This window comes from Aeromonas schubertii, assembly GCF_000820105.1.
Taxonomy (GTDB): domain Bacteria; phylum Pseudomonadota; class Gammaproteobacteria; order Enterobacterales; family Aeromonadaceae; genus Aeromonas; species Aeromonas schubertii.
The window spans coordinates 1-45,798 of record NZ_CDDB01000048.1; the positions used below are offsets into that span (position 1 = coordinate 1).

A 45,798-nucleotide genomic window follows, 5' to 3' on the forward strand; every position below is an offset into this window, starting at 1 on the left:
TGGCATTCTACGCTTCCCGCCTTGTGAGTCAAGCCTTATTTTACAAGGCTTTTTCACCCATCGACCGGCTCGCTGCTGTGGCGGCGTTGCCCTGTCGATGGAGGCGCATTATAGGGAGTTTGCGCGCCGTGACAACAGAGATTTTGAGAAAAATCACATCTTTTAGCTCGTTCGAACAACAAACAGACAAAAAGGCGAAAATAGTCCCATTTTCACCCCTCTTGCGACCTCTTCTACCTTTTACAGGCTGAGCGCTTCTTGATGGATGATCCGCTTTTGGCCTTCGGGTAACATAGCGCCCCTTTACGACACACCTCTCGGGCTTTGGAGAATTTGATGCCTTTTGCACTTGGCCAACGTTGGATTAGCGATACAGAGACGGATCTCGGTTTGGGGACGGTCGTAGCCGTCGAGGGTCGCATGATAACCCTGCTGTTCCCCGCCACCGGTGAAAACCGTATGTATGCCAAGGAAGATGCTCCGGTGACCCGGGTCCGCTTCAACGAAGGCGATCAGGTGACCAGCCACGAAGAGTGGGTCATGACGGTCGAGCAGGTGCAGGAGAAAGAAGGCCTGCTTATATATATAGGCACTCGCAACGACACCGAGGAGCCCGTCGCGCTCAAAGAGGTGTTTCTCAGCAACTTCATCAAGTTCAACAAGCCGCAAGATCGCCTGTTTGCCGGTCAGATCGAACGCATGTCCCGTTTTACCCTGCGCTACGAATCTCTGATCAACCAGCATCAGCGCCGCCTCAACCCGACCCGCGGCCTGGCCGGGGGACGTGTCAGCCTGATCCCGCACCAGCTCTATATTGCCCACGAGGTGGGCCATCGCCACGCACCGCGCGTGCTGCTCGCCGACGAGGTGGGTTTGGGCAAGACCATCGAAGCGGGCATGATCATTCATCAGCAGTTGCTCTCTGGCCGCGCCAAGCGGGTGCTGATCCTGTTGCCCGAGAACCTGCAGCACCAGTGGCTGGTCGAGATGATGCGCCGCTTTAACCTCTTCTTCTCCCTGTTTGATGAGGAGCGCTGCGTCGAGGCCTTTGCCGAGGCCGAGAACCCCTTCGAAACCGAGCAATTGGTGCTGTGCAGCATCGACTTCCTGCGCAAGAAGCGTCGCCGCTTCGAGCAGATCCTGGAGGCTGAGTGGGATCTGCTGGTCGTGGACGAGGCCCACCACCTGGAGTGGAGCGCCGAGGCGCCGAGCCGCGCCTACGAGATGGTCGAGGCCCTGGCCGAGCAAATACCGGGTGTGCTGCTGCTCACCGCGACTCCGGATCAGCTGGGTCACGAGAGCCACTTCGCCCGCCTGCGCCTGCTCGACCCGGAGCGCTTCTTCGACTATGACGCCTTCCTCGCCGAGGAACAGGAGTACGGCGCCATCGCCGTTGCCGCCCAGGCCCTGCTCGACGGCGCCGAGCTCGACACCAGCGCTCGCACTCTGTTAGCCGAACAGCTTGAGGGGGTCGATCTCGGCGATGCCGCCAGCCGCAAGCAGGCGGTAGAGAAGCTGCTCGATCGCCACGGCACCGGCCGCGTGCTGTTCCGAAACAGTCGCGCCAACATTCAGGGCTTCCCGGAACGCCACCTCAACGTCTATCCCATGGCCCTGCCGGATCAATACAAGACCGCCATCAAGGTGATGGGCATGATGGGGGGCAACGGTGGTGATCTCCAGGTCCGCGCCCTGCGCTACCTCTATCCGGAGAAAATCTTCCAGCAGTTCGAAGGCGACAGCACCACCTGGACCCAGTTTGATCCGCGAATCGACTGGCTGCTGGAGCTGCTGCTCTCGGCCCGCCAGCAGAAGGTACTGGTGATCTGCTCCGAGGCGGCCACCGCCATCGCCCTGGAAGAGGCTGTGCGCACCCGCGAAGGGATCCGTGCCGCCGTGTTCCACGAGGGCATGTCCCTCATCGAGCGTGACAAGTCTGCCGCCTACTTCGCCCAGAGCGAGGGAGGGGCCCAGGTGCTGCTCTGCTCCGAGATCGGCTCCGAGGGGCGTAACTTCCAGTTTGCCAGCCATCTGGTGCTGTTCGATCTGCCGCTCAACCCGGATCTGCTGGAGCAGCGCATCGGCCGTCTCGACCGGATTGGTCAGCGCAACACGGTGGAGATCCACGTCCCCTATCTGGAAGGCACCTCCCAGCACGCCCTGCTGCGCTGGTACCACGCCGGTCTCGATGCCTTCGAGCAGACCTGTCCGACCGCCCGCCCTGTGTTTGAGGCGGTACGCGAGGAGCTGTTCACCCTGCTGGCGGCCAACGACAACGGCGAAGAGGCCCTCGATGCCCTGCTCGAGCGCACCCGCGCTATCCACGAGCCACTCAAGGCCAAGCTGGAATCCGGCCGCGATCGCCTGCTCGAGATCCACTCCAGCGGGGGTGACAAGGCACACGCCCTGGTCGAGCAACTGGCTGCCGAAGACGACGACACCGCCATGGTGGCGTTCGCCCTCAAGATGTTCGACGAGATCGGTATCAACCAGGATGACCGCGGCGAGAATGCCCTGGTGCTGACCCCAGGTGATCATATGCTGGTGCCCAGCTTCCCGGGCCTGCCCCAGGATGGCATGACGGTCACCTTCGACCGGGAGACCGCCCTGTCGCGTGATGACATGGCGTTTGTCTCCTGGGATCACCCCATGCTGCGCGGCGGCATCGATCTTATCCTCGGCTCCGAGATCGGCTCCACCTCGGTGGCCCTGCTGAAGAACAAGGCACTGCCTATCGGCTCGACCCTGCTCGAGCTGGTGTTCGTGGCCGAGTCTGCCAGCCATCCCCAGCTCTACCGCTTCATGCCGCCGACCCCGATCCGCCTGCTGCTCGACAAGAACGGCAATAACCTGGGTGAAAAGGTACCCTTCGAGACCTTCAACCGTCAGCTGACCCCGGTCAACCGCCATCTGGGCAGCAAGCTGGTCACCACTTCCCAACCGTTGATCCACGGCCTCATCGGCAAGGGGCAGGAGCTGGCCGAGCCGCTCAAGGCGCAGATCGTCGCCGACGCCCGCGCCCGCATGGTCGCCACGTTGCAACAAGAGCTGGCCCGCCTGAGCGAGCTCAAGGCAGTCAACCCCAACGTGCGCGACAGCGAGCTGGCCTATCTGCAGCAGTTGGAGGCAGAATTGCTCCACCTGATTGACCAGACCCAGCTCAAGCTGGACGCCATCCGCTTCATCGTGGTCACCCACCAGTAACAGACAGAGCGAGAGAGATGATCGACTACAACCCGCCCAAGGAGCCCTGGCTCGAGATCCTGCATCAGGATCGCGACATCATGGTGGTCAACAAGCCCACCGGCCTGCTCAGCGTCCCCGGCCGTGGCGCCGACTACGAAGACAGCGTGCTGTGGCGCGTGCAGCAGGAGGGGTTCCCGCGGGCGGCGGCGGCCCATCGTCTCGACATGGCGACCAGTGGTGTCATCGTGGTGCCCCTCACCCCCAACGCCCATCGGGAACTGAGCCGTCAGTTTCGCGAGCGAGAGACCGACAAGCACTACCTGGCCTGGGTCTGGGGTGAGATGAAAGAGGAGAGCGGTCAGGTCGACCTGCCCCTGTGCGTCGACTGGCCGAACCGCCCCAAACAGAAAGTGGACTTCGAGGAGGGACGCCATGCCCTCACCCTGTGGCAGACCCTGAAGGTGGAGCACGGTAACACGCTGGTGAAACTGACCCCCATCACGGGACGCTCGCACCAGCTGCGGGTCCACATGCTGGAGCTGGGTCACCCCATTCTGGGTGACAACCTCTACGCCCACCCTGAGGCCCTGGCGGCTGCACCGCACCTCTACCTGCATGCGGCGCGCCTGGAGATAAGTCACCCGCGCAGCGGCGAGCGTATCGCCTTCGAGGCGCCGGCTCCCTTCCCGCTCTGAATCGCGTCCATAAAAAAGCCTCGGCATCTGCCGAGGCTTTTGTTTTGTAGCATCAGACACGAATGTCGATGTTGCTGCCCAGCGTGCCACCCGCCGATTGGGGGGCGGGGGCCGACTGGGTGGCCGTCTGCAGCAGCTCAAGTGCTGCCTGACCCTGCTGTTCCTGCTGCTTCTTGGCGAGGCTGGCAGTCAACAGCTCACGGCTCTGTGCGACGGCAGTGGATCCGGAAATTTCCATGGTTTACCTCCTGTCCAACACCATTATCGGCCCGCCCGGGCAAAACATGACCTATTTTTCGGCGCTATCGCCGTAAAGTGCTATTCCTGTCGCAAAAAGAAAGGGCCCTCACGGGGCCCTTCATCAGCAGATGGGGAGGCTTACATCATGCCGCCCATGCCACCCATACCGCCCATGTCCGGCATGGCCGGAGCGTCTTTCTTCGGCAGCTCGGTCACCATGCACTCTGTGGTGATCATCAGGCCGGCGATGGACGCGGCGAATTGCAGGGCGGAGCGGGTTACCTTGGTCGGATCCAGGATACCCATCTCCAGCATGTCGCCGTACTGCTCGGAGTAGGCGTTGTAACCGAAGTTACCTTCACCGGCCTTGACGTTGTTGGCGACCACAGAGGCCTCCTCACCGGCGTTGGTGACGATCTGGCGCAGGGGGGATTCCATGGCGCGCAGGGCAACCTTGATACCCACGTTCTGATCTTCGTTGTCGCCACGCAGGTCAACCAGCTTGGCAGCCACACGGATCAGGGCGACACCACCACCGGCAACCACACCTTCCTCAACGGCGGCGCGGGTCGCGTGCAGGGCATCTTCCACACGGGCTTTCTTCTCTTTCATTTCAACTTCGGTGGCAGCACCGACCTTGATCACGGCAACACCGCCGGCCAGCTTGGCCACGCGCTCTTGCAGCTTCTCACGGTCGTAATCGGAAGAGGTCTCTTCGATCTGCTGGCGGATCTGGGCAACGCGGGCTTCGATCGCGGCGGCTTCACCCACGCCATCGATGATGGTGGTGTTTTCCTTGGTGATGACGATGCGCTTGGCACGGCCCAGGTCTTCCAGGGCAGCCTTCTCCAGCTCCATACCCACTTCTTCGGAGATGACGGTACCACCGGTCAGGATGGCGATATCCTGCAGCATGGCCTTGCGACGATCACCGAAGCCCGGAGCCTTGACGGCAGCGACCTTGACGATACCACGCATGGTGTTGACCACCAGGGTCGCCAGGGCTTCGCCTTCCACGTCTTCGGCGACGATCACCAGCGGCTTGCCAGACTTGGCCACACCTTCCAGCACCGGCAGCATTTCGCGGATGTTGGAAACCTTCTTGTCGACCAGCAGGATGAAGGGGTCGTCCAGCTCGACGGCACCGGCTTCCGGCTTGTTGATGAAGTAGGGGGAGAGGTAACCACGGTCGAACTGCATACCCTCGACCACAGCCAGCTCGTCTTCCAGGCCCTGGCCGTCTTCGACTGTGATGACGCCGTCACGGCCCACCTTGTCCATCGCCTCGGCAATCAGCTTGCCCACCTTCTCGTCGGAGTTGGCGGAGATGGTGCCAACCTGGGCGATGGCGTTGTTGTCGGCACACGGGGTGGACAGGGCTTGCAGCTCGGTGACGGCGGCGGCAACGGCCTTGTCGATACCGCGCTTCAGATCCATCGGGTTCATGCCGGCGGCAACGGCCTTCAGGCCTTCGTTGACGATGGACTGGGCCAGTACGGTCGCGGTGGTGGTACCGTCACCGGCGGCGTCGTTGGCCTTGGAAGCAACTTCCTTGACCATCTGGGCACCCATGTTCATGAACTTGTCTTCCAGCTCGATCTCGCGAGCGACGGAGACGCCGTCCTTGGTGATGGTCGGGGCACCGAAGGACTTGTCCAGCACCACGTTACGGCCCTTCGGACCCAGGGTCACCTTGACCGCATCGGCCAGGATGTTGACCCCTTCCAGCATTTTTACGCGAGCGTCGTTACCAAATTTAACGTCTTTAGCAGCCATCTTGTTCAATCCTTATCAATGAAACGGGTTAGGGTGAGATTACTCTTCGACGATTGCCAGGATGTCGGTCTCGGAGAGGATCAGCACCTCCTGACCATCCAGCTTCTCGGTCTTCACACCGTAGCCTTCGTTAAAGATCACCTTGTCACCAGCCTTGACGGCCAGCGGCTTCACTTCGCCGTTATCCAGGATTCGACCAGTGCCCACGGCCAGAACCTCGCCACGAGTGGACTTCTGGGCCGCAGTACCAGTCAGCACGATGCCGCCAGCAGACTTGGCTTCGGCTTCGATGCGCTTGATGATGACACGGTCATGCAGTGGACGAATTTTCATCGATAACTCTCCCAAAATGAGTTTTCTCTTGTTTCGTTAACATGGCCATACCTGGCCAAAGCGTTGATATTCCCAGATGTGGGGGCTCAAGCCCTACCTTCAAGGGGCGATACAAAAAAAATTTTTTTCACGTACTATTGAGCCCTCTTTATCGAACCGCCCCGGCGGCCGCCAGCCAACAGAGACGTCGTGCATACCCCCAATCCGCTTCACCATGCCCCCATCCCTGCCCTGCTGGCCCGCATGACGGGCCCCATGATCGTCGGCATAGTGGCGATCCTGGCCTTCAACCTGATCGATACCTTCTTTATCGGTCTGCTGGGCACGGAGGCGCTGGCAGCGGTCAGTTTCACCTTTCCGGTCACCTTCGTCGTCACCTCCCTCATCATGGGATTGGGGGCCGGGCTCTCCGCCGTACTGGGTCATACCCTGGGCCAGGGGCGTCACGACGAAGCCGCCCACTTCACCACCGATGCCCTGCTGCTGACACTCTTGATGGTGAGCAGCCTGTCGCTGCTGGGCGCCGCCACCATAGATCCCCTGTTCCGTCTGCTGGGAGCCAGTGACCGGTTGATCGCCCTGATCCACGACTACATGGTGATCTGGTACCTGACGGTGCCCCTGCTGGCACTGCCCATGGTGGGCAATGCCGCCACCCGGGCCACCGGCGATACCAAGACTCCCAGCCTGGTGATGGCGGTGGCGGGGCTGGTCAACGGCCTGCTCGATCCCTTGCTCATCTTCGGCTGGGGCCCGGTACCGGCACTCGGCATCAAGGGGGCGGCCATCGCCACCTCTCTCTCCTGGCTGATGGCCATGCTGGTGAGCCTGCGCATCCTCTACCGGCGCGATCGTCTGCTGCTGCTCACCCTCTCCCCCTGGCCAGCGCTCAAGAGGCACTGGCAAGCCGTCCTCCATGTGGCCCTGCCGGCCGCCTTTACCAACATGCTCAACCCGCTAGCCAACGCCCTGCTGATGATGATCTTCGCCGGACTCGGTACCGAGGTGGTGGCCGCCTATGGGGCCGCATCACGGGTCGAGGCCCTGCTGCTCATCGTCATGATGGCGCTCTCCTCGGTGTTGGCCCCCTTCGTGTCGCAAAACACCGGGGCAGGCAACCCGCAGCGAGCTCATGCGGCCCTGATGCTGGCGATGCGCTTCGCCCTGCTGTTCCAGCTCCTTATCTACGCCATCATCTGGCTGCTGGCTCCCTGGGTGGCCACCCTCTTTAGCACCCACCCCGTCGTCGTGGAGACCATGACCCGCTACCTGCATCTGATCCCCCTCGGCTATGGCTGCCAGGCGCTGGTGATGCTGCTCGCCTCGGCCCTCAACGGCGTCAGGGCATCGACCATAGCCCTGCTCTTTAACGGCCTGCGTCTGTTCGGACTGCTCTTGCCCCTGGCCTGGCTGGGATCACGCCAGGGGGTCGAGGGCATCTTCCTCGGCATCCTGCTGGCCAACCTGGTCGCCGGAACACTTGCCTACCTGTTTGGCGCCCGCCGCTTCGCATCGCTCTGCCACCGCAAGACTCCCTGAAACGAAGCAGGGGGCCCCACGGCCCCCTGCTTCATTTCGTTATTCACTCAATCCTTACGCTCGTACTCACCCTCTATGGTGCGACCGTCCCCGGGGGGAGTCCCGGCACCTCCGTCGAAGGGCCCCTTGACCACGAAGCGACCCGAGCCCATCAGCTTGTCGGCAATCCGGTTGCGCAGCGCCGGCTGCAACAGCAGCACGGCCACTATGTCGGTGATAAAACCGGGGATGATGAGCAACAGACCCGCCAACGCCAGCATCATGCCACTCATCATCTCGCGACCGGGCAGCTCGCCCAGCTGCATCTTGTGCTGGGCCTCCATCAGGGTGCGTAGTCCCTGGCTGCGCACCAGCGAGGTCCCCACCATGGCCGTCACAACGACCAGAGCCACCGTGGGCAGGGCACCGATGACGGAGCCAACCTGGATGAGCACCGTCATCTCCAAGAGAGCCAGTCCTACCAGCCCGAAAAACAGTTTACCCATGATGACCTCTGTCGATTGTGAGTCGTATCCGATCCAAGTGGGGGGAGGATAACCGATTTTCAAGTCATTCCCCTCCCCCGGCAACAGGTGGCACAGGGGGGGGAATCGTTTAGATAACAGGGTCATTAAGCCAAATAGCAGTTGTTTATTTTTTTTTGAACTTTAAATTTAGTGATCTGCGTCTGATTTGGGCTACCCACAATGAGATAATATTATTGTCAGTTTTCAGGGCATCGCCCTGCGCCCCTACACGATGTGCAACGCTTCAGGATGACAATTGCAATTGCGCATGGAACTCGCATCGCATTGTGAGGAATGTTCAATCTGTTTTGATTTCTGAGGCAACACAATGAGTGACAACAAGAACGTCCGCATTGAAGAAGACCTGCTGGGCACCAAAGAAGTTTCCAACGACGTTTACTACGGTGTGCACACCCTGCGCGCCATCGAGAACTTCAAGATCAGCTCTCAGAAAATTTCCGATGTTCCCGCCTTCGTGCGCGGCATGGTGCTGACCAAGAAGGCCGCCGCTCTGGCCAACGGCGAGCTGGGCACCATTCGTCCCGAGATCGCCGACAAGATCGTCGAAGCCTGCGACGTCATGCTCAGCACCGGCAAGTGCTTCGATCAGTTCCCGATCGATGTCTTCCAGGGGGGTGCCGGTACCTCCGTCAACATGAACACCAACGAAGTGCTGGCCAACATCGCCCTCGAGCTGATGGGCCTTGAGAAGGGTCGTTACGACGTCATCAACCCCAACGATCACGTCAACAAGTGCCAATCCACCAACGATGCCTACCCGACCGGTTTCCGCGTCGCCGTGGTCGACAGCACCGACACTACCCTGGATGCCCTGGAACACCTGATCGCCGCCTTCGATGCCAAGGCCAGCGAGTTCAAGCACATCCTGAAGATGGGCCGTACCCAGCTGCAGGACGCCGTCCCCATGACCCTGGGCCAGGAGTTCCACGCCTTCGCCGTTACCCTGCGCGAAGAGATCAAGACCATCAAGCGCTGCCAGGAGCTGCTGCTGGAAGTGAACCTGGGCGCCACCGCCATCGGTACCGGCCTCAACACTCCCCCCGAGTACTCCCAACTGGCCATTCAGCGTCTGGCCGAGATCACCGGTCGCGCCTATGTGCCGGCAGAAGACCTCATCGAAGCAACCTCCGACTGCGGCGCCTATGTGATGCTGCACGGTGCGGTCAAGCGTCTGGCCATGAAGCTCTCCAAGATCTGTAACGATCTGCGTCTGCTCTCCTCCGGCCCGCGTACTGCACTCAAAGAGATCAACCTGCCGGAGATGCAGGCTGGCTCCTCCATCATGCCGGCCAAGGTCAACCCGGTCATTCCGGAAGTGGTGAACCAGTCTTGCTTCAAGGTATTCGGTAACGACGTCACCATTACCTTCGCCGCCGAGGCGGGTCAGCTGCAGCTGAACGTGATGGAGCCGGTGATCGCCCAGGCGATGTTCGAATCCCTGAGCCTGATGGAGAAGGCCTGTATCTCCCTGCGCGAGAAGTGCGTGGAAGGGATCACCGCCAACCCGGAGATCTGCCGTAACCACGTGCTCAACTCCATCGGTATCGTCACCTACCTCAACCCCTTCATCGGTCACCACGAAGGGGATATCGTCGGCAAGATCTGCGCCCAGACCGGCAAGAACGTCCGGGAAGTGGTGCTGGAGCGCGGCCTGCTGACCGCCGAGCAGCTCGACGAGATCCTCTCCATCGAAAACCTGATGAACCCGCAGTACAAGGCCAAGCGCTTTACTCGCGAACAGGCATAAACAGGCACAAGCCGGTTATGGGGTGGGTTCGCCCACCCCATAGAGCCCCTTCCCGAGCGATCTGCGGCCAGATGACTCGGGAATTGGCTTTTTCAAGCACACAGCGTCACCAAAAACTAAAAAATGGAGTTAACCATGATTGGCATTGAGTTACTGGTAGTGCTCGCCGCTATCTATCTGGGGGCCCGGATAGGCAGCATTGGGATCGGCTTCGCCGGTGGTCTGGGTGTCTTGGTCCTGACCTGGGGTCTGGGCATGCAGATCCCGGGTGATCAACTGGTCGCGTTTATCCCCTGGGACGTGATCATGATCATCGCCTCGGTGATCTGCGCCATCGCCTGTATGCAACTGGCCGGCGGCATGGATTACCTGGTCTATCTGGCCGAGAAGGCCCTGCGCAAGAATCCCAAGTACATCACCTTCGCCGCTCCGGTCGTCACCTATCTGATGACCATGCTGGCCGGCACCGGTCACACCGCCTTCTCGACCCTGCCGGTGATCGCCGAGGTGGCCAAGGAGCAAGGTATTCGCCCCTCCCGCCCCCTCTCCATCGCGGTCATCGCCTCCCAGATCGCCATCACCGCCTCGCCAATCTCGGCAGCCGTGGTTGCCTTCTCCGGCATGCTGGAGCCGCTGGGCGTGGGTTACCTGACCCTGTTGGCCATCTGCATCCCCTCCACCTTCCTGGCCTGTATCCTGGGCGCCTTCGTCGCCAACATGCTGGGCAAGCCGCTGGATCAGGACGAAATCTATCTGGAGCGTAAGGCCAAGGGGCTGGTCAAGCTGCGTGGCGCCACCCAGCTGGATATCAAACCCTACGCCAAGATCTCGGTCGGTATCTTCCTGGTGGCCATCGCCGCCGTGATGATCTATGCCACCGCCATCTCCGGTAAGGTGGGTCTCATCACCAACCCGCCGATCCCCCGTGACGGTGCCATCATGGGTATCATGCTGGCTGCCGCCACCATCATGGTGCTGGTGTGCAAGCTGGACGCCAGCCAGATCACCAATATGCCGACCTTCAAGTCCGGTATGTCCGCCTGCATCTGCGTGCTGGGTGTGGCCTGGCTCGGCAACGTCTTCGTGAAGGGCAATATGGAAACCATCCAGCACTTCGCCGGTGACCTGCTGAACCAGTACTCCTGGCTGCTGGCCGTGGTGCTCTTCTTCGCCGCCATGCTGCTCTACTCGCAGGCTGCCACCACCAAGGCCCTGATGCCGGCTGCCCTGGCCCTGGGCGTCAGCCCGGTCGCGGCGATCGCCTCCTTTGCCGCGGTGAGCGCCCTGTTCGTGCTGCCGACCTATCCGACCCTGCTGGCCGCGGTCGAGATGGATGACACCGGCTCGACCCGTATCGGCAAGGCGGTCTTCAACCACCCCTTCTTTATTCCGGGTGTGGCAACCATCGCCATTTCGGTAGCGCTGGGCTTCGTCTTCGGCGGCATGATGCTTTGATGACTATTTGACCTGCTACAGAATAAAAATCGGCCCGCAACAATGCGGGCCATTTTTTTGAGAGCCATATCACAAAATGCATTGAGATTCTCCCGTTAAGTTCCCGTTCAGCGTTATTAATCGCCGCTGCTTTAAGCTCCAGTCAAGGTTTGGCGGTATATCGTCCTCGTATCGGAAACACCGATCACCCGGACCGAGCACAGGTCTGTTGAGTGTTGATATCAGAGGATTCAAACAATGAAATACACTGCACTGAAGATCGCCATCTCCAGCCTGCTGCTGGCCGGTACCGCCCAGGCTGCCACTGTCTACAACCAGGATGACACCAAGCTCGAGATTGGTGGTCGCGCCCAGGGCATGTACTACGGCACCGACGACAACGGATCCGAAGGTGATCAGAGCTACTTCCGTGTGAACATGCGCGGTGAGACCAAGATCGCTCCCGAGATGAAGGCCTTCGGCTTCGCCGAGTACAACCTGCCGACCTCCGGCTCCGACAACGACGAGCTGCGTTACGCCTACGCAGGTATCAAGCACGATCGCTTCGGTGCCTTCAGCTACGGTCGTCAGGACGGTCTGTTCCGCATCGTTAACGACTACACCGACGTGCTGCCCGAGTGGGGCGGTGATGGTCTGGGCAAGGGCACCGAAGTATTCGGCACCGGTCGTACCAACGGCCTGGCCCAGTACCTCTACACCTACAACGGCCTGACCCTGGGTGCCCAGTTCACCGGTAACAACGATCCGCAGAACGCCGATCGCTCCGACTTCAAGGTTCTGGGTCAAAGCATCTGGAACAAGAAAGGCTCCAAAGAAGGCTTTGCCGTCGCCGCCTCCTATGACTTCGACATGGGTCTGGGCCTGTCTGCTGCCTACAACCAGGCAGGCAAGACCGACGAGCAGGCTCGTTACGCCGCCTTCGGTGGTGATTCCGACGCCAAGCTGACCGGTGTTGGTATCAAGTACGCCGCCAACAACCTCTACCTGGCCGCGACCTATGCCCACGGCGAGAACCACCTGTTCGTGAACGGCGGCTACGCCGAGAAACACGACGGTTACGAAGCCGTTGCCCAGTACACCATCGGCAAGTTCAAGCCCTCCCTGGCTTACCTGCGCACCGACGTGAAGGATGACGCTCACGGTATCGACGATACCTACACCGAGTACGTCTCCATCGGTGCCTGGTACAACTTCACCGAGAACTTCAACGCCTACGTTGATTACAAGATCAACCTGCTGGATGACGGTGCCGTTTCCGGTACCAGCAAGCTGGGTCAGAACACCGACGACGTGGTCGCCGTGGCCCTGCAGTACAACTTCTAAGTTGTATCCGCTGCGAAAGCAGCACCATGCCTACTGTTTTCTTTTTTGCCGGTCCCTCGTGGACCGGCTTTTTATTGCCTCAGGCCAGCGCCCTGGTGCGCAGCTCGGGACGACGGGCAAAACAGCGCGCCAGCAACAACAGGGTAATGGCACCGATGGAGCCGAGGACCAACCAGGGCAAGGCAGGTTCGCCCAGCGCCATGGCGTGATCATAGAGGGCCCCGCCCCCCACATAACCACTCATCCCCCCCAGCGCCAGTCCAAGACGGCTGAACCCCATATAGCTGCCCCGGGCGGCCGGATTGGCCAGCCGGGTCATCAGCGTCTCCCGCGCCGGTTCGGCGATGATGATGCCCAGATAGAAGCAGCCGAGGAGCAGGAAGACGCCGGCCAGGGTATCGACGAAGGCCACCAGCCCGATGCCCGCCGTCATCAGCAGCACACCGGCCATCAACCGGGTCTCCAGCCGGTAACGCCGCTCGCCGAGGCGCGCCAGGGGGTAAAGCAACAGCAGGGAGAGGGCGCTCTCCAGGCTGTACATCCAACCGACGGCGGCCGTGGTACCCGCCAGCTGCTTCACCAGAATGGGGAAGATCAGCATCATCTGCACCCACATCATGTAGTAGCCACTGAGTACCAGCACCAGGCGACAGAAGGCGCGATCCGCCAGCACCTGGCCGAGCCCCGCCCGGATCGGCGTCGGCTTGACCGATAGGCGGTAGGCGGGCAGCAGGAGGGCATTGCACAGGGCCGCCAGCAGGAAGAGACCCCCTCCCAGCAGGCAGACATAGGTAAAGTCGAAACGCAGCAACCAGCTGCCAAGCAGGGCTCCCAACACGGCGCCGGCGCTCTCGAGCATCATCAGCAGTGAGATGAAACGCCCGCGCTGGCGCGGCCGGGTGAACTTGATCACCAGGGCGGCGCGCGGCGGGTCGAACAGACACCCGCCCAATCCGGAGAGAAAGCAGGAGCAGATCAGCATGGTCCCGCTCTCGGCCCAGGCCAGGGAGAAGAAACCGGCGGCCCGCAGCAACATGCCGCCCACGATGAGGGGACGGGCCCCGAAGCGATCGGCCAGGGAGCCCCCGAAGATGCCGAGCCCCTGCTGGGTCAGCTGACGCAGTCCCAAGGCCAGCCCCACCAGACCGGCAGCCCATCCCAGCTGATCCACGAAACGCAGGCTGATCATGGGCATGACCACAAAAAAGCCCAGGATCACCAGCGTGGTATCGAGCGCCAGAAACCAGCGCCCCCAATATCTTGCCCTGTCGACCATGACACCCTCTCACTCAATGACAACGTCATTGTGTGACGGCATCAGATATAGTGGTAGACGACAACTGGCTATATTTCATATCAGGATTTTTTATGTCACTGGATTTGGACGATCTGCAGTTATTGCTGGATGTGGCGGAGCTCGGCAGCTTCAGTCAGGCCGCCGCCATTCGCGGCTGGTCACAGCCTCTGGTCAGTCAACGCATCGCCCTGCTGGAGCAGACCCTGGGTGGATCCCTGTTCCAGCGCCACCGGCGTGGCGTCACTCCGACTCCGGCCTGCGAACAGTTTTTGCCTGCCGCCCGGGACGCCCTCGCCACCCTGGCAGAGGGCCGTCTGGCCATGCAGGGGGCACCGGCCCTGCCCAGGATCCGGCTTGCCTGCCTCCCTTCTCTCACCTCTGTCGTCTTCAGCCCCTTGCTGATGGCACTGGTGGACGGGGAGTTCGAGATCCGCTGCAACACGGATCACTCCGGCGTCATCATGCAGGAGCTGCTGACCGGAGAGTGTGATATCGGCTTCGTACTCAAGTGTCCGACCGTCGCCGGCCTGCAGATGGAGCTGCTCTGCCGCTCCCCCATCATTGCCATTGCATCGCCATTGCACCCCCTGGCCGGCCAACAGGGGCTCACCCTGCATGACATCGCCAACGAGCGTATCGCCCCCCAGCAGTGGGGGCCGGGTTGTGATGTTTTCATTCAGCAACTGCGTCGTCTGCGGCAACCCAGCAAGTCACTGCACGCCATCCAGCCGGCCGGAGCGGCCCGGGAGCTGGCCCTTGAGCACGGCTTCATTACCCTGATGCCGGCCCTGGCGGTGGCGCGAGATCTGGAGTTGGGCCGGCTGATCCGGCTGGATGTGGAGGATCTGCCCCAGGATCACTGGGAAGTGATGATGGCCTGGCGAAGTGGAAAGCGCCCCAACGCGGCCAAGGAGACGGTCTTGAATGCGGCCAGAGCGCTGGCTATTCGATGGGGAGGATCAGAACAGGGCGCGGTATCCCCCGCGCCCTGACCGGGCATTGGCAGACCCGCTAACGGGCGTCCAGGGTCACGCCGTCGTAGGCGAGGAAGGCGTGGATGCCGATATACAGGGTCTCCCCCGGCGTCACGTCGAGCAGGCAGCGCTCCGTGTTGCCGCTCTGATAGGGGCGACACTCGTACTCTGTGGTGGTCGGCTCGGCTCCGCGCCGCACGTAGAGATCCGCGTCACCCGCCCCGCCCGACAGGCTGATCTGGACCTTGCCCACCCCGGCCGGTGCCAGATAGCGGTACTGGCGCCACTCGCCGCGCTGCGCCGACAGCCCTGTGTAGGGGAAGCCCTGGCCGTCCACAACCCGGACCTCCTGCTCGACCCTGGCGCTCAGCCCATCGTCGTCCGTCACCGTCAGGCCGACCCGGTACAGACCGGCGGCCGCGAAGGCGTGATCGAGCCGGACCCCGCGCCCCTGCTGACCGTCCCCGAAGTCCCAGTCATAGGCCACCAGGCGGCCGTCCGGATCCCGTGACGCCGCGCCGTCGAGCCGGCAAGTAAGCCCCTGGCAATCGACCGTGAAGGCGGCCTGGGGCGGCTCGCCCGCCGGCGCATCGTCGCCGCTCGGGATCTGGTCGTCGAAGTAACCGGCGACCTGGGGCCAGATCTTGTCGATGCGCACCCCCTGGTTCTCGCAGCCGCCGAAGTGGTGCAGGGCCAGGACCCGGTTGCTAGCGGCGGCCAACACGGGCGAGCCGGACGAGCCGCCGATCGTGTCGCAGTAGTAGCCCGTGTCCGAATCGGTCGCGCGGCCGTTGGTGACCGCCACATCGATCTGGCACAGGCCACCGCTGTTTTGATCGCTCTCTATGGCCAGCTCCTTGGGATTGCCGGCTCCGTGCTGGGGTATATAGATGAGTTCGCCCAGGCTGGGGGGACGCACCTCCAGCCCCAGGTGGCCGAACCCGGCTATCTGGGCGAAGTCGTTGACGGTGAACAGGCTGTAGTCCAGGGCGTAATCCGTCTTCAGCAGCTCGGCCCCGGTCACCTTGACGGTTCCGGCGTACTCGCTGCCGTTGCAGCTGGTCTTGTGGTAGTTGAACCAGACCTCGGTCGAACGCACCTCGGTGTCGCTCGCCAGGCAGTGGTTATTGGTGAACAGGCGGTTCGTCGCGCCGACCCGCCAGCCGGTGCACAGGCTGCGTCCGCCGATCAGCAGGCGCACCACGGGCCGCGCCCGGTCGACCTCAGTAGGATGGCTCCCCTGCCAGCAGGCCACGTCGCGCCGCTCATTGATGCCGCAGGTCGACTCGGGATCCACCGCGGCCGCCAGGCGCGCGGGATCCCCGGCCATGTAGCCGTCGATCTCGACCCCGTGCTCGGCCCCCCACAGACTGCCGGCCGGCAGTACCAACCGCACCCGGGCCGCCTCCCCCGAGATGGAGATGGCCGAGAAGCGCGTCACCCCGTCGTCGCCGTCGTCCAGGGTGCGGCGGGACGCCGCCGTCCCGTCGTAGCGATAGGCCTCGCGGCCGTCCGGGGAGACCACTTCCACGTAGGCACCGGCCGGCAAGGCCAGGCGCGCGAAATGCACCTTGATGAAGGCCGCGCCCGGGCGGCGGATCGCCAGCTCGCGGCTCCCCTGGGCCAAGCCGGGGGACGGTGCCAGGCTCAGGGCCTGGTCGACCCGGATCCCTATGCGGGGAGGGGTCTGGTCGGCGGCCCGGCTGGGGGCGGCGAAGAACAGGGTGGTGACAATACCAAGTGCGATCAAGAACTTGCTCTTCATGGGCTGTCCTCTCTTGCCTGGAGTGGCCGGCAGGTCAAAAAGAAAGCGCCGGCTCTAGGCCGGCGCTCGTAGGTCAGTAACTACCCTTCAGGGTCACCCCCGAGAAGGCGCTGTACCCCTTAACCTGCACATACCAGGTGCCCGCCTTGGGCGCATTCATGGTACAGGTCTCGGTATTGCCTCCCTTGTAGGGACGGCAGTCATAGCTGGTGCTGGTCGGAGCCGCGCCAAACTTGACATAGAGGTCTGCATCACCGCTGCCACCGCTCATGGCGAAGACCAGCTTGCTGACCCCGGCCGGCACCGTCATGGTGTAGTTGAGCTGGGCGCCCTTGGCACCGGAGAGACCGCTCACCGCGACCCCGTTCTGCAGCTCGTTGCCGCTGGGCGGCGTGGTGCCACAGCTGGCATTGACCCCGACCGCCTGGAAGGCGGCGGCCACATCGGTCAGACTGTAACCCAGATCGGTGGCAGCCTTGGTCACGCCACAGGCACCGCTGTCGTAATTGGTGTTGGCCCCCCAGTAGAGGCGGTTGGCCAGCACAAACACCTCGAAGGCCTTGCGGGTACTCCAGCCACTGCTGTTGGCCAGCAGGTAGAAGGCCTTGTTATAGACCCCGGAACTGTAGTGAACGTTGAGGCCGTCGTAGTAGTCGCTGGCGTGGCCGATGGACTTGCCGTCACGGGTCGGGTCCTCGAAGTAGCGCAGGGAGCCATTGCCCTTGAAGATCTGGGCGCCCACCAGCCAGTCATTGCTCCCCTTCATGAAGTTTTCGGCCGCCTCACCCGCCATGTCGGAGAAGGCCTCGTTGATCCCCCCTGACTGACCCGAGTAGACCAACCCGGAGTTCTGCTCGGTGAAACCGTGGCTTACCTCGTGAGCCGCCACATCCAGGCTTACCAGCGGGTAGAAGGTAGTGGCACCGTCCCCGAAGGTCATCTGACTGCCATCCCAGAAGGCATTCTCGTAGTTCTTGCTGTAGTGCACACGCATCTTCAGCTTGAAGCTGAGTGGCGCCGTGTTGTACCAGTCGCGGTACATGTTGAACACCACGTTGCCGAAGTAGTGGGCATCGTTGAGAGGGGAGTAGGCACCGTTGATCTCCTTGACCGTATTCTCCGGGCAGGTGAACTGGTGCACAGTGCCACCCGTGGTGGCGTGGTTCATGTTGATGGTATCGACGTTGGTGCTGCTCATGCGGCAGTTGGCGTCCACCTGAAGCGGGCCGTAATCGCTACCATAGAAATATTTACCGGTCTTGAGGTTACCGCCCGGGCCGGTGGCGTCCTGGTGGTTGATCCCCTCCCAACGCTTGAGCTCGGCCCCGGTCTGGGCATCGATGATGACGAAGGGACGGCTCGGAGTCTCGCTTCCCTCCACCAGATAGGAGACCTGATAGACCAGACGGGCCTGGCCGCTCTCGTCCTGCATCACGAAGAGGCGCACCTTCTCGTTGCGTCCCTGCTGCTGACCGCGGGCCTTCTGGGCCGCGGTGGCCGCATTGAAGGCGGGCTGGGGCGAGGCCACATCCTGATCGATCCCGACCAGTTGCTGCCCCGAGACACGCTCTATGCCGCTGGCCCCCTGCTCGGCCACCAGGGCAGAGCCCCAAACCGGCACCCCTTGCCAGGTCTGTTCGAAGCGCACCCGCTTCTCCCCGTTGGGCAGGATCACGGTGCGCACGGCACGGTAATCGCCACCGCCGACCAGGGCGCTGACGCCCTTGCCATCTGCCGACACCTGCTGCGGCCCTGCAACACGTTCTATGGTCACCAGTTCGGCCGCCAGAGCCGAGCTTCCCCAACAGGCCAGCGCAACGGCCAGATAGATTTTATTCATGTCGATATCCTTGTCGATGAGGTGTCATTCCGGCTCATGCCGGCTCAGACAAGGTAGAGCGCCGATGTGCAGGTGCGTGCCTGTAACAAATTACAGATAAGAAAAGTGAGGTAGCAGAAAATGTGGCTGCACAGAACTTGAACTACAAACAGGCCTTTTTTGCAGCATAAAATCGCAAAACACTCCACAAAAAACATTTACATCAATTAGCCTGTCACATTCTCACTCATTTGGGGCATTGTCATGGCCCAAAGCCCTTGGCGAGGGGCGCACCACTGGATAGAGTGACGGTTCGGGTCGACCCTGCCAAAGGAGGGAAGGATGTTCACCTGGACACTGGATGAGGAGCTCTCCCTGCTCTTTCTGCAACCTGGTATGGCCACGGAGCTGTTTGCCCTGTGCCACGACAACCGGGACTATCTCAGTCAATGGCTCCCGTGGCCGCCGTTTATACAGAAGCCGGAGGATACGTCGCTCTTTATCCGCCGCGCCATCGAGGGCTTCGCCCGTGGCGAGACCATGAGCTGCGCCATCGAGTATCAGGGCGAGTTGGTCGGCATCGTTGCCTATAACCGCCTCGATCATCAGCTGGGGGTGGCGACCATCGGCTACTGGCTGGCCGAGCGCTGGCAGGGCAACGGCATCATCACCCGGGCCTGTCAGGCGCTGATCCACCACGCCTTCGACGAGCTGGGGATGGAGAAGGTCGAGATCCGGGCCGCCGTCGACAACACCGCCAGCCGGGCCGTGTGCGAGCGCCTCGGCTTCACCCTGGAGGGCGTCTTGCGTCGGGCCGAGAAGTTGCCCCACGGCATCGTCGATCACGCCTGCTACGGGCTGCTGCGCAGCGAATGGCGCCACGAGCGGGGGGCATGATGAACAGCATGCCCCACCTGACCACGGCACGTGCCCACCTCACCCTGCTGACGCCGGATCACGCGGATCTCATCCTCGACTACTACCGGCGCAACCGGGATCACCTCGAGCCCTGGGAGCCCAAGCGACCGGACGGCTTCTATACCCTCCCCTACTGGAGCAACCGCCTGCGCGACAGCTATCAACAGTGCTTCAACGGCCAGAGCGTCAATCTGGTCGCCCTGGACCAGCAGGGGCGGATGATAGCCAGCTGCAACTTCACCAACATCATCCACGGCGCCTTCGAGGCATGCCATCTCGGCTACTCCCTCGATAGCAGCCGGCAGGGAGAGGGGCTGATGCAGGAGATACTGAGTGAAGCCCTCTCCTACATGTTCCATCGCCATGGCCTGAACCGGGTCATGGCCTGCTATATCCCGCGCAACGAGCGCAGCGGTCGACTGCTGGAGCGACTCGGCTTCGAGCGCGAGGGGCTGGCCCGGGACTATCTGATGATCAACGGCCACTGGGAGGACCATGTGCTCACCTCATTACGCCGGGCCAACTGGGGCTGACGCGAGTCGATAAAAAAACCGAAGCAGATGCTTCGGTTTTTTCATTACGGAGCCCCGTCAGGCATCGCCCATCGCCAGCAGGGTGGCGTTGCCGCCGACCGCCGTGGTGTTGATGGTGCGGGTCTTCTCGGTCACGAAGCGGTGCAGGTAGTGAGGGCCGCCCGCCTTGGGGCCGGTGCCGGAGAGGCCCTGCCCCCCAAACGGATGGACCCCGACCACGGCGCCGATCTGGTTGCGATTGATGTAGACGTTGCCCACGTTGATACGGCTCGCCAGCGCCTCGGCGTGGGACTCGTTACGGCTGTGGATCCCCAGGGTCAGGCCATAGCCGGTACCGTTGATCTCATTGATCACCTGCTCCAGATCCTTGGCGGCGTAGCGCACCACGTGCAGGATGGGGCCGAACTGCTCACGCTCGAGCTCGCGGATAGCGCGGATCTCCAGCGCCGTCGGCTGCACAAAGTAGCCCTCCAGGGTCGCCTTGGGCATGGGGGCCTGGGCGATCAGACGGCTCTTCGGAATCATCCGGGCCAGGTGCAGATCCAGTCCCGCCTTGGCCTCGGCGTCGATGACCGGCCCTACGTCGGTGTTGTGCTCGGCCGGGTTGCCGACTTTGAGCTCCTGCAGGGCACCGGTGAGGATCTCCAGCACCCGGTCGGCGATCTCCTCTTGCAGGAACAGCACCCGCAGGGCGGAGCAGCGCTGGCCGGCGCTCTGGAAGGCGGCGCTCACCACGTCGCGCACCACCTGCTCGGGCAGGGCGGTAGAGTCGACGATCATGGCGTTCTGGCCGCCGGTCTCGGCGATCAGCGGCAGGATGGCGCCATCGCGGTTGGCCAGGGTCTGGTTGATGAGTCTGGCGGTCTCGGTGGAGCCGGTGAAGCAGACGCCGCCGATGCGGCGATCCGCGGTCAGGCGGGCACCGACGCTGGCGCCATCGCCCGGCAGCAGGTGCAACACGTCACCCGGGATGCCGGCCTGGTGGGCCAGGGTCACCGCCAGGTGGGCGACCAGGCCGGTCTGCTCGGCCGGCTTGGCGACGACCGTGTTGCCGGTGGCGAGCGCCGCCGCAACCTGGCCCAGGAAGATGGCCAGCGGGAAATTCCACGGGCTGATGCAGACGAACACGCCGCGCCCTTGCAAGAACAGCTCGTTCTGCTCACCCGTGTAACCCGGCAGCAAAGTGGCCTTGCTCATCATGGCCCGGGCCTGCTGGGCGTAGTAGCGGCAGAAATCCACCGCCTCGCGCACCTCGTCGATGCCATCTTGCAGCAGCTTGCCCGCCTCGCGGGTGCAAAGCGAAATGAACTGCTCGCGGTTCGCCTCCAGCAGATCCGCCAGCTTCTCCAGCGCCGCGGCGCGCTCGGCGACCGGGGTCTCGCGCCAGCGCGGGAAGGCGGCGTGAGCCGAGGCCAGGGCCTGCTCCACGGCGGCGCCATCGGCCCAGCGGATCTTGCCCACCACCTGACTGATGTCCTGCGGGCTCAGCACGGTCTGCAGCTCACCCGTCACCAGCGTCTCGCCGTTGACGATGGGGCCGGCCTGCCACTGCTTGCTCTCCAGCTCCTTGAGCCTGGCGAAGAAGGGGCGCTGGATGGAGACGATGTTCATGTTGACGCCGCTCGAGTTCTTGCGATCGCTAAACAGGTTCACCGGCTGCGGGATGCGGTCATTGGCCAGGGTCGGGTAGCGCTTGAGGGTGCGCAGCGGGTGCTCGGCCAGGCTGTCGGCCGGGGTGTTGGGGTCCACCAGCTTGTGCACGAAGGAGGTGTTGGCGCCGTTTTCCAGCAGGCGGCGCACCAGGTAGGGCAGCAGATCCTTGTGGGCACCGACCGGGGCATAGATGCGGCAGGCCAGCCCCGGATTCTCTTTGAGCACCGTGTGGTAGAGCTCGTCCCCCATGCCGTGCAGGCGCTGGAACTCGAACTGGCGATCGCCGGCCATCTCGAGAATGGTCACGACCGTGTGGGCGTTGTGGGTGGCAAACTGGGGCGAGATGGCACCAAGCGTCTCCTCGCTCAGCAGGTAGCGGGCGCAGGCGAGGTAAGAGACATCGGTCCCCGCCTTGCGGGTAAAGAGCGGGTAACCGGGCAGGCCGGCCTGCTGGGCATACTTGAGCTCGCTGTCCCAGTAGGCCCCCTTGACCAGACGCACCGGGATGAGATCCCCCTGTTCGCGGGCCAGGGCGGTGAGCCAGCACAAAACCGGCAGGGCGCGCTTGGAGTAGGCCTGCACCACCATGCCGAGCTTGCCCCAGCCGCGGTTGGCCTCAGAGCGATAGAGCTGCTCGAACAAGTCCAGCGACAGCTCGAGACGGTCCATCTCCTCGGCGTCGATGCTGATGGCCACATCCCGCTCCCGGGCCAGGCGCACCAGACCGATGAGACGCTCGCACATCTCGCCGAGCACCCGCTCGCGGTTGGCCACGTCATAGCGCGGATGCAGGGCGGAGAGCTTGATGGAGATGGAAGGCGCCGGACCGCCGTCACTGATGCGCTCGCCACCCACCGCCTCGATGGCGTTGCGATAATCGGCCAGGTACTTGTCGGCGTCCTGCATGGTCAGGGCCGATTCTCCCAGCATGTCATAGGTGTGGGTGAAGCCCTGCTCACGCTGCTTGCGGCTGGCCTTGAGGGCCTCTTTCATGTCGCGGCCCAGCACGAACTGCTTGCCCATGATCTTCATGGCGGCGTACATGGCCGAGCGCACCATGGGCTCACCCAGCTTGTTGACCATGCGCCCCAGCAGGTTGGCCGGGTTGCCGTCGAGCTTCTTGTCGAGCTTGATGATCTTGCCGGTCAGCATCAGGCCCCAGGTCGAGGCGTTGACCAGGGTGGAGTCACTCTTGCGAAAGTGAGCCGCCCAGTTGGCGCCGGAGAGCTTGTCCTTGATCAGGGCATCGGCGGTGTCGGCATCGGGGATGCGCAGCAGCGCCTCGGCCAGGCACATCAGTATGATCCCCTCCTGGGTATCCAGGCTGTACTCCTGCAAGAAGGCGTCGATGCCATCGCCGGCACCGTTCTCCTGACGCACCTTGCTCACCAGGGCGCGGGCGCGGCTGGTAATGCGCTCGAGGGCGGCACCGTCGCTCGGCAGCATGGCCGACAGCTCGGTCAGGTAGGCATTCTCGTCCACTACATAATTCTGGGTAATGGCCTCGCGCAGGGCGGCGAGATCGGTGGGGCGATAGTCGGGGGCAAGCACTTGGGTCGCTTTGAACATAGATGGGGTCTTCCTGTACACCCTGGGGGCTCAATGGGATGGCGCATGGCGCCGCAACGCCGGTAATGTATACAATTACGCCCCACCAATGAAATGAAATTGTTGCCAGTTTATTAAGCGCGCCGCATCTTTTCGGCAATAAGGGCTCATAAAGGCCACATCAAGGGGAGCTCAGCCACTTTACCCGACAAAAATTGCATACAATTTCTCTTGCCCCAAAAGAGAGGGGGATGCCTTGGCATCCCCCTCTCTGCGTCAACCCGCTCAGTTCATCCAGCGGTCGCCACGGCGACGCCGTGGCAACATGGGCAGCAAGAGCCCCGCCAGGAGGCCGGCCCCCACCATCAGACCGCCACGAATGAACCAATCCATCTGCATGTCGTGCTCGCGGTTGTCATAGCTCTGATTGAGGGCGTCGTTCTGCTCTTTCAGGCTGGCCATCTGAGCATCCCGCTGCTTGAGCTGACTCTGCAGTTCGGTGATCTGCTGCTTCTGCTGCGCGATGGCCCCATCTTTCTGCGCAAACAGCCGCTCGTTATCGCCGTTGAGGTTTTGCAGGCGCCCCTTGAGCTCATCGAGCTGCTGCTGCTGCTGCGCCACCTGCTGACGGAAACTCGGCCCGCTTTGCAGATCATCCCCTTTCACCCAGCCGCTGCGCCCCTTGCCATCGGTGATCTGCACGAAGCCACCCTCGCTGGGACCGGCGAGCTCAAGCTGCTCACCCGCCTTGACGCTGCCGAGGATGCGGTACTGGGTACCCGGTCCGCCGTGGATAAAGGTATAGATGTTGTCGGATACGTAACGGGTCTCGGCCATGGACTGGCTGGCGGCGAGAGCAAGCAGGATCCCGATCAGGGCACGCATGGATGTCGATGTCTCTGTATTGGTTGAAAAACAGCTTGGATGGTAAGCCGCCATCACCTCAAACCACAAGCAGAACCGCAACGGAGTGTGAAGCTAGCCCCGACGCAGGCTCTCCTTGATCTGCCGAAGCTCTTGCAGCAGTTGGTCCTGCTGCCGGGTCAGGTGACGCACCTGCTGCTGCAGGGCCTGAGTCTCCTTGTCCGTAGATTTGAGAAAGAGGCTGGCCATGAAACCGCTCATGGCACTGAACAGGCCCACCCCGAAGATGATCACCAGGCTGGCCACGAAGCGCCCCTCGTCGGTGTGAGGCACTATATCCCCGTATCCTATGGTGGAGAGGGTCACCAGGGCCCACCAGAAGGCGTCATAGGCATTGTTGATCTGGCTACCCGGCGTCCCCCCCTCGACCCAGAAGATGAGGCCCGCCCCCACCCCGAGCAACACGAAGAAGAGCAGCAGTATGCCGGCCAGGTGCGATTCGCTGCGCTCGCGACGAAAGATGGCCAACAGGTCCGGATTGCGGCGCAGCAGCTGGATCACCCGATAGAGTTGCAGCAGCCGAGCCCAGCGCAGCTGCTCCACCATAGGCAGGCTGCCCGGCAGGTAGATCCAGTTGCTCTTGAGATAGGCGAGGCGCTGATCGCTGCGTGCCAGACCATAGAGGAAGTGAATGATAAAGACGTAACAGAGCAGGCTGTCCACGTCATAGAAGAGGGAGAGCGTCTCGGGCGTAAAATATTCACCGAAGAACCAGCGCAGGCTCACCAGCAACACAGAGACCACAGAGAGCAGGGCCATCAGCAGATCCATGGCTCTCAGGCCGGCAGAGTGATGTCGCATACAAAATCCATCATTGAGCATAAACATTAGTCATAAAAAACAAGATAATGCCGATACCCTGACGGTCAAAGGGGATTTCGCATGTCCAAGGAGAGTCGTGATGCGGTTTAATGCCATCGAGCGTCGTATGAGTGATGTTCGCCTGCTGCCCAAGGTAGTGATCCTGATGGTGGTCAGCACCCTGCTGCTGCTGACCAAGCTCTGGTTCGATGCCAGCCACCTGGAAGAGACCCTGCTGCAGGGGGGCATAGAGGCGGGTCAGGCGGGGGAGATTGCCCAAAACCTCATCTGGAGTGGTCTGATGGAGACGGCCCTGATGGGGATCTTCTTCGTGGTCTTCCTGCTGGCCGGCTCCCGCCTCATGGTGCGTCAGGTCAACTATCTGGTCGGCCTGCTGCACCGCTTCTCCCAACAAGACCTCAGCCACAGGGTCGAGCTCAACTCCAAAGACGAGTTCGGCGACATCGCCCGGGCCGTGGCCCACTCCCAGGATCACCTGCGACAGGTGTTCGGCAACCAGCGCGGCATCAGCAAGGAGCTCGGAGAGATCGCCTCCCAGGTCACTCTTTGCATGGAGGAGGCCAACGAGTCGATCAGCGAAGAGTTTCGTCAGATAGAGCAGCTGGCCGGCGCCATGAGCGAGATGGCCGCCTCGGTACGCGAAGTGGCCGGCCATGCGGAGCAGGCCTCCCGGGCCACCAGCGAGAGCCGCGCCCTGGCCGAGCAGGGGCAAGGCTATGTGGCCGAGACGGTGACCACCATCTCGGCCCTGTCGAACAATATCCAGCGCTCCTCCGGCGTGGTCAGCGATGTGGAGCAGGGGGTGCAGCGCATCGGCTCCGTGGTCGATACCATTCGCAGCATCTCGGAACAGACCAACCTGCTGGCCCTCAACGCCGCCATCGAGGCAGCCCGTGCCGGTGAAGCGGGACGCGGCTTTGCCGTGGTGGCCGACGAGGTGCGCAGCCTGGCCAACCGGGCCCAGGCAGCGACGGTGGAGATCCAGCAGATGATAGAGCAGCTGCAGCAGAGCGCCCGTCAGGCCACCCTGTTGATGAGCGAGAGCGTGGCCCAGGCCGATCGCGGTGTAGAGCAGGTGAACCGGGCCGGGGATCAGCTCGGCACCATAGTCAACCGGGTACACGCCGTGGCCGACATGAACTATCAGATCGCCACCGCCGCCGAGCAGCAGAGCAAGGTCGCCGAAGAGATGGAGGACAACCTCACCCAGGTCAAACAGATCGTCGAAGGCTCTGTGGTGGTGATCCGCGAGCTGCTCGAGGCGAGTGGCCAGGTAGAGGCCCATAGCCGGGAACTGGATAGCACCATTCAGGCCTTTAAGCTGGATTAATCCCTCCTGTCACAACAGAGTGCCACGACACCGTGGCCCCCTGGCCACGTTGGTTGTGTGCGTGCGCTCCCACCGCCGGCACCGCGCTGTGACTTAGCGCGGCACAGTGTTAGATTGGCGGGCATAGTCAGTTGCAAAGGAACCTTGCCGTGACCCTGCCCGCCTCCCTCCTCCCCCTCGCCCAGCGCCACTGGCAGCGCCTGCTGGAACAACAACCAGAACGAGCCACCCTTCCCGAACCGGTTCGCGACGCCCTGCTCACCCTGCTCGGTCTCTCGGATTTCGTGGCCGATGCCCTGCACCGGGAGCCTGCCTTGCTCGAAACCCTGCTCGGCAGTGGAGAGCTGGAGCAGGCCGAACGCTGGCCCAATTACCCGGCCCAGCTGGCCGAGGCCCTGAGCGACGTGCAGGATGAGGAGTCACTGAAGCGAGCCCTGCGCCGCTTCCGCCGCCATCAGATGGTGGTGATCGCCTGGCGCGAGCTACTGGGACTGGCCCCGGTGGAGGAGAGCTTCGTCCACCTGACCAGGCTGGCCGATGCCCTCATCGGTCAGACCCGTGACTGGCTCTATGAGTTGCAGTGCCGCGAGCTTGGCACCCCGCTCGACGGCGAGGGCAACCCCCAACCCCTGCTGATCCTCGGCATGGGCAAGCTGGGCGGTGGCGAGCTCAACTTCTCGTCCGACATCGATCTTATCTTCACCTTCCCCGAGAACGGCTACACCCACGGTGGCCGCCGCGAGCTGGCCAACCAGCAGTTCTTCATCAAGCTGGGCCAGCGCATCATCAACGCCCTGCACCAGAGCACGGTCGACGGCCAGGTGTTTCGGGTCGACATGCGGCTGCGTCCGTTCGGGGACGCAGGTCCACTGGCCATCTCGTTTGCCGCCATGGAGGACTACTACCAGCACCACGGACGCAACTGGGAACGCTACGCCATGGTCAAGGCGCGGGTGATCGGTGACGAGTGCCATTACGGCCGCGAGCTGGGCGAGCTGCTGCGCCCCTTCGTGTTTCGCCGCTACATCGACTTCGGGGTCATCGACGGCCTGCGCCAGATGAAGGCGATGATCGCCGCCGAGGTGCGCCGCAAGGGACTGGAGGGGAACATCAAGCTGGGCGCCGGCGGCATTCGTGAGGTGGAGTTTATCGTGCAAGCCCTGCAGCTCATCCGCGGTGGACGCGAGCCGGCGCTGCGAGTGCGCCACCTGCCGGACGCGCTCTCGGCCATCGCGGCGTGCGGTGCCCTCACCGGCGAGGAGAGTGAGCGCCTGCTCTGTGCCTATCGCCTGCTGCGCCGGGTCGAGAACCTGCTACAGGAGATCGGCGATCAGCAGACCCAGACCCTGCCCACCGAGGAGCGGGATCGCACCCGCCTGGTTCATGCCATGGGGCTGCCAGACTGGGCCAGCCTGATGGCTCGCCTCGACGGGGAGATGGCGGCGGTGCACGGCGAGTTCGTCAAGGTCGTGGGCGAGGAGAAGGAGGCGCCGGCCCACCTCGAGCAGGTGTGGGTGGATCTCTGGCGCACCACGCTCGATCGCGACGAGATCATCGCCCTGCTGGGGGAGCAGGGGGTGAACGAGGAGGCGAGCAGCGCCATCACTACCCATCTGCTCCATTTTAAGGAGGAGGCATCACGCCGCCCCATCGGCCCTCAGGGGCGCACCGCCCTGGACTGGCTGATGCCGGAGCTGTTGCGGCTGGTGATCGGAGAGTCCCAACCCGGCCCCCTGTTCGATCGCCTCTGCCAACTGTTGACCCGCATCTTCACCCGCAGCGCCTATCTGCAACTGCTGGCCGAAAACCCGGGAGCCCTGCGCCAGCTGGTGCGCCTGTGCGCCGCCAGCCATCTGGTGAGCGAGCAGCTGTCGCGCTACCCCATCTTGCTCGACGAACTGCTCGATCCCCAGCACCTCTATCACCCGACCCCGCTCGATCACTACAAGCCCCAGCTGCGTCAGTTCCTGCTGCGCATCCCCGAGGAGGATGTGGAGCAACAGATGGAGGCCCTGCGCCAGTTCAAGCAGGTGCAGCTGCTGCGCATCGTGGCGGCCGACATCGCCGGCGCCCTGCCCCTGATGAAGGTGAGCGATCACCTCACCTGGCTGGCCGAGGCCATCATCGAAGAGGTGGTCAACCAGGCCTGGAGCCAGATCACCGAACGTTATGGGGTGCCACCGGAAGTGGCCGAGAGCGGCGAGCGCGGCTTTGCGGTGATCGCCTACGGCAAGCTCGGCGGCATCGAGCTCGGCTACGGCTCGGACCTCGATCTGGTGTTCCTGCACACCGGCGAGCCTGCTGGCTACACCAACGGGGCCAAGTCCATCGACTGCCGCCAATTCTACATCCGCCTGGCCCAGCGGGTGCTGCATCTCTTTAGTACCCGCACCCCCTCGGGCATCCTCTACGAGATCGATATGCGGCTGCGTCCCTCGGGGGACGCGGGTCTGCTGGTCTCCTCCCTCGACGCCTTCGAGCATTATCAGCAGCGCGATGCCTGGACCTGGGAGCACCAGGCCCTGGTGCGAGCCCGCCCCGTCTATGGGGACGAGCGACTGCTGGCAGGCTTTGCCCGGGTGCGCCAGGCCGTGCTTTCGCGAGAACGGGAGCGGGCCCTCCTCTCCAAAGAGGTGCGCGAGATGCGCGCCAAGATGCGCGACCATCTGCTCAAGGCCGGCCCCGGCGAGTTCGACCTCAAGCAGTCGCCGGGAGGCATGGTGGATATCGAGTTCATCGCCCAGTACCTGGTGCTGGCCCATGCCGCCGAATACCCGGAGGCCCTCACCCGCTGGTCCGATAATGTGCGCATCTTCGACGAGTGCGTCATGACAGGGGTATTGACCCTGGAGGAGGCCGAAGGGCTCAAGCAGGCCTATCTGGAGATCCGCGATCTGGGGCATCGCCTCAATCTCTCGGAGATATCCCGCCGGGTCTCGGATGATCGGCTCACGGCGGAGCGCCACCATGTGCTCACCCTGTGGCAACGCCTGCTCGAATAAGGCCCGGACTCCTGGCCTACACTTAGGCGGAGATCGCAGGTAAAAGGAACACAAGGTGGAGAAGCAGGGGTTACTGCAGCTCTCCACGCTCGACGAGCAGACCAGGACACAGATCCTGGATCTCGTCAGCGATGGGCTCTGGCTATGGAATGCCAACAGCGGGGAGGTGCTGCGCTCGGCCTCCTGGTGCCGCATGCTGGGCTATGAGCCGGGCACACTGGCCGCCAATCCCCTCACCTGGGAGCGCCTGCTCCACCCCGATGACCATGCCAGGATCCTGGCCCTCCTCGATCAACTGATGGAGGAGGGGGGAGACGAGGTGTGCAGCGAATATCGCTGCCTGAGTCAGAGCGGCGACTACCTCTGGACCGAAGAGCGGGCGCGCATCCTGAGCCGCAACCCCGATGGCAGCGTGGCCCTGATGGCGGGCAGCCAGCGTCTGGCGCAGGATCGCAAGGATCGCCTCGAGCAGCTCAACAGCCATACCCTGAGTCTGGAACGACAGGTGGCCCTGCGCACCGCCGAGCTGCAGGAGCTCAACGCCTCCCTGCTCGAGCAGCTCGAACAGAATCGCCGCCTGGCCGAGACCGACAGCCTGACCCAGGCGGCCAACCGCTATCAGGCCGAGCGAGTACTGGAGCAGGAGTGCGCCCGGGCCCATCGCTTTCGCCACCCCCTCTCCCTCATCGTGCTGGATATCGACAACTTCAAGGGGATCAACGATCGCTTCGGTCATGCCACCGGCGATAGCACCCTGATCAACCTGGTCGGCCTCATCAATCCCCACCTGCGCCGCATCGATCTGCTGGCTCGCTGGGGAGGCGACGAGTTTCTCATCATACTGCCCGGCACGCCCCTGCAAGCCGCCCGTGCCGTGGCCGAAAAGCTGCAAGCCCTGGTACACGCCCACTCCCCCCTGGAGCAAGAGCCGGTGACCCTCAGCATGGGGCTGGCCCAATTCCAGACCGACGACACCCCGGAGCGGCTTACCCAGCGAGGAGACAGGGCCCTCTATCGTGCCAAGGGGGCAGGAAGAGACTGCATCTGTGATTAAAGCGCTTCACTTTTCCACAAATTCACTGCTAAACTTTCGACATTCTTTCGAATCGAAACTTATGAAGTGACAAAACGCAATACCCAACAGCGCCGCCACGCCATCGTCGCCCTGGTACAAGAGCAGGGCGAAGTGAGCGTCGACACCCTCGCCAGGCACTTCTCTACCTCAGAGGTCACCATCCGCAAGGATCTCGCCGTGCTGGAAACCGGGGGGCTGCTGCTGCGCCGTTATGGCGGGGCCATCCCGCTGCCCACCGAGATGGTGGCCGAAGAGAACCCGGAGCAGGTTTCGAAGCGAAAGCAGGCGATTGCCCGTGCTGCCGCCGAGCGGCTGCGCGACCACAACCGGGTCATCATCGACAGTGGCACCACCACCAGTGCCATGATCCCCCTGCTTGGCAGCAAGCGCGGCCTCATCGTCATGACCAACTCCCTCAACGTGGCCGGCGCCCTGCGCGAGTTGGAGAACGAGCCGACCCTGCTGATGACCGGCGGCACCTGGGATCCCCACTCCGAATCCTTCCAGGGTCAGGTGGCCGAACAGGTGCTGCGCTCCTACGATTTCGATCAGCTCTTCATCGGGGCCGATGGCATCGATCTGGAAAGGGGCACCACCACCTTCAACGAGCTGGTGGGACTGTCACGGGTGATGGCCGAGGTATCGCGCGAGGTGATCGTCATGGTGGAGTCCGAGAAGATCGGCCGCCGCATCCCCAATCTCGAGTTGCCCTGGAGCCGCATCCAGACCCTGGTGACCGACGACGCCCTGGCCCCCGAGGCCAGGGAGAAGATTCAGGCTCAGGGGGTGACGCTTATCTGCGCCCCCATCAATAACTAACTGTTTATTTTTAGGAGAGTTTCTATGTGTGGCATCGTCGGGGCCGTCGCCCAGCGTGACGTGGCAGAGATCCTGGTCGAGGGGCTACGCCGCCTCGAGTATCGCGGTTACGACTCGGCCGGGGTGGCCGTGTTCAGCGCCCAGCACCCCCTGCAGCGGGTGCGCCGTCTCGGCAAGGTCGCCGAGCTGGCCAAGGCCCTCGACGAACAACCGGTGCACGGCGGCACCGGCATCGCCCACACCCGCTGGGCGACCCACGGCGAACCCTCCGAGCGCAACGCCCACCCTCACCTCTCCGAGCACATCGTCGTGGTGCACAACGGCATCATCGAGAACCACGAGGCGCTGCGCGAGGAGCTCAAAGCCCAGGGTTACCAGTTCACCTCTGACACCGACACCGAGGTGATCGCCCACCTGGTGCATCATGAGCTCAAAGAGGCGCCGAGCCTGATCGCCGCCATGCAGCGCGCGGTGAAGCAGCTGCGCGGCGCCTACGGTACCGTGGTGATGGACACCCGTGACGACAGCCGCGTGGTGGTGGCCCGCTCCGGCTCCCCCCTGGTGATCGGCCGCGGCATCGGCGAGAACTTCATCGCCTCCGACCAGTTGGCCCTGCTGCCGGTGACCCGCCGCTTCATCTTCCTGGAGGAGGGGGACGTGGCCGAGGTGACCCGCCGCGACGTGCAGGTGTTCGACGTGGACGGCAAGCCGGTGGTACGCGAGGAGAAGGAGTCCGACATCTCCCACGACGCCGGTGACAAGGGCGAGTATCGCCACTACATGCTCAAGGAGATCCACGAGCAACCGGCCGCCATCAACCAGACTCTGGACGGGCGTCTGGGCCTCGATCACGTGGTGGTCGAGTCCTTCGGCAACGGCGCGCGCGCCATCTTCGACCAGGTCGAGCACATCCAGATCGTCGCCTGCGGCACCTCCTATCACTCCGGCATGGTGGCCCGCTACTGGTTCGAGTCCATCGCCGGTGTCTCCTGCAACGTAGAGATCGCCTCCGAGTTCCGCTATCGCAAGTCGGTGGTGCGCCCCGGCAGCCTGCTGGTGACCCTCTCCCAGAGCGGTGAGACCGCCGACACCCTGGCCGCCCTGCGTCTGGCCAAGACCAGCGGCTACATGAGCTCGCTGGCCATCTGCAACGTGCCGGGGTCGTCTCTGGTACGTGAGTCGGATCTCGCCTTCATGACCCGCGCGGGGGCAGAAATTGGCGTGGCCTCTACCAAGGCCTTCACCACCCAGCTGGCCGGCCTGCTGATGCTGGTGGCCGCCGTCGGCCGCTGCCGCGGCAACCTGGATGCCGCCGCCGAGGCCAACCTGGTCAAGGCCCTGCAAGCCCTGCCCCAGCGCATCAAGGAGAGCCTCTCGCTCGCCAAGCAGATCGAGACCCTGGCCGAGGAGTTCGCCGACAAACAGCACAGCCTGTTCCTGGGCCGTGGGGATCAGTACCCCATCGCCATGGAGGGGGCGCTCAAGCTCAAGGAGATCTCCTACATCCACGCCGAGGCCTATGCCGCCGGTGAGCTCAAGCACGGCCCGCTGGCGCTGATCGACGCCGAGATGCCCATCATCGTCGTGGCGCCGAACAACGACCTGCTGGAGAAGCTCAAGTCCAACGTGGAAGAGGTGCGCGCCCGCGGTGGCATCCTCTACGTCTTCGCCGACGCCGAGACCGGCTTCAAGAGCGACGACACCATGCGGGTGATGAACCTCAACCACGTGGAAGAGGTGATCGCGCCCATCGTCTACACGGTACCGCTGCAGCTGCTCTCCTACTACGTGGCCCTCATTAAGGGCACCGACGTGGATCAGCCCCGCAACCTGGCCAAGTCGGTCACCGTCGAGTAAGCAACAGGGCCCCGAAAGGGGCCCTTGTGGGATGAAAATAGAGTTTCATCCTTGAAAATAAAGTCTCACCATTAAAAATAGAGTTTCATCATTTGGCCAACATCGACTAACCTCAAGTTATCAACAGTCGATGTTGGCCTTTCTATGTCAGGGATTTACAAGGGACTGAATCAGGGACAGATAGACAGACGGATCAGGGAAGGCCGTGGCCAAGGTCACGGACCTGACTACAAGCCGTTTATCTATACCAGGGACGTATCGTCTCTCGGTCGTTCCCACCGTATTTACGGCAACAAATGCCGGCGTTTACACCACCTCCTCTCCGATCTGGAACTGGCTGTTCTCCTTACATTCGACTGGTCCCCTCATGTCATCGACATCCGAGAGCAGTTTCCCCTACGTGTCGAAGACACCGTCAGGCTTGCCCAAGAGCACGGCCTCCCCCACGGCAAATTCCAAGGAGCCGCGCAGGTGCTGACCAGTGACTTCTTGGTAGACTTCGACGATCAGTCCAGGCCGACCATTGTCTTCCAAGCCAAGTACAGCGCCGATCTGGCGAAACCCGAAGTCATAGAACGCCTTGAGTTAGAGAGGCAATATTGGGCTGAAAAGAACATACCTTGGTACATCGTCACCGAGATGGATTTCGCCAAGACAGCTTTCAACAACATCCAATGGCTTTACCCGGTACAGACGGAGAATGAAGTAGCAACAGATGATCTGGAACGCTACCTGGAGCTCTTCTCAAAGGAATTTATGCAAGCTCCCGACAGGCAAATAACCGCAGTGGCGCAGAGCCTCGACATGGTTTACGAACTGGAACCAGGACAGGCGTTGTACTGGCTTCGCCAACTCTTGGCCCGCCGTTACTTCATCTTCGACATCACGGCCCCTTACAGGACCTTGCGGGGAAGCCAGCTCACACTCAACGACGACTGGCAAGGAGTCACCCAAGCCTATGCTGCCGGTTAACCAAGTTTTCAGGGTTGGAGACAAGCATTTTCGCCTCCTGTGGTGCGATGCCGAGACGGCCTTTTGGATCGATCTCGAGGACAAGACGGCTTGGCCGGTGCCGATAGCTACCAGCGAGTTGGAAAACATGCTGCTGGACGGTGCCGTGGAACCCGCCGAAGACCCGTTCTTAGACTCGACGCTCAGGGAAATAGAGGAAGGCAGCCCGGAATGGGAGAAAAGAGAATCTGCTTGGGAAATGCTCCGAGGTGAGGTAGGGGGCGTCGGACTTTTCTTCAGGAAAGGGCGAGGGCCAGCCGTTATCCGAATAACCCAGACACATGGCGTCACCCACCAGACCGTCTACCGATTGCTGAAACGGTATTGGCAAAGGGGCATGTGCAAGAATGCGCTGCTTCCAGACTACGTAAAATCTGGAGCCAAGGGCAAGGCAAGGAAACCAGGTGGGCAGAAGCTGGGAAGGCCGAGGATTGTTCGCAACGGGACGGGCAGCAACGTCACCGAAGACATAGCCCGGATCTTCCGGCAGGTGATCGAAGGAAGGCTTCTCAAGGAGAGCCACCCTGTCATCACTGATGCCTACGCCAGCGCCGTGAATCTGATCCGGGCTAGGTACCCGGCGATGGTGGTAGAGGATCTGCCGACCCCGGAACAGTTCAGGTACTTCTTCAAGAGGGAATACACAGCGGTCTCTGTGGCCGAGAAGCAGTTCACCTCAGTGGACTTCGCCAAGGACGTCAGGCCCCTCAAGGGCACGTCTACGGCCGACACCTTGGGTCCAGGTCATCGCTACCAAATTGACGCCACCATTGCGGATATCTACCTAGTGTCCGAACAGGACCGCAGCCTCATAGTCGGTCGACCCGTCATCTACTTCGTGGTCGATGTCTTCAGCCGCATGGTGACTGGCATGTACGTTGGGTTCGAGGGGCCTTCTTGGGCCAGCGCCATGATGGCGCTAGCCAACGCAGTAACCGACAAAACGGCCTACTGCCGGGCGTTCGGCATAGACATCGAGCCTGAGCACTGGCCGGTTGGTGGCCTCCCTGATGTCATCCTCGCCGACAAGGGTGAGTTGAACGGCACCAAAGTCGAGCCGTTTGCCGAAGCCTTCGGTGTCCGCATCGAGAACGCGCCAGCTCGGCGCGGGGATGCCAAGGGAATCGTCGAAAGGAAGTTCCGCACCGTGCAGGGAGACTTTAAGCCTTACGTCCCTGGCGTGGTGGGGGAAATCACCAGCCGCAAGCGCGGCGGTAAGGATTACCGGCTGGATGCTACCTTGACCCTGCCGGAGTTCACCAAGCAGATCCTCGACTCGGTGCTGTACTACAACAACTATCGCCCCCTGTCCAAATACGACAGGTCTGAAGGTATGCCCGGCGACTTGCCGGCCATCCCCCTGGCGTTGTGGCGTTGGGGATTGACCAACCTCACCGGCCGTTTGCGCCAGGCGCCGGATGAGTTGGTGCGCATCAACCTGCTTCCCCACGACTTCGCCACATTGTCCGACAGGGGAATACGCCTGTTCGGGTGCTACTACACCTGCGCCGAGGCAATGAAGTTGGGGTGGTTCCACAGGGGGCTTGGCCAGCGGCCATCCAAAGTTCAAGTAGCCTATGATCCGCGTAGTGCGGACCATATCTATGTGAGGCCGAACCAAAGTCTGAAGGATTACTGGGTTTGCGACCTTGCCGATTTCAGCCGGCGCTTCAGAGGGACCACTTTCTGGGACGTATGGAACCAGACTAGGTCTGAACGGAAAGCCGACGCCAACGCGGCCATGGCGGCGATTGAGGAACGTGGCAAGCTGCTAGAGAGGATGGAGGAGGTTACAGCGCAAGCAGAGGCGCAACGTCCGGAACGGACAGGCCTCACCAAGAAGAACCTGGGTACCCAGATTCGCGAGAACAAGCAACAGGAAAAACGCCACGAACGCCGTCATGCAGCCTTCAAGCCTGCCAAGGTGCGGCAGGACAAACCTGCCGATGTGGTCCCGCTCAAAGGCGGCAAGCCGGACGACTACGCCTACCCAGACATGAGCGACCTTATCTTCGGGGAGGGTGACGATGACTGACAAGGTCCGCCGCGGCGCCATCCCCCAGGCTAGCTATCAGGAGCAGCAACTGCCCGAGTACGACGGCAACCCCCTCATTAGCGCCCTGCCGCCCATCCCCGGTTTTCAGGACGTGGTAGCCCAGCTCCAGGCCTTGCCCGCCTTCGATCCTCAGGAGGCTTTGCTGGACGGTCGGGTCAGAGCCCATGCCATAGCCCGTTTGCTTCATGGCTTCTTCCAGCCCTTGACCCACCATCTGGAGTTGGAAGGCAAAATCAGCCTGATGATCCGTCAGGGCTACATAGGCCGAAACCCGGCCAATGGCGCCTGGTATTCACACCTCCAAAACGGCTACCGCCGAGTGGAGGAAGAGGATCTGGATGTAGCCATCTACCAAAGTGTTTCCTCCACGGCCAGCAGTTTGTCGCTGTTCGGTTGCTCGGGCTGCGGCAAGACCCGCACTCTGGAGCGGATCCTGGGGATGTATCCCCAAGCCCTCCACCATCCCGAATACAACATCACTCAGCTGACCTACTTGAAGGTCGACTGCCCCATAGATGGCGATCTGGACGAGCTGTGCCTGAGCTTCTTCAATCAGGTGGACAGGGTACTTGGAACCCATTACAGCCGTAGCCACGGCCGCAAGAAGCTGGGAACCAAGCGCCTACTGGCCAGCATGTGCCAGATAGCCAACCTTCATGCCCTCGGGGCCCTCATCATCGACGAGGTCCAGAACCTCAACGAGGCCAGGTCGGGTGGCGCCGAGAAGATGCACAACTTCTTCGTGTCCCTGGTCAACACCATAGGGGTGCCCATCATCCAAGTGGGCACACACCGGGCCAGCAAGTTCTTCCAGCGCACCTTCAGGGCGGCGCGGCGGATTTCCGGGCTGGGCAGCATCCGCTGGGACAGGCTGCCTAGGGACGAGCACTGGACGAGGCTCCTGAAGCGCCTCTGGAAGTTCCAGTGGTTGAGGGAAGCTGCTCCCCTTGATGAGGAGTTGGAAGCAACCATGTATGAGCTGACCCAGGGGGTCATGGATATCGTGGTCAAGCTCTTCGCTCTGGCGCAGATCCGGGCCATAGTGACGGGCGCCGAACACATCAGGCCACCGCTGCTACGTAAGGTCTTTGAGGATGAATTTAAACCGGTTCATCCAATGCTGGCTGCCCTGAGGAGCGGCAGACCGGAGCTTGTCGCCAAGTACGACGATCTGCTGATGCCGGAGATTGAAGGCCGGCTGATCTCCCTCAGCCGGTCGCTGGACAGGGCAGTTTCACTCAAGTCACTGTCGCCCCCGGTCGACGACAAGGCCAAAAAGCTGGCCTCCTTGCTCGAGGCGATGGAGATCCCGCTGGACATTGCTATGCCCATGGCCGACGAGTTAGTGGCCGATCACCCTAGCCTTCCATTGGCGACATTGGTTCATAAAGCGACGGCCTACCTCGCCCAGGATAGGCCCAAGGCGCCGACCATCTCTAAGGTGAAACGGACCGAGTGGGGCCGCCTACCCCAAGGTGACTTGAGGCGGCTCTATGCGGACGGGTCCGAGGTGACGGCCTACGACAGCTTCAAGAAAGCAGGTCTGGTGTTCAACCTACAGTCGCTGCTGGGAAAGGTGGGCTGAGATGTACTTCCCCAGGCTCTACCCGGACGAACTGCTCTACAGCGCCATCGCACGCTGCCGGGTGCACCTGGGAATAGGTAGCCACAAGGGCCTTTTAGCCATGCTGTTTGGCGACACCAGGGTGGCTGCGGTCACCGACCTGCCCAGCCACCTGCAAAGCCTGGCAGGCAACACCGGCTTGGATCCGGAAACACTGGTGGCCAACCACACCCTCTTCCCCCTCTACGCGCCATTCATCCCCAAGCAGCGCCGTTTCAAGCTTCATCAATCCATGCTTGCCCCGGACCAACCCGGCTCCATAGGTTTGGCGGGCGCGTCGACAGCCCTTGTCAAATGGCCGGAATGGTTGCGCTACTGCCCGCTCTGCTTCGAGGAGATGGTGGCGAACCTCGGCGAGCCCTATTGGCGGCGCTGCTGGCAGGTGCAGGGCGTGGACGCTTGTCTCGAGCACGGCTGTCTACTTCTCGATTCCCCCATCCCGTTTCGGCGGACGCACAGGCATGAGTTCCACGCTGCCACCCTGCTCCCCGGCGGCAGAGCTATCCCTGCCGAAGCCGCATTGACAAGGCTCGCCACCGCCCTGACGCAGCTCCTGGCGTACCGGGGCGGGAGATCCCCAGGATTTGCGGGCTGGAGCAACTTCTACCAGCGGCTGGCCACGGACTGCGGCGCCCGGCGGGGTAGACAAGTCAGGACCGATGCTATCTGGCGGATGATCCAGGACACCCATTCTAGGGACTGGATCATTGCCAACGGCCTTTGGGCCGCCGAACCGCCGCCCTGGCTACTGGCCCTGTTCAGGAAACACCGCAAGGCCTTCGGCTGCCTTCAGCACCTGATCGTCTGGACCAGCTTACGCCCGGGACATGATGTCGGCGGGATCATAGAGGAGGCGTGGACATGCCGCCTAAGCAGGCATCAGGCTGACCAGCCAGAGTTCTTGCTCTCGGCAGAACCTGAACAACGGCAGTGCTATCGCGCTATCTGGACTGCCGCTCTTGCTGCACATGGTGGTCCTAAAGCTGCAAGGAAATGTGAAGGTCAGGCGGTTTACGCCTGGCTGTATCGGCATGACAGGGGATGGCTGCTCGCAACCAACCGGAGCAGGACATCCCGGAAAGGCAACCACGATCATACCGACTGGAGGCGCCGTGATAGAGATCTGGTGCGCCGGTTGATAAGGATCGAGCTGGACTCTGCCGAGAAGATCGGCCTGCCGCGCCGAAGCCGCAATTGGTTCCTGCACCAACTGCATCATCATGCCTCGGTTGAGCGTCATCTAGCTCAACTTCCCCTCTGCCACGCCTTTCTGGAACGCTATGCCGAGTCAGTGGGTGAATACCAGATCCGCCGCCTGACCCGGGCGGCGCTGGAAGACGCCGCGGCCGGAAGGTGTTCCAAGCGTTGGCAGTTGGAGAGACGCTGCGGGCTGATCAAGGGAAGGACAGCCCCTCTGGCGGCCGCATTTATCGCGTACATGGGAGAGTGGGATTGAGCCGTGTGCTATTTCGTCAGATACCCAAGGGAGCCAGGCTGCTGGCAATGGGAAACTTCTTCAAAGAAAGCGACCCAGACGCCCAGTGGCGGCTGGCGGCTTTCCTCAACCTGGGCAGTGATATGCTGCCGCGCCGATTCGGCCTAGAGATGCTATGCGTGATGGGGCTTGGCCGTGAGTTCATCGCGGAAGATAAGACCCCCTACATATCGCACGGTTTCCTTAAAAGACTGGTGTTGCCGCCAGTGGATACATGGCGGGAAAGCACCTTGGGCGAATGCCCCCGCCTGTCCAGAAGGCTTGCCCGCAATCCTGAGGTGGCCAGCCAACGCTGCTTCGTATTCGAGGCGAATGGCCTGATCGTCTGGCTCCCCAAGTTCGAACTGGCACGCAAGCTTTTCTTCCATGCTGGCTTTCTGGTGCGCTCGGCCTTCGAGCCCAACGGCCTGGACATGGTCTTCTCGGTGCAGAAGGAAGAAGAGACCATCCACATCCGAACGCCGGCGAAGACCGGGGCCCCCAGCCAGCTGCTTAAGATCAAGGGGTACCGGGACCACTTCAGCTGGCTGCTGCTGGACCCGGACGTGCGAAGTTCCTTCGAATCTATCTGGCGAAGCCTCAACGAGGAGCAGGACACTGGGGGGACGAGGTATGCCAGATGGCGGTTCAATTTCATCCCGCCGAGCTGCCTATCCGGCGTCACCATGGAGGCCCAGGGCCCCCTGGACCAGGACAGGAGGGAGTTGTTGGTATGGGAGATCAGGGGGCTGCTGGGGCTCAGGTTCGACTGCCGGGACGAGATCCACTTCCACCATCCTTCGCTCCGCCTGTCCGTAAAGGGGGAAGGCGGCGGCCGGATGCCTCCGGCCCCGGGGACCGAGGAAATCGAGGTGGATGAGGAAGAAGAGCCTGATGATGGTAGGGGGCGGCAGTTGCTCGAATTGCCCATAGAAGGCATAGCCTTCGACGAACATCCGGCGACACGGATCGCCTACCAAGGCCAGCGAGCTACCGGCCAAGGTAAGAGGGTGGATGACGACACGGTTCCCGGCGGGGAGGCGAGAATTCTGGGTTTGGCTGACGACGTCACGGGAGGCACAGTGGTACCTGGGGAGTTCCAGCAGTTGGATGTACCGAAAGACACAGGTCAGTTTCCCAACCGCTTCGTGATGCTCAGGGATATTATCCGGCAGATAGCCGAGGAGCCCGGCATCGAGCTGCTGGAGTTGGAGGTGAAGCCCCTGCCCCAGGTGCCGCGCTGCAGCTACCATATGATGGACGAAAATACGCTCCGTTGTTACTTGATGGCGAGGTTCAGGCTGGAAGATGGATGGGAGCGGTACTTGTTGGAAGTTGATACTTCCGATAACAAGAAGCGACTGTCCACCCGAATCGTGATCTTCCGAGCAGAAGCAAACGCTAGAGATTGTATCGATAGAATACTTAAAGATATGGTTAAGTTCTCTCTGAGATGGCCAACACTCATGGAAAAGGTCTGCAAGTCTTTTCATTCGATTCATCACCCAAAAGAAAATTCGACGGATCAACTTCAGGTAAGAGTTGATGCTTGGGTGCTGCGGTTGAAGGAGGGAGTGAAAGCGTTATAGGTGATGATGAGTCATGGCGGCAATATAAACAGAGTCTTTTGACTACCACATCTTTAGATGGCCTCAACCCTCGGCATGAATACACCGCTTATTTTCGATTAAAAATCAAACATATCCAGATAAGTCGAGATCTGGCAAAGGATGATGAATTTGTCTGAAAAACAAAACCTACACTTCGATGTCAGTACTGGCCTAAAACGTGTGTTGGGTCGGGAGCTCATTACTGATGACGAAGTCGCGATATTCGAACTCGTCAAAAATTCATTCGATGCAGGTGCAGACAGCGTGCAACTGTACTTGGGCGATGAAGCTATTGTCATCGCCGACAACGGTTCCGGCATGTCTTATGAGGATCTTACAGGCAAGTGGCTGTTTGTTGCCTACTCGTCAAAGCGTAGCGATCGGCCTGCTGATGACTTCCGCAATATTGCAGCCGAGCGTAGGCACTATGCCGGCAGCAAAGGCATTGGTCGTTTTTCGTCTGATCGCCTGGGTGAGGAGGTTGTCATACAAAGCCGCCCTCGGGGCGAAACCAATGCGGTCCATCGGCTGACTGTCGATTGGGAGCTGTTCGAAAAGGATGCCCAGGAGCATTTCGAGAAAGTTCCCGTTAGATACGTCAAGCAGGGCGCTTTTGAGCTGCCGACCGAGCTGGATGAGTTCAAGTCAACCCTCAAACATGGCACTGTGGTCACTATCCAGCGGCTGAGACTGCCTTGGTCGCGACAGCGCATCTTGGACCTAAAGGCGTCGCTGGCAAAACTTATCAACCCCTTTGGCGAAGAGACTGACGGCTTCGGCATTTATATCACTGCGCCTGCCGAGAAGGCAGAGGACGAGCGATTTATTGCCTCTCAAGTAAAGGAGGGAAAAGAGGTTCTGCCCAAAGATCTGGTCAATGGCCAGATTGGTAATTTCATCTTTGCCACATTGCAGGACAAGACGACATTTATTCGGGTAACTATCGATGGTGATGAGTTGCACACGGCACTTACGGATCGTGGCGAGGTCATCTACCGAATTGTCGAGCCAAATCCATATCAGCATCTCTCGACGGCGGGTTTCAGGTGCGATATCTACTACCTCAACCAGTCTGCAAAGGTTACGTTCACTCGACGTGTCGGCTTGCCGTCAGTTCAGTTTGGATCGGTTTTTCTCTTTAGGAACGATTTTCGCGTCTATCCGATCGGCGAAGACGGAGATGATTGGTTTGGCTTCAATCGTCGCAAGCAGCAAGGTTATGCACGCTTTTTGGGCTCACGCGAAATCATTGGACGCGTCGACGTTTCCGGGGCCGATGAAGACTTCCAAGAAGCCTCCAGTCGCAACCAAGGTCTGATCGATACTCCTGCTGTCGAACAGCTCCGCAAGGCGGTCATGGAGCACTGCCTGAAACGTCTGGAGAAGTATGTGGTTCCGGTATCTTGGGTCGACAAACCGGATGCCGAGACCGACGACCTGTCTAGATTGCTGACAGATCCTGGACGCGCACGTGTAACAGCAGCCGTTGCCAATCTCGTTGACAACGAGAAGGTGCAGCTCATTGAGTACAGCAAGCGGCTTATCGACTTGATTAACGAACGCTCCAGCGATTTCGAGACATCGCTGGTCAGTCTGCGTTCTATTGCCGAAAAAACGGACGATAAGGGGATGCTTGCGCGGCTCGACGCAGCCGAGCGCCGCTTCGATGATTTGAAAAGGTCTGAGGCCGACGCACGCAGAGTAGCCGATCAGGCGCTGGAGGCTGCTGCGGCCGCAAACCGCCGCGCAGATACCGCTGAGGCGGAGGTAGAGACGGAGCAGCGGCGTGCGCATTTTCTGGAGTCGTTTGTCAGCGTAGATTCCGCCACAATACTAAATCTTCATCATCAGGTGACTATATATGCCGTAGACATCGCTCAGCAAATTGAGAATTTCTTAACTGAGACTGCTGGGGAGGTATCAATTCCCCGCGACACAGTTCTTAAGACGCTGGAGCAGATGGCCTTCCTCAATCGGAAAGTCATGTCAGTAACGAAGTTTGCTGCAAAAGCGAAATTCAAGCTTGATTCCGAAAAAATAGAGACCGATCTTGCTGCTTTTATCTATGACTACATCGAGCAAATTGCTCGTACCACCGGCAGTGCTCGGTTGCAGATTGCAGCCGAAAATACTCACCCTGGTATGAAACTACGCTTCAATCCAATCGATGCCGCGATTGTTGTTGACAACTTAGTTAGTAATGCACGAAAGGCTAAGGCGTCTCGTATTAACTTCATTCTCACGCAAGAGAATAAGAGCGGCCTTACTATTCATGTGAGTGACAATGGGCGAGGTCTTGCTCCAGGCACTAATGGTTCGCGCATTTTTGAAATGGGTTACACGACAACGATGGGCTCAGGCCTCGGTCTCTACCATGTCCGGCAAGCTCTTGGCGAAATGGGGGGCAGTATCGAACTCGATGATGAAATAGAAAAAGGGCTGGGTCTCGTCATTAAGATCGCAGCAAAGGGGAGAAAGGTGTGAGACTCGATTTTAACGTGCTGTGGGTGGATGACCAGCCTGCTAGTGTGGCCCATCAGATCAAGAGCATCGCGTTGCAGATGGCTAACGAGGGATTTGAGTTCAAGCCTCGTCAGTGCACGACGCTCGCTCAAATGGAAGAGGTCATTTCTGAAGACGTATTCACGGATGAGGTTGATCTGATCCTGGTGGATTGGGATCTAGGCAACAACGAACACGGCGAAGATGCAATCGAGCGTATTCGCCAGATCGTTCAGTACAAAGACGTGGTCTTCTATTCTGGGCAGGCTGCGGTCGTAGAGTTACGACAAAAGGCCTACGAAAAGCAACTAGAGGGTGTCTACTGTGCCGGTCGAGCAGACCTTGTCGACGAAGTGATAGGCGTTTTTGAGTCACTGATCAAGAAGGTCCTCGACCTCGATCATACTCGTGGCATAGTTATGGGAGCCACGAGTGACATCGACCATATGGTCAACACATGCCTGACTTTGGCGCACAACAAGCTCAATGACATGGGCAAGGCCAAATTCATTGAGGAAGCGATGAGGCGTGTGATGGAACAAGTCGAGAATATCGCGAGGCAAGGCGAGAAGTTAAAAGTCGCACCTAGTGTTGAAGCTCTATTTAATACTCATATGCTTTTTACATCGGACCATCGCCTTCGCATGTTGGCGAGTATTCTGGGTATGGACGAATTCGAGGCGCATGCGACTGGTATAGCGACTGTTAAAGCGTATCGCGAGGGTGTTGTTCGTGAGCGCAATACCCTCGGACATGCAGTTATGGTTCCCCAGGGCAAGCCCAACTCCGTCATTGATGATGCAGGCAAAGTCGTCGACATGGTGCAGATGCGAGAGCTTCGCAAATTGATTCTGAACCTACGTGCTGACTTCCGCGCCTTGCTGGACTCCATGCAGACCTGAGTCGACCTGATGCTCATCTATCCTCGGATTCGCTGATTGACGACTGAACAGTTCCACTAATGTTTCTCCAATCGCTCTTGCGGCGAGTGGTGGTACAGCATTGGCCACCTGTGTGAAACGAGGCACTTCTTGTTTCCTCCGGTGGCCGCCTGATGTGTACTTGCCTTGAAATGAGTACCAGTCGGGGAAGCTTTGTAGCCGCGCGTTCTCCCGAACGGTCAGAGTGCGCGGCTCGGAATAATGCAGTAAATCATCAGGCATGCTTGTTATAGTCGGCGATGGGCGATCTGGATCAAGTACACGCAAAGCCATTTTCTTCAGACCAAATCTCTCACGCATTTCGGCCCCGACGCTTTTATTTAAACGCCCCTCAGCATGGCTAAGCTCAATGAGCTGTTTGAAGCGATCAACAATATCCTCGCGATGTCGAGCTAGACGCAAATCAGTGGGGATTATGCCCCCTGTATTCATTAATTTTTGGTAGTGGGTAAGAGGTCCCAGATAACATGTTTCTTCAAAGCCATTGCTCTCCAATGATTGTCGTTTTCCGTTTCGCGCAACTTCGAGATCAGAAATAGCGGCAGATGAAGAAACTGGAGCCGTCAAGCGAAGTGAGCGTAAAAATGAGGGAAGGCGGTTTTGAAGGTGCAAGAATGGATTTGGTACATTCAGCTCAGTGCGGAAAGCAAGGATAAAGTAGCGTGTGCGCGCCTGTGGCACGCCAAAGATTGAGAGATCAAGTAGCTCTTCATAAACCATATAGCCATCAGACAGCCGATTCTTGAGGAGTTGGGAAAAATTCTTGATCTCGTCACCTGCACTGAAATCGATAGTAAATCCACGCACATTCTCGATCAATACGGCCTTAGGCTTGAGTATATCGACCAACTTCAAATATGAATCAAATAACTGGTTACGCGGATCATCATGTTGCCGACGTCCTGCAGCAGAGAAACCCTGGCATGGAGGACCGCCAACTAATACATCAATGCTTCCCGAGATTTTCTCGAGTTGTTCTCGGTAATCACTAAGAATTTCATTAACACCAATGGGCTCCGTAGGGAGCCAGCTTGGCCAAGTGTAACTATGGGGCGTTTCCTCAGCTAACAGATTCTTTTTTAGCGTGGCGAAAGCAAAGGCGTCACGTTCAATGGCAAAGTGGCCAACTAGCCCTGCCTGCATCAAACCGAGAGAAAGACCGCCACAACCTGCGAAAGCGTCGATGAATGTCAATGGTTTAGTGGAGGTTCTTGGCATAGTGTTTGTTTCTTTGGTATTTCAGTTAGGTAGGTGACAGACCAATTATGCCCGGCCCGACATCATATAGCCAGGCACCTTTGCAACTATCACATTTTGTAGGGTTGAAACGGTTCTTTGCTCACAAATCCAGTCATGATTTTGAGGAGGTCGGATCACGTGTTGCTCTGTCGCTCAGGATTAGGGAAGGTGCGAACAAGTCCCT

32 protein-coding genes are annotated in these 45,798 nt (G+C 60.9%); 21 read left to right on the forward strand and 11 right to left on the reverse strand.

Annotated features, from left to right (window positions below; genetic code table 11):
* Nucleotides 1–336 precede the first annotated feature (336 nt).
* Both rapA and rluA read left to right on the forward strand, forming a co-directional pair.
* A complete protein-coding gene (gene rapA / locus BN1133_RS09395) occupies nt 337–3,204 on the forward strand; it encodes an RNA polymerase-associated protein RapA (RefSeq protein WP_050666286.1) in 2,868 nt (955 codons plus the stop codon).
* 17 nt (nt 3,205–3,221) lie between these two features.
* Entirely contained in the window at nt 3,222–3,881 is a 660-nt protein-coding gene (rluA, locus tag BN1133_RS09400; RefSeq protein ID WP_050666287.1) for a bifunctional tRNA pseudouridine(32) synthase/23S rRNA pseudouridine(746) synthase RluA, read from the forward strand.
* Between the two features lie 52 nt (nt 3,882–3,933).
* Here rluA and BN1133_RS09405 read toward each other — a convergent pair whose 3' ends face one another.
* The 3 genes from BN1133_RS09405 to BN1133_RS09415 all read right to left on the reverse strand — a co-directional run bounded on the left by BN1133_RS09405 (nt 3,934) and on the right by BN1133_RS09415 (nt 6,230).
* Nucleotides 3,934–4,119 (reverse strand): hypothetical protein, encoded by a 186-nt coding sequence (locus BN1133_RS09405; RefSeq protein ID WP_050666288.1) that lies wholly within the window; start codon nt 4,117–4,119, stop codon nt 3,934–3,936.
* 140 nt (nt 4,120–4,259) lie between these two features.
* Complete coding sequence (groL, locus tag BN1133_RS09410; protein WP_050666289.1) at nt 4,260–5,897, reverse strand: chaperonin GroEL; 1,638 nt, start codon at nt 5,895–5,897, stop codon at nt 4,260–4,262.
* A gap of 39 nt (nt 5,898–5,936) precedes the next feature.
* Entirely contained in the window at nt 5,937–6,230 is a 294-nt protein-coding gene (locus tag BN1133_RS09415; RefSeq protein ID WP_050666290.1) for a co-chaperone GroES, read from the reverse strand.
* Between the two features lie 243 nt (nt 6,231–6,473).
* Here BN1133_RS09415 and BN1133_RS09420 point away from each other — a divergent pair, with 243 nt between their 5' ends.
* Complete coding sequence (locus BN1133_RS09420) at nt 6,474–7,769, forward strand: MATE family efflux transporter (RefSeq protein WP_263434413.1); 1,296 nt, start codon at nt 6,474–6,476, stop codon at nt 7,767–7,769.
* Nucleotides 7,770–7,816: 47 nt separating this feature from the next.
* On the opposite strand, the gene BN1133_RS09425 is transcribed toward BN1133_RS09420, so the two are convergent.
* A complete protein-coding gene (locus BN1133_RS09425) occupies nt 7,817–8,254 on the reverse strand; it encodes an FxsA family protein (protein ID WP_050666292.1) in 438 nt (145 codons plus the stop codon).
* A 349-nt stretch (nt 8,255–8,603) separates the two neighbouring features.
* Here BN1133_RS09425 and aspA point away from each other — a divergent pair, with 349 nt between their 5' ends.
* The 3 genes from aspA (at nt 8,604) to BN1133_RS09440 (ending at nt 12,821) form a co-directional block, all read left to right on the forward strand.
* Nucleotides 8,604–10,043 (forward strand): aspartate ammonia-lyase, encoded by a 1,440-nt coding sequence (gene aspA / locus BN1133_RS09430; RefSeq protein WP_050666293.1) that lies wholly within the window; start codon nt 8,604–8,606, stop codon nt 10,041–10,043.
* A 135-nt stretch (nt 10,044–10,178) separates the two neighbouring features.
* Nucleotides 10,179–11,498: an anaerobic C4-dicarboxylate transporter gene (locus tag BN1133_RS09435; protein ID WP_050666294.1), complete on the forward strand. Its 1,320-nt coding sequence runs from the start codon at nt 10,179–10,181 to the stop codon at nt 11,496–11,498.
* A gap of 237 nt (nt 11,499–11,735) precedes the next feature.
* Nucleotides 11,736–12,821 carry a porin gene (locus BN1133_RS09440; protein ID WP_050666295.1) on the forward strand — a complete coding sequence of 362 codons (1,086 nt, stop codon included), beginning with the start codon at nt 11,736–11,738 and terminating at the stop codon, nt 12,819–12,821.
* A gap of 79 nt (nt 12,822–12,900) precedes the next feature.
* Here the strand turns inward: BN1133_RS09440 and mdtH are convergent, their stop codons facing one another.
* On the reverse strand, nt 12,901–14,097 hold the full coding sequence (mdtH, locus tag BN1133_RS09445) for a multidrug efflux MFS transporter MdtH (RefSeq protein WP_050666296.1): 1,197 nt from the start codon (nt 14,095–14,097) through the stop codon (nt 12,901–12,903).
* A 92-nt stretch (nt 14,098–14,189) separates the two neighbouring features.
* On the opposite strand from mdtH, the gene BN1133_RS09450 reads away from it, so the two are divergent.
* Nucleotides 14,190–15,110 carry a LysR family transcriptional regulator gene (locus BN1133_RS09450; RefSeq protein WP_050666297.1) on the forward strand — a complete coding sequence of 307 codons (921 nt, stop codon included), beginning with the start codon at nt 14,190–14,192 and terminating at the stop codon, nt 15,108–15,110.
* Between the two features lie 19 nt (nt 15,111–15,129).
* Here BN1133_RS09450 and BN1133_RS09455 read toward each other — a convergent pair whose 3' ends face one another.
* Together BN1133_RS09455 and BN1133_RS09460 are read right to left on the reverse strand one after the other, a co-directional pair.
* A complete protein-coding gene (locus BN1133_RS09455; RefSeq protein WP_050666298.1) occupies nt 15,130–16,857 on the reverse strand; it encodes a PKD domain-containing protein in 1,728 nt (575 codons plus the stop codon).
* Between the two features lie 73 nt (nt 16,858–16,930).
* Nucleotides 16,931–18,697 carry a M4 family metallopeptidase gene (locus BN1133_RS09460; protein WP_050666299.1) on the reverse strand — a complete coding sequence of 589 codons (1,767 nt, stop codon included), beginning with the start codon at nt 18,695–18,697 and terminating at the stop codon, nt 16,931–16,933.
* Between the two features lie 321 nt (nt 18,698–19,018).
* Here BN1133_RS09460 and BN1133_RS09465 point away from each other — a divergent pair, with 321 nt between their 5' ends.
* Complete coding sequence (locus BN1133_RS09465) at nt 19,019–19,573, forward strand: GNAT family N-acetyltransferase (protein WP_050666300.1); 555 nt, start codon at nt 19,019–19,021, stop codon at nt 19,571–19,573.
* Nucleotides 19,573–20,127 (forward strand): GNAT family N-acetyltransferase, encoded by a 555-nt coding sequence (locus tag BN1133_RS09470; protein WP_050666316.1) that lies wholly within the window; start codon nt 19,573–19,575, stop codon nt 20,125–20,127. The genes BN1133_RS09465 and BN1133_RS09470 overlap by 1 nt, the downstream gene beginning before the upstream one ends.
* Nucleotides 20,128–20,184: 57 nt before the next feature.
* Here the strand turns inward: BN1133_RS09470 and putA are convergent, their stop codons facing one another.
* The 3 genes from putA to BN1133_RS09485 all read right to left on the reverse strand — a co-directional run bounded on the left by putA (nt 20,185) and on the right by BN1133_RS09485 (nt 25,053).
* Nucleotides 20,185–23,349: a bifunctional proline dehydrogenase/L-glutamate gamma-semialdehyde dehydrogenase PutA gene (gene putA, locus BN1133_RS09475; RefSeq protein WP_050666301.1), complete on the reverse strand. Its 3,165-nt coding sequence runs from the start codon at nt 23,347–23,349 to the stop codon at nt 20,185–20,187.
* A gap of 264 nt (nt 23,350–23,613) precedes the next feature.
* On the reverse strand, nt 23,614–24,213 hold the full coding sequence (locus tag BN1133_RS09480; RefSeq protein WP_050666302.1) for a TIGR04211 family SH3 domain-containing protein: 600 nt from the start codon (nt 24,211–24,213) through the stop codon (nt 23,614–23,616).
* A 93-nt stretch (nt 24,214–24,306) separates the two neighbouring features.
* Nucleotides 24,307–25,053 (reverse strand): potassium channel family protein, encoded by a 747-nt coding sequence (locus tag BN1133_RS09485; protein ID WP_050666303.1) that lies wholly within the window; start codon nt 25,051–25,053, stop codon nt 24,307–24,309.
* A 100-nt stretch (nt 25,054–25,153) separates the two neighbouring features.
* Between BN1133_RS09485 and BN1133_RS09490 the strand changes: the two genes are divergently transcribed.
* The 12 genes from BN1133_RS09490 to BN1133_RS09545 all read left to right on the forward strand — a co-directional run bounded on the left by BN1133_RS09490 (nt 25,154) and on the right by BN1133_RS09545 (nt 44,336).
* On the forward strand, nt 25,154–26,404 hold the full coding sequence (locus BN1133_RS09490; protein WP_050666304.1) for a methyl-accepting chemotaxis protein: 1,251 nt from the start codon (nt 25,154–25,156) through the stop codon (nt 26,402–26,404).
* A gap of 149 nt (nt 26,405–26,553) precedes the next feature.
* The gene (gene glnE / locus BN1133_RS09495) at nt 26,554–29,406 is read left to right on the forward strand and encodes a bifunctional [glutamate--ammonia ligase]-adenylyl-L-tyrosine phosphorylase/[glutamate--ammonia-ligase] adenylyltransferase (protein ID WP_197273666.1); all 2,853 of its coding nucleotides are present in this window, start codon (nt 26,554–26,556) and stop codon (nt 29,404–29,406) included.
* Between the two features lie 55 nt (nt 29,407–29,461).
* Complete coding sequence (locus BN1133_RS09500) at nt 29,462–30,460, forward strand: sensor domain-containing diguanylate cyclase (protein WP_050666306.1); 999 nt, start codon at nt 29,462–29,464, stop codon at nt 30,458–30,460.
* A 66-nt stretch (nt 30,461–30,526) separates the two neighbouring features.
* Nucleotides 30,527–31,300 (forward strand): DeoR/GlpR family DNA-binding transcription regulator, encoded by a 774-nt coding sequence (locus BN1133_RS09505; RefSeq protein WP_050666307.1) that lies wholly within the window; start codon nt 30,527–30,529, stop codon nt 31,298–31,300.
* Nucleotides 31,301–31,324: 24 nt separating this feature from the next.
* Entirely contained in the window at nt 31,325–33,157 is a 1,833-nt protein-coding gene (glmS, locus tag BN1133_RS09510; RefSeq protein WP_050666308.1) for a glutamine--fructose-6-phosphate transaminase (isomerizing), read from the forward strand.
* A gap of 144 nt (nt 33,158–33,301) precedes the next feature.
* Nucleotides 33,302–34,129 (forward strand): heteromeric transposase endonuclease subunit TnsA, encoded by an 828-nt coding sequence (locus BN1133_RS09515; protein ID WP_050666309.1) that lies wholly within the window; start codon nt 33,302–33,304, stop codon nt 34,127–34,129.
* The gene (locus BN1133_RS09520; RefSeq protein ID WP_050666310.1) at nt 34,116–36,203 is read left to right on the forward strand and encodes a Mu transposase C-terminal domain-containing protein; all 2,088 of its coding nucleotides are present in this window, start codon (nt 34,116–34,118) and stop codon (nt 36,201–36,203) included. The genes BN1133_RS09515 and BN1133_RS09520 overlap by 14 nt, the downstream gene beginning before the upstream one ends.
* Entirely contained in the window at nt 36,196–37,809 is a 1,614-nt protein-coding gene (locus tag BN1133_RS09525) for an ATP-binding protein (RefSeq protein ID WP_050666311.1), read from the forward strand. The genes BN1133_RS09520 and BN1133_RS09525 overlap by 8 nt, the downstream gene beginning before the upstream one ends.
* Nucleotide 37,810: 1 nt before the next feature.
* Nucleotides 37,811–39,304, forward strand: coding sequence for a TnsD family Tn7-like transposition protein (locus BN1133_RS09530; RefSeq protein ID WP_050666312.1), 1,494 nt, complete (start codon nt 37,811–37,813; stop codon nt 39,302–39,304).
* A 5-nt stretch (nt 39,305–39,309) separates the two neighbouring features.
* Nucleotides 39,310–40,911: a Tn7-like element transposition protein TnsE gene (locus tag BN1133_RS09535; protein ID WP_231686258.1), complete on the forward strand. Its 1,602-nt coding sequence runs from the start codon at nt 39,310–39,312 to the stop codon at nt 40,909–40,911.
* A gap of 150 nt (nt 40,912–41,061) precedes the next feature.
* Nucleotides 41,062–43,416, forward strand: a complete 2,355-nt coding sequence (locus tag BN1133_RS09540) for a sensor histidine kinase (protein ID WP_197273667.1) — start codon at nt 41,062–41,064, stop codon at nt 43,414–43,416.
* Nucleotides 43,413–44,336, forward strand: coding sequence for a hypothetical protein (locus BN1133_RS09545; RefSeq protein ID WP_050666315.1), 924 nt, complete (start codon nt 43,413–43,415; stop codon nt 44,334–44,336). The genes BN1133_RS09540 and BN1133_RS09545 overlap by 4 nt, the downstream gene beginning before the upstream one ends.
* Here BN1133_RS09545 and BN1133_RS19680 read toward each other — a convergent pair.
* Nucleotides 44,292–45,593: a DNA cytosine methyltransferase gene (locus BN1133_RS19680; protein WP_082177975.1), complete on the reverse strand. Its 1,302-nt coding sequence runs from the start codon at nt 45,591–45,593 to the stop codon at nt 44,292–44,294. The genes BN1133_RS09545 and BN1133_RS19680 overlap by 45 nt on opposite strands.
* Between the last annotated feature and the right edge of the window lie 205 nt (nt 45,594–45,798).

Excerpts from the sequence above, each read along its gene's own strand:
- BN1133_RS09520 (WP_050666310.1), top strand. The coding sequence starts at position 34,116 with ATGCTGCCGGTTAACCAAGTTTTCAGGGTTGGAGACAAGCATTTTCGC.
- BN1133_RS09465 (WP_050666300.1), top strand. The coding sequence starts at position 19,019 with ATGTTCACCTGGACACTGGATGAGGAGCTCTCCCTGCTCTTTCTGCAA.
- BN1133_RS09470 (WP_050666316.1), top strand. The coding sequence starts at position 19,573 with ATGAACAGCATGCCCCACCTGACCACGGCACGTGCCCACCTCACCCTG.
- BN1133_RS19680 (WP_082177975.1), bottom strand. The coding sequence starts at position 45,593 with ATGCCAAGAACCTCCACTAAACCATTGACATTCATCGACGCTTTCGCA.
- BN1133_RS09530 (WP_050666312.1), top strand. The coding sequence starts at position 37,811 with ATGTACTTCCCCAGGCTCTACCCGGACGAACTGCTCTACAGCGCCATC.
- rluA (WP_050666287.1), top strand. The coding sequence starts at position 3,222 with ATGATCGACTACAACCCGCCCAAGGAGCCCTGGCTCGAGATCCTGCAT.
- BN1133_RS09525 (WP_050666311.1), top strand. The coding sequence starts at position 36,196 with ATGACTGACAAGGTCCGCCGCGGCGCCATCCCCCAGGCTAGCTATCAG.
- groL (WP_050666289.1), bottom strand. The coding sequence starts at position 5,897 with ATGGCTGCTAAAGACGTTAAATTTGGTAACGACGCTCGCGTAAAAATG.
- BN1133_RS09435 (WP_050666294.1), top strand. The coding sequence starts at position 10,179 with ATGATTGGCATTGAGTTACTGGTAGTGCTCGCCGCTATCTATCTGGGG.
- aspA (WP_050666293.1), top strand. The coding sequence starts at position 8,604 with ATGAGTGACAACAAGAACGTCCGCATTGAAGAAGACCTGCTGGGCACC.
- putA (WP_050666301.1), bottom strand. The coding sequence starts at position 23,349 with ATGTTCAAAGCGACCCAAGTGCTTGCCCCCGACTATCGCCCCACCGAT.
- BN1133_RS09455 (WP_050666298.1), bottom strand. The coding sequence starts at position 16,857 with ATGAAGAGCAAGTTCTTGATCGCACTTGGTATTGTCACCACCCTGTTC.
- BN1133_RS09420 (WP_263434413.1), top strand. The coding sequence starts at position 6,474 with ATGACGGGCCCCATGATCGTCGGCATAGTGGCGATCCTGGCCTTCAAC.
- BN1133_RS09405 (WP_050666288.1), bottom strand. The coding sequence starts at position 4,119 with ATGGAAATTTCCGGATCCACTGCCGTCGCACAGAGCCGTGAGCTGTTG.
- BN1133_RS09425 (WP_050666292.1), bottom strand. The coding sequence starts at position 8,254 with ATGGGTAAACTGTTTTTCGGGCTGGTAGGACTGGCTCTCTTGGAGATG.
- BN1133_RS09415 (WP_050666290.1), bottom strand. The coding sequence starts at position 6,230 with ATGAAAATTCGTCCACTGCATGACCGTGTCATCATCAAGCGCATCGAA.
- BN1133_RS09515 (WP_050666309.1), top strand. The coding sequence starts at position 33,302 with ATGTCAGGGATTTACAAGGGACTGAATCAGGGACAGATAGACAGACGG.
- BN1133_RS09450 (WP_050666297.1), top strand. The coding sequence starts at position 14,190 with ATGTCACTGGATTTGGACGATCTGCAGTTATTGCTGGATGTGGCGGAG.
- BN1133_RS09485 (WP_050666303.1), bottom strand. The coding sequence starts at position 25,053 with ATGCGACATCACTCTGCCGGCCTGAGAGCCATGGATCTGCTGATGGCC.
- BN1133_RS09490 (WP_050666304.1), top strand. The coding sequence starts at position 25,154 with ATGCGGTTTAATGCCATCGAGCGTCGTATGAGTGATGTTCGCCTGCTG.
- mdtH (WP_050666296.1), bottom strand. The coding sequence starts at position 14,097 with ATGGTCGACAGGGCAAGATATTGGGGGCGCTGGTTTCTGGCGCTCGAT.
- BN1133_RS09460 (WP_050666299.1), bottom strand. The coding sequence starts at position 18,697 with ATGAATAAAATCTATCTGGCCGTTGCGCTGGCCTGTTGGGGAAGCTCG.
- BN1133_RS09480 (WP_050666302.1), bottom strand. The coding sequence starts at position 24,213 with ATGCGTGCCCTGATCGGGATCCTGCTTGCTCTCGCCGCCAGCCAGTCC.
- BN1133_RS09440 (WP_050666295.1), top strand. The coding sequence starts at position 11,736 with ATGAAATACACTGCACTGAAGATCGCCATCTCCAGCCTGCTGCTGGCC.
- rapA (WP_050666286.1), top strand. The coding sequence starts at position 337 with ATGCCTTTTGCACTTGGCCAACGTTGGATTAGCGATACAGAGACGGAT.
- glmS (WP_050666308.1), top strand. The coding sequence starts at position 31,325 with ATGTGTGGCATCGTCGGGGCCGTCGCCCAGCGTGACGTGGCAGAGATC.